Origin of the sequence: Micromonospora sp. URMC 106 (assembly GCF_051386395.1) — a bacterium.
Classification (GTDB): Bacteria; Actinomycetota; Actinomycetes; order Mycobacteriales; family Micromonosporaceae; genus Micromonospora.
In genome coordinates, this window is record NZ_JBPQTP010000044.1 from 1 (window position 1) to 48,859 (window position 48,859).

Below are 48,859 nucleotides of genomic sequence, written 5' to 3' on the forward strand. Positions count from 1 at the left end.
CCCCCCCCCCCCCCCCCCCCCCCCCCCCCCCCCCCCCCCCCCCCCCCCCCCCCCCGGCGCGCTGGTGCCCTTTCCCGTCAGGAGCGAACCCATGCCCATAGTCGTCGCCGTTCTCGTCGTCCTCACCACCCTCACGCTGCTGAACCTGCTACTGACCTTCGGCGTCATCCGGAAGCTGCGCGAACACACGCAGGAGCTGGCGCGGGCCCGCCCACCGGTGACCCTCTCGGTCGGCGCGCAGGTGCCGGACTTCACCGCCGCCACCGCCGGCGGGGACGTGGTCTCCATCGCCTCGCTGCGCGCGTCGGGCGGCCTGGTGGCGTTCCTCGCGCCCGACTGTTCGGGGTGCCAGGAGCAGTTGCCCTCGACGCGATCGGCGCTCGCCGAAGCGCTCGACACCCCGATGGCCGTGCTCGTCGTGATCACCCGGCTGCACCCGGCGCCGGACCGTGACGACCGCGAGCGCGCCGAACTGGTCGCCGCGTTGGGCGTGGAGGACAGCCGGGCGGTCATCGTCCACGAGCCGCTCGACGGGGCGCTCCAGTCGGCCTTCCAGGTCGCCGCGTTCCCCGCGTTCTACCTGGTCGACACCGACGGTCGGGTGGCCGCCGCCAGCAACAACGCCACCCAGCTACCCGACCTGTCCCCGGGGCGCGACGTCGTGTCCGCCGGGCGATGACCGCAGGGCGGCCCGCAGCCGTCGGACGACCACGCCCCGCACCAGCTCCGGCGGGAGCGCGCCGAACGCCCGCGAGTCGAGGCTGTGCCGCGGCGCGTCGCCGAGGACGTAGACCTGTCCTGCCGGCAGCGCCGCCACCCGCTTGACCATCAACTGGGAGGCGGCGTCGACGTCGCCCGCTCTGATCCTGACGCCGGGCGGCGGCAGGCAGACGACGACCGCACCGACGCGCAGCCGCCGCCGGAACCCCCGCCGGAGCACGAGGAGCTGGTCGCCCTCCCGGTACGTCGGGGTCATGCTGTCACCGTTGACCCCGACCACCTGGAGCAGGGCGCGGGCAACCAACACGGCGATCCCGAGCGTCACGAACGCGCCGACGGTGATCAGCAGAGCGGGTTGAGACACCGCACCACGGTAGCGGAGCGGCGGGGCAGGGGCCGGCCGGCACGGGCCGTGGGACAGACGCGCGCGCCGGCACGGCAGACGTCCCGCCGGCGAAGCGCGAAACGTCGAACCACGCTCACCTCGCGCGGGGGTGAGCAGCAACCAGAGGCGGGAGAGCATGTCGTACGTGTTGGCGTTCAGCCGATGCCTGCTCGCGCTGGTCTTCCTGGCGTCGGCCGCCAGCAAGCTGCGCGGGCGGCCCGCGTTCCGGGCGTTCGCCGACTCGCTGCGGGCCATGAACCTGCTGCCGGCGCGGGTGGTCGTCCCGGTGGCGGGCGCGGTGGTGGTGGCCGAGGCGGCGGTGCCCGTGCTGCTGCTGGCGCCGCTGCCCGGCGCCGCGGTGACCACGGTCGGGTTCGCGCTGACGACGGCCCTGTTGGCCGCGTTCACGGTGGCGATCGTGGCGGTCCTCCGCCGTGGTACGCCGGTGTCCTGCCGGTGCTTCGGCGAAGCCGCGGCGGCCCCGTTCGGCCGGCACCATCTCGCGCGCAACGTCGCGCTGCTCGTGGTCGCCGGGACCGGCGCGTACGCCTCGCTCGGGGATGCCGGGCTGACGGTCGCGGCCGCGGTGCTGTCCGTGCCGTTGGCCGTGGTGGGCGCGCTCGTCGTCGTCCGCCTCGACGACGTCGTCGCCCTGTTCTCGCCCGGCACCCCGCCCGGAGCCGCTGCCGGCCGGGGTGCCGCCCCGCGGGGCGGCCGGCCGGGCGCCTGACCACACCGACGCGATGACGGACACCGACCCGGGCGTCCGTTCGAACGGGTCACCGGGCCGGTCGAACCGCCGCGGCCCGTGGCGAGCGACCTTCCCGGCTCCGGCCAGCCGGCGGAGGCGGTGACAGCGGTCGTTCCCGCTGGCGGCGGGGCGGCGGCCCTCAGTGGATGCCCGCCACCAGTGCGCGCAGCGCGGCCAACGACTGCCCGATGTCGACCCGGTCGGGCGCCACCAGCCACTGCAGGTGGATGCCGATCCCCGCCCCGACGATCGCGACCGCCAGCGCCTCGGTGGACGGGCCGGCGGACGGCGCGAACCGATCCAGCCAGCGCTTGCAGTGGCCGCGCAGGGTGTCGTGGATCGCGACGTAGCGGTCGTGGATGGGTGAGTCCGGCTCCAGCGCCTCCACCAGCAGCGTGACGAACAGTTTCGTGGTGGGCTGCGCGAACAGCGCCTCGAGCCCTTTCGTCACGCGATCCAGCCCCAGGTCGGCGCCCTGCTCGGGCGGGTCGTCGAGGCTCGCGTTGAGCAGGTCCACCGACCGTTCGAGCACCGCCAGCAGTAGACCCTCCTTGCTGCCGAAGTGCCACGGAATGGATCCCCGGCTGATCCCGGATCGCTCGGCCACGTCGGCGAACGTCGTCTGCCGGTAGCCCTTGGCCGCGAACAGCTCCGCCGCCGCGGTGAGGATCAGCTCGCGGCTCTCTGCGCTGGTCTGCCCCCGTCGTGTTGTCACGCCACCCCCTTCTATGCTGGCCATAATAATCTATGCTGGCCAACACAGCAGATCAACTTGCGGAGACGGCACCGCAAGGAGAGCCCGGGGAGGGCACACCTGTGAGACTTCCGACCACCGCGCACACCAGTCTTCCGTGGCGCATTCACGAACTCAGCTCCGACTTCAGGGTCGAGGACGTGTGGGCGTTCCGTACCCCCGGTGCCGGGCCCGACGACTTTCCGGCGATGCTGGCGGCGATGCGCACGGCCGGCGGGCTCACGAGGCAGCCCCTGCCGGTGCGGTTCCTGTTCGCCGTTCGGTGGAAGCTCGGCGCGTTGCTCGGCTGGGACGATCCGGAGGCGGGCGTCGACGCGCGGGTCGCCTCGCTCCGCAGCCGCCTGCCCCTCGACCTCCGCGAGGCGCGGGGTGAGGACGACGACGACATGCCCCTGAAGGCGATCTACGAACTCGGCACGGAGTCCGCTCGCGAGCTGGTGAACAAGACCGTGCACACCGTGATGCACCTGGGCTGGGTGCGGGGATCCAACGGTGACCACGAGCTGCGGATGGCCGTCCTCGTCAAGCCCAACGGATGGTTCGGGCGGCTCTACATGGCCGCCATCGCGCCCTTCCGATACGTCATCGTCTATCCGGCCCTGACCCGGCAGTGGGAGCGAGCCTGGCGCGACCGCGACGAACTCGCGGCGCAGCACGGTGGACGGGGCCGCCGATGAACGCCGGTAGGCGACTGCTGCGCTGGGCGAGCGGCATCATGCTCGTGCTGGGGACAGGTCACCTGTTGTTGTCGACCGCCTTCGCCCGGGAGGACATCGCCGGCTGGGTGGACCGGGGGGTGTGGGCAGCCGTCCCGCTCGCGCTGACGGACGGGGGCGCCGATCAGACGGTGGAGTCCGTCCGGAACGGGGCCACCTTCTGGGCCGGTCCGGGAAGCTTCGCCGTACCGCTGATTCTCCTGGGCTGCCTGACATGGCACCTCGCCGGGCGCGGGGTGGCCGTCCCCGCCGGGATCGGCTGGGGCCTCGCGGCCTGGTGTCTCGTCGGCGGCGTCCTGCTCGTGCCGTCCCCGTACTTCGCGGGCGTCGCCGCCGGCGCGCTCATCGTCCTGGCGACGCGGAAGGAAGAGCGGTCGCGGGCAGGCCGCGACCGGGAGAACAGCCCGGCGTGATCCGCGCCCGGGCGGCGGAGGGAGGGCCCGGAGTGGGTCACCCGACAGGAACGGCGGGCGGTACGCGCCGCACCGGCGGCAAGCGCCATGATGAGTCTGTGAAGATCCTGTCCATCCAGTCCTCGGTCGCCTACGGCTACGTCGGCAACTCGGCGGCGGCATTCCCTCTCCAGCGGCTCGGGCACGAGGTCTGGCCGGTCGTGACGGTCCACTTCTCCAACCACACGGGGTACGGCGCGTGGCGCGGGCCGCTGCTGGCGCCGGCCGACGTGGCCGAGGTCATCGCGGGCATCGCGGACCGTGGGGTCCTCGGCAGCGCGGACGCGGTGTTGTCGGGCTACCAGGGTGACCCGGCGATGGGCGCGGTCATCCTCGACGCGGTGGACAGGGTCAAGGCGGCCAACCCGAACGCGGTGTACTGCTGCGACCCGGTGATGGGCGACGCCGGCCGCGGGATGTTCGTCCGGCCGGGCATCCCCGAGTACATGCGGGACGTCGTCGTCCCACGCGCGGACATCATCACCCCGAACCACTTCGAGCTGGACTTCCTCGCGGGCCGCCCGACGAACTCGCTGACGGAGGTGCTGGAGGCGGTCGACGTGGTGCGCGAGACCGGGCCGCGGCACGTCCTGGTCACCAGCGTGCTCCACGGCGAGGTGCCGACGGGGTCGCTGGAGGTGGTGGCCGTCTCGGACGAGGGCGCCTGGGCGGTGACCACGCCGCTGCTGCCGATCAACCCGAACGGCGGCGGCGACATCACCGCGGCGCTGTACCTCGCGCATCTGTGGACGACGGGCTCGCCCGCGACGGCACTGGAACGCACCATCGCGTCCGTCTTCGCCGTGCTCGAGGCGACCCTCGCGGCGGGCACCCGGGAGATCCAGCTGATCGCGGCCCAGGACGCGATCGCCGAGCCGCCGGCCAGGTTCGCCGCCCGGCGGCTGCGCTGACGCGACCTCCTCCGGCGTAGCCCTCTCGCCGGTCGCCGCGTCCGGGTGGTCGCGCAGCGGGCCGACCGGCCGCCGCCGCCGGCAGCGCCCACGACGGTCGTGCCGATTTTCCACCGTTTTCGGGACGACGGCGGGTGGTCGGCCTCGGTCAGGTCGTGCTGGACGACCACCGCCGGAGTCCCGTCGGAACCGGCGCCGAGGACCGACGCGGGTGCGCCCACCGAGCGGTCGGGAGGTAGCGGGGGAGCGGGTCGCCACCGTAGGTTATGGGACCCGGACAGTGGGGGTGTGGATGCGGACCATCGACTGGCGCGACGGTCGGATCGTCGCGATCGACCAGACTCGCCTGCCGCACGAGGTCGAGTTCCTCGAGATCGGGACCGTGGAGGAGTTGATCGCGGCGATCCGGTCGCTGGCGATCCGGGGCGCGCCCGCGATCGGCGTCGCCGGGGCGCTCGGGGTGGCCCTCGCCGCCCGGCTGCATCCGGACGACCCGGCGGAGCTGCGCCGGGCCGTCGACGCGATCCGGGCCGCCCGTCCCACCGCCGTGAACCTCGCCTGGGGCGTCGACCGGGTACGCGCACGGCTCGACGCCGAGGGCGCGGAGGCGGCCCTAGCCGAGGCGCTGGCGGTGCTGGCGGAGGACGTCCGCTGCTGCCGTGCGCTCAGCGAGCGGGGCGCGCGCTGGCTGGTCGAGACGGTGGGGCCGCGGGTGGCGGTGCAGACCCACTGCAACGCCGGGGCCCTGGCCACCGTCGAGTGGGGCACGGCGCTGGGCGTGGTCCGTTCCCTGCAGGAGCAGGGGGCGCTGACCCACGTGTACGCCTCCGAGACCCGCCCACTGCTGCAGGGCGCGCGGCTGACCGCGTGGGAGCTGGGCCAGATCGGCGCGCCGCACACCCTCGTGGTCGACTCGGCCGCCGCGTCGGTGTTGGCGCAGGGCCTGGTCGACGCGGTCGTGGTCGGCGCGGACCGGATCACCGCCAACGGTGACGTGATCAACAAGGTGGGCACCTACCCGCTGGCCCTGGCGGCGGCCCGCGCCGGGGTGCCGATGGTGGTCGCCGCCCCGGAGTCGACCGTCGACCTGGCCACCCCGACCGGCCGGGACGTCCACATCGAGGTACGCGCCCCCGAGGAGATCACCCGCCTCGGTGCGGCAACCGTGGCCCCGACGGGCACCGGGACGCTGAACTACGCCTTCGACGTGACCCCGGCGGATCTGGTCACCGCCATCGTCACCGAGCGTCGGGTTATCCTGCCGGCCGCGGGCGGCCGCCCCGACGACCCCACCGGCCGGGCCTGACCACCCGACCCTCCCGCAAGGAGCCACCCCCGATGCTCAACCGCTGGTCCGCCGCCGACGCCCCGGACCGCTCCGACCCGATCGCGCGACTCGTGTACGCGTCCCGGCTGCTCGGCGCCGACACCGGCCTGGTGCTGCACGGCGGAGGGAACACCTCGGTCAAGACGACCGCCACCGACCTCACCGGGGAGCCGGTGGCGGTGCTCCACGTCAAGGGCAGCGGCTCCGACCTGGCGACCATGGACGCGTCCGGCTTCACCGCGTTGCGGCTGGACCGGCTGCGCACGCTGCTGCGGCTGGAGCGGCTCGGCGACAGCGACATGATGAACGAGCTGCGGTGCGCCCGCCTCGACGCGACCGCCCCGGACCCGAGCGTCGAGACCCTGCTGCACGCGTTGCTGCCGTACCCGGCCGTGCTGCACAGCCACGCCGACGCGCTGCTCGCCCTGACCAACCAGCCGGAGGGCGCCCGGTTGGTCGAGGAGGTCTACGGCGACAGCGTCGTCGTGGTCCCGTACGTCATGCCCGGTTTCGACCTGGCCCGGCTCTGCGCGGAGCTGTATCCGGCGCGCGCCCACGCCGGGACGGTCGGCATGGTCCTGCTCAACCACGGACTGTTCACCTTCGGCGCGGACGCCGAGGAGGCGTACCGGCGGCACATCGAGCTCGTCACCCGGGCGGAGGACCGGATGGCCCTGCCCCTGCCCCGGCCCCGGGTCGCGCCCACCGCACCCCGGCCGGTGGACCGGCTGCGGCTGGCCGGGCTGCGCCGCGAGGTCTCCACCGCGGCGGGCGCCCCGATGCTGCTCAGCCGGTACGAGGATCCGGCCGTGCGGGCGTTCCTCGACCGGCCCGACCTGGCGGCGGTCGCCACCCGTGGCCCGGTCACCCCGGACCACGTGCTGCGCACCAAGCGGATCCCGCTGGTCGGCACCGACGTGGCCGGCTACGCCGACGCCTACCGCCGGTACGTCGACCACAACCGCTCCCGGGCCCGGAGCGCGACGCTGACCGTGCTCGACCCCGCGCCCCGGGTGATCCTCGATCCGGAGCTGGGCATGCTCACCGCCGGGCGCTCGGCGGCCGAGGCCACGATGGCCCGGGACATCTACCGGCACACCGTCGACGTGATCGAGGCGGCCGAGGCGGTCGGCGGCTACCGGGCGCTGTCGGAGCAGGAGATCTTCGACCTCGAATACTGGGAGCTGGAGCAGGCGAAGCTGCGGCGGGGCGGCCCGGCGCCGGAGTTCGCCGGCGAGGTGGCGGTGGTGACCGGGGCGGCCTCGGGCATCGGCCGGGCCTGCGCCGAGGCGCTCCTGGCGCGGGGGGCCTGCGTGGTGGCCCTGGACCGGGACCCGGCGGTCGCCGGGTCGGACGGGCCGGCCCGGCTCGGGCTGACCGTGGACGTCACCGACTCCGCGGCCGTCGACGCCGCCCTGGACGCGGCGGTGGACCGGTTCGGCGGGGTGGACATCGTCGTCGCGGCCGCCGGGATCTTCCCGGCGAGCCGGGAGATCGCCGGGCTGGATGAGGCCGACTGGCGGCGCACGATGGCGGTGAACGCGGAGTCGGTGGCGTACCTGTTCTCCCGGACCCACCCGCTGCTGGCGCTCGCGCCCCGGGGCGGCCGGGTGGTCGTGGTCGCCTCGCGCAACGCCCTGGCCCCCGGGCCCGGTGCGGTCGCCTACTCGGCGTCGAAGGCGGCGGTGACCCAGGTGGCCCGGGTGGCGGCGCTGGAGTGGGCGGCCGACGGCATCCGGGTGAACGTGCTGCATCCCGACGCGGTCTTCGACACCGGGCTGTGGAGCGCGGAGCTGCTGGCGGCCCGGGCCCGGCGCTACGGGCTGACCGTGGCGGAGTACAAGCGGCGGAACCTGCTCCGGACGGAGATCACCAGCGCCCGGGTCGGCGACCTGGCCGCCACGCTCTGCGGGGAGACCTTCGCGGCCACCACGGGCGCGCAGATCACCGTGGACGGGGGGAACGAGCGGGTGATCTGAGCGCCCCGGTCCGGCTCGGCGTGTTCCCGCCCGGGCCGGACCGCTATGCTGCCCCCATGACCAGCGCGACCGCTCAGTGCACCGGAACGTCGTACGACGTCCAGGTCGGTGCGGAGCGACGCCGGCGATCCGTCGCCCGCCCGCGCTGACCTCTTCCCTGCGACCGGCGGATCGAGCCGCCGGTCGATGACGGTCGCCCTCGATCCGCCCGCATCTCCCTTTCCAGCGGCCCGCGCGACGACGCGGGTCCGAGCGAGATCGGCGTACCCATGGATCTTGAAAAGCTGCTCTGCGACCGGCTGGCGCCGGCGTTCGCGACCGTGGCCGGCGGCCCGGTCGACCCGGTGGTGCGGCGTTCGCCGCGCGCGGACTTCCAGTCCGACGCGGCGCTGGCGCTCGCCCGGCGGCTCGGTCGCCCGCCGCGCGACATCGCCGCCGAGGTGCTGGAGCGCGCGGCGCTGGACGACGTCTGCGCGTCGGCGGAGGTCTCCGGGCCCGGCTTCCTCAACCTGGTCGTGGCCGACCGGGCGTTGGCCGCGCTGGTCTCCGAGCTGGCCGGCGACGACCGGCTCGGCGTGCCGCTGACGGCGGCGCCGCAGACCGTGGTGGTCGACTACTCGGCGCCGAACGTGGCCAAGGAGATGCACGTCGGGCACCTGCGCTCCACCGTCATCGGCGACGCCGCGGTACGGCTGCTCGACTGGCTCGGGCACCGGGTGGTTCGGGCCAACCACCTGGGCGACTGGGGCACCCCGTTCGGGATGCTGATCGAGCACCTGGCCGACCTCGGCGAGGCGGAGGCGGCGCACGAGCTGTCGATGGGCGACCTGGACGCCTTCTACAAGGCGGCCCGGGCGAAGTTCGACGCCGACGAGGCGTTCCGGGAGCGGTCGCGGCTGCGGGTGGTCGCGTTGCAGGGCGGCGACGAGCGGACGCGGCGGTTGTGGCGGCTGCTGGTGGAGCAGTCCGAGCGGCACTTCCTGACCGCGTACGACCTGCTCGACGTGACGCTGACCGAGGACGACTTCCGGGGCGAGAGCGCGTACAACGACCTGCTCGGCGGCGTCGTCGAGGACCTGGACCGGCTCGGGCTGCTGGTGCGCAGCGGCGGAGCCGACTGCGTGTTCCCGCCCGGTTTCACCGGCCGGGACGGCGAGCCGCTGCCGCTGATCGTGCGCAAGAGCGACGGTGGCTACGGCTACCCCGCCACCGACCTGGCCGCGCTGCGGCAGCGCACCGGCGAGCTGGGCGCGACCCGGCTGCTGTACGTCGTCGGGCAGCCGCAGCGGCAGCACTTCGCGATGGTCTTCGCCGTCGCCGGGGCGGCCGGTTGGCTGCGCCCGCCGGCCCGGGCCGAACATCTCGGCTTCGGCTCCATCCTCGGCGCCGACGGGCGGATGCTGCGCAGCCGGACCGGCGAGTCGGTGAAGCTGGTCGGACTGCTCGAGGAGGCGGTCAGCCGCGCCACCGACCTGGCCCGGACCAAGAACCCCGCACTGGACGACGAGGCGACCGCCGAGATCGGCCGGGCCGTCGGCATCGGCGCGATCAAGTACGCCGACCTGTCCACCGACCGGACGAAGGACTACGTCCTCGACTGGGAGCGGATGCTGTCCCTGGACGGCGACACCGCCCCCTACCTCCAGTACGCGTACTCGCGCATCCGGTCGGTGTTCCGGCGGGCCGGGACGGACGCGCGGCCGGATGCGCCGGTCGTGCTCGCCGAGCGCGCGGAGCGGGTGCTGGCGATGGAGTTGCTCGGCTTCGCCGGGGTGGTGGGCAGGGTGGAGCGGAGCCTGGAGTTCCACCACCTCGCCGGCCACCTGCACCGGCTCGCGACCGCGTTCAGCGCGTTCTACGAACGCTGTCCCGTGCTGCGCGCCCCCGACGAGCTGCGGGAGAGCCGGCTGCTGCTGGCCGACCTGACCGCCCGGACCCTGCGGCAGGGGCTGCACCTGCTCGGCATCCGGACCGTGGAGCGGATGTGACGCGCCAGCTGTTGACGCGATAGCTGCGGAGATTGGCCCGTTCACGGCGGCCATGAGCGGCGATCGATGCGCACACTTCAGGTCGCAGGTGATGGACGGCTCGGCGACGCCCGTCGGTCGACCGTCGCACTGCTGTCCTACGTCTCCGGGGGGATCGATGCGCCGACGAAGCTTGCTCGCGGCTGCCTGCGCGGCGGTGGCGGTGCTCGCGTCGCTGACGGCACCGTTCGGACGGTCCGCGGCCACCGCCGCGGGATCGGGCTGCGTGGCGGAGGTGCCACAGGCGGCGGCCGCCGCGAGCATGGCCGCCGAGTGCGAGCGCCGCGTCGAGGTGACGTCCCGGCGGACCGAGACCACCCAGGTGTACGTCAACCCGGACGGGACGGCCACCGTCGAGCAGTACGCCTTCCCCCAGCGCGCCCGGCGGGCGGGTGGTGGCTGGACGGCGTTGGACGCGACGCTGTCGGTCGCCGCCGACGGCACCGTCCGGCCGGCGGCGTCCGCCGTCGACGTGACGTTCTCCGGCGGTGGCTCGACGGAGTTCGTCCGGGTCCGCCGCGACGGCGGCGAGGTGGCGCTGTCCTGGCCGGGCTCGCTGCCGAAGCCGCGGCTGGACGGCGCCCGGGCCACGTACGCCGAGGCGTTGCCCGGGGTGGACCTGGTGGCCACCGCGCGCGGCACCGGTTTCTCGTTCGTGCTGGTGGTGAAGGACCGGGCGGCGGCGGCGAACCCGGCGCTCCGCCGCCTCGCGCTGGGCAGCAGGCTCACCGGGCTGCGGTGGCAGGGCACCCGGGTCGTGGACGCGGCCGGCCGGGCGGTGTTGACCGCGACCGCGCCCCGGATGTGGGACGCGGGCGGCGCCGCCGTAGGGGCGAGCGCCGGCGACCCGGCCGCGGGTGGCGCACCGGCCGGGGCGAGCGCCGCTGACCGGGCCGCGTCCGGCGCGGCCGTCGACGGGCCGCGGGAGGGCGCGCGCGACGCCGCGGTGGGGCTGACCGTGTCGTCCGCCGGCAAGGTCGTGCTCGCTCCGGACGCCGGCCTGCTGCGCGATCCCGAGGCGACCTTCCCGCTGGTCGTGGACCCCACCATCGGCTACGCCGCGTGGACGATGATCAACCTGAACTCGCCGGACCAGTCGTACTGGAGCTACGACAAGTGGAACTGCAGCGGCCCGTACAGCACCGAGTGCGCGAAGGTCGGCTACTACAACCCGGTCACCTACCGGTCGATGTTCCAGTTCCCCACCGCGGCCTGGCAGGGCAAGCAGATCCTGGAGGGTGACCTCGCTCCCGACTTCACGATCGACCTGCTGCACTCGGCGAGCTGCACCGACAGCTGGACGGAGCTGCGGGTCGTGCGGGCCACGCTGAACGCGGACACCGACTGGTACAACACCGCCGGGGCGTTCGAGGGTCACAACGGCGCGGCGGCGAGGAACAGCTCCTGCGGCTCGGTGCGCAAGGGCAGCGAGTTCCCGCTCACCGCGGCCACCCTGCGGCACGCCGAGCACCACGGCTGGGTGACGTTCGGGCTGATCGCGGCGGACGAGGGGTCCAGCGCCGGGTGGAAGAAGTTCGACGCCACCACGGCCAGGCTGATCGTGAACCTCAACTCGTACCCGGACACGCCGGCCAACCTGACCGTCGACGGTCGCCCCTGCGCCACCGGTCCCGCCCGTCCGTACGTGCCGACGGCGAGCCCGACGGTGCGGGCGTACGTCTCGGACGCGGACGGCAACACGCTGCGGACCGTCGTCAAGCGCAAGCGCATCCGGCCCGACGCGTCGCAGGGGCCGGAGTCGGAGACCGCCCAGGACGGCGTGCCGTCCGGGACGACCGCGCAGGTGACCCTGCCGGCCGGGGTGCTCGACCAGGGCGACGAGTTCGTGGCCACGGCGGACTGGACCCGCGACGGCGTGCCGGACGTGCTGGGCCGCGACGGCGACGGCTACCTGTACGTCTGGCCCGGCCTCTCCGGCGGCACCGGATTGCAGTCACGCCGGCAGATCGGCTCCGGCTGGCACGGGTGGGCCTGGCAGATCGCCGGGGTCGCCGACTGGGACGGGGACGGGTTCCTCGACGTGGTCGTCCGGTACAACCCCAGCGGCGAACTGTTCATGTACGCCGGGGCGGACACCGCCAGCGGCTTCTCCGACGCCCGGTTCCCGCTCGGCGGCGGATGGCAGGACTTCACCTACGCCGGGCTCGCCGACTGGGACCGGGACGGGCACCTGGACGTGATCGCCAGCGACAGCGGCGGCGTGATGTGGGTGTACCCGGGAGAGAGCAGGCGGGGACAGGCCACGCAGGAACGTGCCTCGATCGGCACGGGCTGGTTCGGCTACACCTACTTCGGCACGCCGGACTGGGACCGGGACGGCAGGTCCGACGTCGTGGCCCGCGACCCGTCGTCGGGGCAGCTGTGGCTGTACCCGGGCAGCGGCGGCCGGTCGCACTCGGACGCGGGCCGCGCGCAGATCGGCAGCGGCTGGTGGAACTACCGGGCGTTGACCACCCCGGACGTCGACGGCAACGGCACCACCGACATCGTCGCCGCCCCGCCGGACACCACGACCTGGACGATGTACCCGGGCCTCGGGCAACGCGGCGGTGAGGGCGGTGCGCGCTGGACGGTCGCGGCGCGCGGCCTCTCCCACGGCGGGACCTACCTCTACCGGGCGTACGCCTCCGACGGCCGGGTCAGCGGCGCCGACTCCGGCGTGTGCGAGTTCACCGTGGACACGGTCAAGCCGGCCCCCGCGACGGTGACGGCCGACGTGTACAAGCCCGGCGCCGGCGCCTGCGACGGCGGGCCGTGCGGCTCGGTCGGGCAGACCGGCCGGTTCACCTTCGCCAGCTCGCCCGACGTGACCTCGTACCGCTGGGGCTTCAACGACTCACCGACCACCGTGGCCACCCCGGCTGCCCTGGGCGGTCCGGTGACGGTGCACTGGACGCCGACCTGGGGCGGCGCGCGGACGCTGTACGTCGACGCGGTCGACCGGGCCGGCAACGAGTCCCGGCGGACCTACCAGTTCGTGGTCGCCGCGCCCGCGGGCCCCGTGGCGGCCTGGAAGCTCGCCGACGACGCCGGCGCCACGGTGCTGGCCGACGGCACCGGCAACGGGCGCGGCCTGACCGTGGCCGGCGGCGCCGTCCTCGGCGCACCCGGCCGGCTGGCGCCCGGCAACGACGGGGCGTCGCGGTCGGCGTTGCTGCTCGACGGCGTCGACGACCACGCCGCCCGAGCCGACTTCCTCGACACCAGCCGCAGTTTCTCGGTGTCGGCGTGGGTCAAGCTCGGCGCGAAGGGCACCGGCGACCAGACGGTGGTGGCCCAGGCCGGCGGGGCCGGGCAGTACTCCGCGTTCCACCTGCGCTACCTCGCGACCGAGGACCGGTGGGCCTTCCTGACGCCGTCGGGCCCGGCCGACCCGGCCGCCTGGTGGAGCGTCAGGTCCACGTCGGCGCCGCGGGTCGGCGTCTGGACCCATCTCACCGGCACCTACCTCGCCGACGCCAAGGAGCTGCGCCTCTACGTCGACGGGGTGGAGGAGGGCCTGACCACCGGCGCGACGACCTGGGACGGCAACGGGCAGTTCCTCGTCGGCCGGTCCGGCACCGGCGCGCCGTACCACGGTGCGGTCGCCGACGTGCGGGTGTGGAACCGGCTCATCACCACCTCCGAGGTGGTCGAACTCGTCGATCCCCTGACCACCGGCCGGGTCGGCGAGTGGCACTTCGAGCAGGTCGGGGAGGGCCCGGCGTACGACTCGTCGGAGTTCGCGCACGACCTGAACTTCCACGGGGGAATGCAGATCCCGGCGAGCGGGGCCGGGCACACCGGCACCGGCCTGCGGCTCGACGGGATCGACGACCACGCCACGACCGACCGGCAGGTGCTGCGCACCGACCAGTCGTTCACCGTGTCGGCGTGGGTCCGACCGTCGGACAGCGCCGTCTCGCAGACCTTCGTCTCGCAACGCAGCGCCGGTGCGTACCCCGGCTTCTACCTGCACTACGGGGCGGCGAACGGCGGCGAGTGGCTGTTCGCGATGCAGGCCTCCGCCACCGACGCGGCCCACGGCACGTACGCGACCACCCCGGCGACCAACCCGACCGGCTGGCACCACCTGGTCGGCGTGTTCGACGCCCAGCGGCGGCAACTGCGGCTGTACGTGGACGGCGCGGCGCGGGCGACCGCGGCGATGAACCCGGCGTGGCAGCCGTGGGACGCCACCGGCCCGCTGGTGATCGGCACCTCGGGGTCGGGGACCTTCGTCCGCGGCGACGTCGACGAGGTGCGGGCGTTCCAGGGCGCGGTCCCGGATCCCACCCGGTTGTTCCACGGCACCGACACGCTGACGACCGGTCAGCGGCTGACCGCCGGCCAGTACCTCTGGTCCCGGCTGGACAACCACCGACTGATCATGCAGGGCGACGGCAACCTGGTGCAGTACGACAAGGGCGTCGCCGTCTGGGCGTCGAACACACAGGGCAACCCCGGCGCCTTCGTGCAGATGCAGACCGACGGCAACCTGGTGATCTACCGCGCCGACGGAGCCGCGCTCTGGTCGACGCGGACGCACGGGACCGACGCCCGCCTGCTCGCCGTGCAGAACGACGGCAACCTCGTCCTCTACGCCCTCGACGGCCGGGTCATCTGGGCCAAGTGACGGCTCGCACACGACGAAGGGGAGTCCATTGACTGGCAGCACGCGCTGGCGAGCGGGGTCGGCGTACTTGCTGATCATGGCGCTGGCCACGACGGTACTGACCGGCGCGCCCGGCACGGCCGCGGCGGCCGAACGCCCGGGCGGCGCCCAGGCGCGCGGGTCGGCGCAGCGGGAACCCACGGTCGCCGGCCGGCGGGCCGTCCCCACGCCGGTCGCGCCGCTGACCACCGCCACCGACTGGCGGGCGACCGCGCCGGTCTGGCCGGCGCGGGCCACGGCGGAGGTGGCGGTGCCCGCGGCCCGGTCGGCGGGCACGGCGGCGTCCGGCCCGGCCGCGCCGGTGCGGGCCGGTGACCTGCCCGTGTGGATCGAGGGCAGGCCCGACGGGAGCGAGTCGCTGCGCCGGGTACGGGTCCGCCAGGTGGGCCGCGACCGGGTCGTGCTGCGGGTGGACCGGACCGACGGGATGCCGGCCGGGGCGCCGGCCCGGGTGACGGTCGACGCCGGCCGGTTCCGGACGGCCTACGGCGGGGACTGGGCGAGCCGCCTGCGGCTGTGGTCGCTCACCGAGGGCTGTCTGACCGGGCGGCCCGCCGGCTGCCGGGCCACGCCACTGCCGTCGCGGGTCGACGCCGCGAAGGCCACGGTGAGCGCGACGGTGGAGGTGCCCGGCGCCGCGACCGGGACGGCCCCGGGCGGCGCGCTGGTCGCGCTGGCGGCGGACGCCTCGGGCGCGGCCGGGGACTTCGCGGCCACGTCGCTGTCCCCGTCGGCCACCTGGAACGCGGGCGGCAACTCCGGCGGCTTCTCGTGGAGCTATCCCCTGCGGACGCCACCGGCGCTGAACGGGCCGGCACCGGAGATCACGCTGAACTACTCCTCGGCCAGCGTGGACGGCAGGATGGCCGCCGGCAACAACCAGCCGTCCTGGTTGGGCGAGGGATTCGACTGGCACCCCGGCTTCGTCGAGCGGCGATACGTGCCGTGCGCCGACGACACGGCAGGCGGTGCCACCAACACCGCCCGGACGGGCGACCTGTGCTGGCGGACCGACAACGCGGTGCTCACCATGCCGGGCCACGCCGGCGAGCTGATCCGGGACGGGTCGGGCACCGACCGGTGGCGGCTGCGGGTCGACGACGGCACCCGGATCGAGCGCAGGACCGGCGCGGCGAACGGCGACGACAACGGGGAGTGGTGGCTGGTCACCACCACCGACGGCACCACCTACTGGTACGGGGGACGGGCCGGCTCCCAGGCGACGCTGACCGTGCCGGTGTTCGGCAACCACTCCGGTGAGCCGTGCGCGCAGGGGGCGTTCGCCGCGTCGAGCTGCCAGCAGGGCTACCGCTGGCAGCTCGACCACGTCGTGGACCGGCACGGCAACACCATGCGGATCGGGTACGCCAAGGAGACCAACCGGTACGCCCGCAACGCCGTGCTGACCGACGCGGTGCCGTACGACCGCGCCGGACATCCCGAGGTCATCGAGTACGGCACCCGCACCGACTCGGCCGACCCGGCGCCGATGAGGGTGACCTTCACGACGGCGGACCGGTGCCTCGCCGACTGCGGCAACCCGGCGAACTGGCCGGACCTGCCCAAGGACCGGGAGTGCGCGGCGAGCCCGTGCGGTTTCGCCCAGGTGACGCCCACCTTCTGGACCAAGAAGCGGCTCAGCGCGGTGACCACCTGGATCCGCGACGGCGCCGGCTACGACGAGGTCGAGTCGTGGACGTTCACGCACGCGTTCCCGGACCCCACCGACAGCGTGGGCCCGGTGTTGTGGCTGGCGAGGATCTCGCACACCGGCAAGGCGGGGGACGGCACGGTCACCCTGCCCGACGTGGAGTTCGCCGGTACGGCGCTGGCGAACCGGGTGGACACCAACAACGACCAGTACCCGGCGATGCGCCGGTTCCGGATCAAGACCGTGCGGTCGGAGACCGGCGGGGTCACCGACGTCACGTACTCCGGCGCGGACTGCGTCGCCGGCACCCGCGTGCCGGACCGGAACAACCTGCACCTCAACGCGTTGCGCTGCTACCCGGTGAAGTGGCGGCCGGAGGGGCACAGCGCGCCGATCGACGACTTCTTCCACAAGTACGTGGTGACCGAGGTGAGTCAGGCGGAGCTGACCGGCGGTTCACCCCGGACCCGCGTCCGGTACACCTACCAGGACGCCCCGGCCTGGCATTACACCGACGAGGACGGCCTGGTCAAGGCGGAGTACAAGACCTGGTCGGTGTGGCGCGGCTACGGGGAGGTGGTCACCACCACCGGTGACCCGGGGGAGCAGACCGTCACCCGGACCCGGTTCTTCCGGGGCATGCACGGGGACAAGCTGCCGACCGGCACGCGCCAGGTGATCCTGCCGGCCGTCGGCGTCGGCGACGTCCCGGCGGTGGCCGACGAGGACGAGTTCGCCGGGATGGCCCGGGAAACCGTCACGTACGACGGGGACGCGGAGGTGTCGGCCAGCGTCACCGTGCCGTGGCGGTCGGCGCCGACGGCCTCGCGCACCCTGGACGGGGTGACCGTGCACGCCCGGATGGTGGGTCCCGGTGCCGAGCACACCCGCACCACCCTGGACGGCGGTCGCGGCTACCGGACCACCAGGGCCACCACCAGCTACGACGAGTACGGCATGCCGGAGCGGGTCGACGACCAGGGCGACGAGGGCCGCGACGACGACCAACGGTGCGTGCTCACCACGTACCGCCGCAACACCGAGGCGTGGATCGTCGACCGGGTGGCCCGGCAGCGCACCTTCGCCGTGGACTGCGCCGGCCAGCAGGCCGGTGGGCTGACCGACGCCCAGGTGGTCGGCGACGTCCGCACCTCGTACGACGGGTCGGCCTGGGACGCCGTCCCCACCCGGGGTCTCGTGTCCAGGGTGGAGACGCTGAAGACGTACCACGACGACGACAGCCGGAAGGCGTACGTCACCGAGCAGCAGTTCACGCACGACGCGTACGGCCGGGTGACGGCCAGCACCGACGTGCGGGGGGCGACCACGACCACGACGTACATCCCGACCAGTGGGGGACCGGTGACGGGTGTGGCGGCGACCAACGCCCTCGGGTGGACCACCGCCACCACCCTGGCCCCCGCCTGGGGCCAGCCGGTGCGCCTGGTGGACGCCAACGACCGGGTGACCGAGTTGGCGTACGACCCGCTGGGCCGGCTGACGTCGGTGTGGCTGCCCGGCCGGGACCGGGCGGGCTGGCCTCGGGACGCCAGCATCGAGTACGACTACCAGGTCCGCAACGACAACCTGGGCAGCACGGTGACGACCCGCCGGCTCAAGCCCGGCGGTGGCTACCTGACCAGCCACACCATCCACGACAACCTGTCCCGGGTACGCCAGACACAGGCGCCCGACGGCGCCGGCGGCACCGGCGCGGTCGTCACCGACACGTTCTACGACACGGCCGGCCGGGTCGCCCGGGTCCTCGACCCGTACGTGCCCGCCGACCGGACGCTCAGCGGCGTGCTGTTCACCGCGCCGGGGGTGGTGCCGTCGGCCCGCACGACCCGGTACGACGGCGCCGGCCGCACGGCGGTCGAGACGCACCTGCGCGACGTGCCGGCGCAGAGCCCCGGCGGTACGGTCGTCGCGCAGACCCGGTACGGCTACGGCGGTGACCGCGTCGACACCACACCGCCGGCGGGTGGCGTGGTCACCTCGACCGTGCGCGACGCCGCCGGACGGGTGGTCGAGCTGCGCCAGTACCGGGCGGGGCAGCCGGCCGGCGGGGGCACCGGCTTCGACCGGACGACCTACCACCACGACGCCAAGGGGCAACTCGCCCGGGTCACCGACGCGGTCGGGGCGACCTGGTCCTACGAGTACGACCTGCGCGGCCGGACGGTGAAGGCCGTCGACCCCGACCTCGGCACGGTGACGAGCAGCCATGCCGACTCCGGTGACCTGGTCACGCAGACCGACGCCGAGGGGCAGACCATCGCCCACACGTACGACCTGCTGGGCCGCCGGACGTCGACGCGGGACGACTCGGTGACCGGCCCGAAGCGGGCGGAGTGGGTCTGGGACGAGGTGGCCGGCACCACGGTGCGGGGCCAGCTCGGTCGCAGCACCCGGTACGTGGGTACCGAGGCGTACACCCGCGAGATCCGCGGCTACACCGTCGGCTACCAGCCGACCGCCGTGCGGTACACGATCCCCGCCGGGGTGACCGGCCAGACCAGCTACGACTACGTCCACGGCTACCACCCGGAGGACGGGTCGCCGAGGACGGTCCGCCTCCCGGCGGCGGGCGGACTGCTGATGGAGACGCTCACCCACGAGTACGACGCCCTCGGGCGGCCGTCGGCGCTGAAGACGTCGTTGGGCGGCACCTACGTCACCGGCACCGACTACACCAGCTTCTCGGAACTCGGCGCGCTGCACCTGCGGCACAACGAGGGTGACCTGGTGGACATCACCCGCACCTACGCCACCGACACCCGGCGGCTGGCGCAGATCTGGACCACCCGGCAGCGGCCGACGGCCGGCGTCGCCACCGACGTGTCCGACCTGCGGTACGGCTACGACCCGGCGGGCAACGTCGCCTCGATCACGGACGACACCAGCGACGACCGGCAGTGCTTCGCGGTCGACCACGCCCAGCGGCTGACCGACGCGTGGACGCCGGCCGACGGCAACTGCGCCGCCGGGCCCACCTCGGCGGCACTGGGCGGGCCGGCCGCGTACCGGCACTCCTACGGCTACGACCCGGCCGGCAGCCGGACCACGATGACCGCGTACGGCACCCCGGCCGGGGACCGGACCACCACGTACACGATCGCGCCCGGCGGCCACCGGGTCACCGGGACCAGCACGGCGGACTCGGCCGGCACCCGGACCGCGGCCTTCGGGTACGACGGCTCCGGCAACGTCAACACCCGCCCGGCGCCGGCCGGCGGCGACCAGAGCCTCGACTGGGACCGGGAGCGCCGGCTGGCCAGCACCGACGACGCGGCGGGCGCCACGTCGTACGTCTACGACGCCGACGGCAACCGGCTGATCCGGCGTGACCCGGCGGGCCGGACGCTGTACCTGCCCGGCCAGGAGATCCGGGTCACCGCGGGCGGCACGACGGCGACCCGGTACTACACGCACGCGGGGCTGCCGGTGGCCACGCGCACCCCGAACGGGGTGACCTGGCTCGCCGGTGACCACCACGGCACCAGCCAGGCCGCCATCACCGCGGTCGGGCAGACCGTGGCGATCCGCCGTCAGACACCCTTCGGCGAGCAGCGGGGCGGCACCGGCGCCTGGCCGGCGAGCCTGGACAAGGGCTTCGTGGGGGGCACCAAGGACCCCACCGGCCTGACCCACCTCGGCGCCCGCGAGTACGACCCGGCGCTGGGCCGCTTCCTCTCCGTCGACCCGATCATCAACATCACCGATCCGCAGCAGATCAACGGATACAACTACGGCAACAACAACCCGGTGACGTTGAGCGATCCGGACGGGCTGATCCCCCGTTCCTGCCCGGACGGCGAATGCCGCAGCGGCATGGGGGCGCCGAAGCGGGCCAACAACCCGGCCACCTCCTACAACCCTCCGGTCCGCAAGGGCACCAGCAGCCGCGGCTACCAGACGGTGAACCGCAACCGGGCCAACTGTCCGGACGGTGTGAGCAGTTGCGCCGCCGCCCGCGGCTCGACCAGCCGGGCCACCAACCTGTGCCAGGTGACGGACTGCGCCGACCGGCGGAGCGGTCAGAAGATCGTCTACAACTGGCTCGGCGACAACGCCACCCCGGAGTTCCTCGACCACGTGAGGCGGTCCGCCGCCGAGGCCGGCATCGATCCCCAGCTGCTGCTCGCGGTCCTGATCGCCGAGAGCGGGGACTGCCACTGCGCGGAGAAGGACGACGACAGCATCCGGGTGGCCAGCGTGGGCCTGGGGAACCTCCAGATGGACGCGTTCGTGCGAGCGGTGGCCCATTCCGGCGGGGCGATCGACTTCGGGCTGCGGGACACCCACAACCTGAAGGACCCGGGCAACATCCAGCGATCGGTCAAGGCCGCCGCCTACTACCTGAAGTTCCTCGGCGACCGGGTGGACAACACCCGCCCGGCGCCGGCGAACCCGACGATCTCCCGGAACGAGATCATCCGGATCGGCTACAACATGGGCATCGGCAGCCAGACGGGGGCGGGCGCCGGCGAGCGGGACTGGATGACGGCCGTCGCCGGGCTCGACCGGTTCCCCGCCGGTGATCCCGGCCGGATCATCCTGGACTTCCGGGAACGGTGGTACGTCGCCGGCAACCTGCTCAGCGCCAGCGGTTGACGGCTGTCGTCGCGCGCCGGCCGCCACAGCCCCGACGGGTCGGCGGCCGGCGTCGCATTGACGACACCCGGAGCCCGCCTCCGGTACTTGTTCGGCCCGCGCAGGCCCTGGATCATGAACCGTATCGATTCCTGCCGCGCGGAGCGGGCGCAGGAGACAGCGATGCCCGTCGCTGGCGCAACGCAAGGGAACGGTTTCATGAGTGGATTCCTTTCGGTGACCGCCTACGTCCCCGATCGGGTCAGCACACTCGCCGTGGGGCTGGCAGGGGAGTTCTTCGGCGCTCCCTGCGGCCCCCGCACCCCCGGCTTCGACCTGGCATTCTGCGCGGACCGGCCCGGCGCGGTGCGGACCGATCTCGGGCTGTCCTTTCCCGTCGCGCACGACCTCGACCGCCTCGTCAAGGGCGAACTGATCCTGATCCTGCCCGGGGACCGCTTCCGGGACGAGCCCTCGCCGGAGGTCCTCGGCGCGATCCAGGACGCCCACGCCCGGGGCGCGATCATCGCCAGCAGCTGCGTCGGCTCCTTCCTCCTGGCGGCGACCGGCCTGCTGGACGGGTTGCGCGCCACCACGCACTGGCAGCACGCCGAGGAACTCGCCGCCCGGCATCCCGCCGTGACCGTGCTCCCCGACCCTCTCTTCGTCGACGAGGGCCAGCTCGTCACGGGCGCGGGCTCGGGCGCCACCCCGGACATGTACCTGCACCTGCTGCGGCGGGAGCACGGAATCTCCGTCGCCAACGCCTTCGGCCGCGAGATCGTCATGCCGCCGCCGCGCACCGGCGGCCAGGCGCAGTACACGGAGGCGCCGTTGCCGGTCAGCCGGGACGACGAGCGCCTGGCCGAGGTGCTCGCCTGGGCGGCGGAGAACCTGCACCGGCTCGTCCCGGTCGAGGAACTCGCCGCCCGCGCGGTCATGAGCCGGCGCACCTTCCTGCGCCGGGTCAAGGCGGCGACCGGGACGACACCGCACGCCTGGCTGCTTCAGCAGCGCCTTGCCCGGGCCGAGGAACTCCTCGAAGGGACCGCCCTGCCGTTGGACGAGATCGCGCGCCGCGTCGGTTACGCCAACTCCGCCGTGCTGCGCGGGCAGTTCGTGAAGCGGCGCGGCATCCCGCCCCGCGCCTACCGGCGGGCCTTCGGCGCCCGTGGCGCGGCGGCGCGGACGTCCACGACCTGTGCGGCGGGACGCTGCGACAGCACGACGACGGGTGCCGCCGCGCGTGGCGTCGGCGGGTCGTCGCGCCGTGCCCGCTGAGTCGGCCGGTGCACCGACCGGACGGCCGTCATCGATAGGATCTGCTTCCGGTGCTGTCCATCGGGGGTGAGGGCATGGGTGACCGGGCCACCGACGGCTTCCCGTCCGGGGCGCTTCCGGGCGGCCCCGGCCCGCTCAGGCCGCCCACGGCGGGCGGCTTCGACGCCCTCTGGGTCGGCGGGCTGGTCCTCGCGGCCACGGGTGGTGCACTCGCGCTGGCCGGCCTCACGCTGCCGTGGGCAACCGTCACGCCGGCTTCGAGGGGCGGCTCCGGACACGTCGCCCAGCTCTCCGACCTCCATCCCTTCGCGGCGCCGATGGCGGCTCTCGTGCTGATCGTCGTCGGAGTCGGCGTCGCGCTCAGTTTCGGGTCGGTCGGCCGGCTGTCGTCGTACCTCTGGTTTCCCTACTCGACGGTCGCGGCCGCCGGGGCGGTGGCCGCTCTCCTCCTGACCGTCCACCTCGTCGAGGGAACGACCCTCCTCGTGCGGGAGCCGGTCACCCACCTGCCGGAGCGAGTGACCGTGGGCGGCGTGTTCCCGTCGACGGGCTGCCTGCTCTACGTGGTGGGCCTGAGCCTGGTGGCGGGCGGGCTGGGCGGTTCCAGCCGGTCGCGACAGGACCTCGAGCTTCTCGACATTCCCGCCGGCGTCGGCCGGATGCTCCGGCGGGCGCGCGGAGTCGCCTTCCCGGCCAGCGTCGTGCTCGCTGTCGTCGGAGCGGTCGCCGCCGCGGTGACGCCCTGGTACCGGTTCGTGCCGGCGCTCGACGGCTCGACCGACCTCGACCCGCTCGGCCCCGATCGCGGCGACGTCCAGCTGTGGATCGCCGCCTACCGCGCCGGTCTGGTCGCCTGCCTGGTGTTCACCGTGCTCGCGCTGCTCGCGCCCGCCGCGGCACGATGGCTGCGGCGTACCGGGTTGACCGTGGCGGCCGCGGTCACCGTGGGCCTGATGTTGGGCTACCTGTTGCTGTGGCGACCGCTGCACCTGACGCCTTTCCAGGCCGGCCACGGCCACGCCGCCCTTGCGCCGGGGGTCGGTCACGGGCTCGGCATCCTGACGATGGTCGCCGTCGCGCTCAGCCTCGCCCTCATGCCCATCCGCCCGTCCCGAGCCGACCAGCCGGTCGCGGCTCAGCCCGCGCCCACCGGGAACGCGGCGCCCGGAGCCGGCATACCGAACGACGTCCTCGTGGCCGCCCTGCTGGCGGCGGCCGCGGCCCTCTCCGCCACCTCGGACCCGCCGACCGACGCGGACCTGCCGGCGGCGGAGCCGCCCACCCCCGAACGGGGGCCGCGATGAGCAGATCGCGATCCGGTACCCGCCGCAACCGGCGCCCGGGCCGGGCAGCCGCAGCCCCGGAACCGACGACGCAACCGACGGGCGAGGACGAGAAGGCAACGGGCTGGGCGCAGTTGTCCCGGGGCACCAAGGCCCTGGCCGCGCTGGTGGCGACGACCGCCATCGCCACCGTCGTCCCCGGTGTGATCCCGTACGTCTCCGATCGCGTGCTGGACGTGTTCGGCGCGCCGCTGGTCCAGGTCGACACCGAGATCCTGCCCTCGGGAAGCGGTGTCTACCTGGCTGCCGCCGAGGCGGTCGCCGCGGAGCCGCCGGAACCGCTGCGGGACCCCCGGTTCGTGCCGGCCGGGCACTCCCGGACGAAGCTCACCCTGGAGGGCCGGCGCAGCGCCGGCATCGCGGTCGTCGACATGACGGTGGAGGTCGTGGCACGCGATCCGGTGCGGACCGGCACCCTGTTCGCCATACCGCCGCAGGGGGAGGCGGAGAACGGCGCGATGGAGGTGAACCTCGACGCGGCGATCCCGGTGGCGACGGCGGCCGGGAGCGGCACGCCCTACTTCGCCGCCAAGCGCGTCACGCTGGCCCGGGGCGAGGTCTGGGTGGGCGCCGTGCTGTCGCGGGCCACCCGCTGCGAGTGCGCCTGGCGCCTGCGCCTGAAGCTGCGGTACCGGGGGAACCAGCACGAGGTGGTCGTCCCGCCGGCCGGCCGCGCGCCGTTCCGGATGACCGGGTTCGCCGGCGAGCCCGGCGACTACGCGGTGCAGTACGTCTGGAACCCTGACGGCATCGCCCGCCTCGACTGTGCCGTCGACCGGAAGGCCTGTGCCGCCACGGACCTTCCCCCCGCCGGGCGGCGATAGGGCCGGATCACTCCTGTCGCCCCGGCCCGGCGCGGACGGCGCTTCCGGCCGGACGATCAGGTGCGCCGCGTACCGGCGGACGACCCGACGTGAGGCGCGGTGTCCTCGGCGTGGCTCGGCGCCCGCAACGGGCATCCCGTGTCGACGCGGGCAGCGAGTTCGGCCCGCAGGGCGGCGAGTTCGGCCATCCGGGCGTCGATGACACTGATCTTCTCCCGGAAGAGCGCCGACAGGGCCGCCGCCTCGTCGGGCGCGTCGCGCAGTTGCTCGCGGTTCCGCGATATCTCCGCCAGTGAGAAGCCGAGCGCCTGCGCGGTGCGGACGTAGTGCAGCCACGCCACCGTCTCGGGTGGGAAGTCGCGGTACCCGTTGGGCAGCCGGCGACCCGCGACGAGGCCGACCTTCTCGTAGAACCGGATGGTGTCCGTGCTCGTACCCGCTTGCGCGGCCAGTTCCCCGATACGCATGACGCTCCGCCGGCTCGTGGACTTGACCTTGGAGCGTACTCCAAGGTTTACCGTCGGGCGTCCCGCAGCCAGACCAACAGGAGCCTCGCCGTGACCGGTAAATTCGCCCCCTCCCGCCCCGCCTACCTTCGCCTCGTTCGCGCGAGCGCCTGGTACGACCTCGTGGTGACGGCGGGCTTCGCGACGCCGTGGACGTACGCGCTGCTGCACGGCGCGCTGTCGCGGCTGGGCAGCGCGCTCGGGCTGGGCGTCCTGCCCGCCCTCGATCCGATCCAGACCCTGTACGCGAACCTGATGGGGTCGGTCGTCGTCGTATGGGCCGTCCTGCGCGTCGTTCGGGTGCAGCCTTCGTACGGGCTGTTCGACGGCGTCGCCCGCACCCTGTTCGCGGCGTGGCAGGCGTACGCGCTGGCCCACGGTGCCTTCCGGCTGCTGTGGCTGTTCCTCGCCGTCGAGGTGACGTTCGGCCTCGTCCAGCTCCTGCCGTGGTGGGGGAGTTGGCGCACCGCCGCGTCCGGTCAGCTCAGCAGCCCCGCCGCTCGCCGCTGACCGGAGGGGACGATGAGCGAAGCTCGATCCAGTACCGCCGTACGGCGCCGAGTTCGGTGTCCCGGACGTCCTCGAGGACACCGCCGTGGTGCTCGATCGTTCTCGCCGAGGCGACGTTGTCCACCTCGCAGGTGACCAGCACCCGGGCCAGGCCGAGCGCCCGTGCCTCGCCGAGCATCCGGCCCAGCGCCCAGGTGGCCAGGCCCCGCCGGCGTGCGGACGGCCGGACGCCGTAGCCGATGTGGCCGCCGATCCGCAGCAGGAAGTCGTTGAGCCCGTGTCGCAGCGCGATCCCGCCGAGCACCCGGTCGCCGTCGACGATCCATCGGTAGGTGCAGTGCACCCGGTCGCCGCCCAGCGGCCTGGCCGGGTCCGACTCGCCCGCCAACCGGTCCACCCAGGCCGCGAACCCGGCGGGCGTGTCGACCTCGTCGGAGGGCAGCAGCCCGAAGCCGTCCTCGTGGACGCCGGGGCCCCAGTCGTCACGCGCTTCGCGCCAGGCGGCGTGTAGCCGGACGGTGGGCGCGACCAGTTCGGGCATGCGGTGACGATAGCGCTCCACGCGCGTCGGGCCGCCCACCGCCCGAACCGCTGCCCGGGCGGTGGGCGGCCGGCGGGCGCCGGACGACCCACCGCTCGGCAGGACCGGGTACTGCCCGTCGCGGGGGCTCAGGCGACCAGGCGCTGCTCGGCCAGTTCGGTGAGCGTGACGGTGCACAGGCCGCCGCGTTCGGCCTTCACGCCGGTCACCCTGAGTTGTGTGCCGGGGGCAAGGATGAACTCCTCCTCGCCGGTGAACGCGGAGAACCCGCGGATGCCCACGGCCCGCGCGGGTAGCACCTCGAAGAGGGTCCGCTTGCCGCGGCGGCCGAGGAACGCCTGGGCGACGCTGAGTTTCGACGTGCACGAGGAGACGCCCCACCACGTCACGGTCCGGCCCAGCGGGTACTGCGCCCGAAGGTCCAGCGACACCCCGCGCCACAGCGGCTCGGTGCGGGACGGGAGCCGCGACACCGCGGCGAACAGCAGTCGCAGGTACGGCAGGTACGGGACGATCCGGCTGCGGTCCGGGTCGCGCAGGGTGGCGTTGATCTGCCGGTAGAACGCCGACTCGCAGGTGTACAGGTAGAGGGCCGCGGCCTCGTCGGCGGGGAGGCTGTCGGCCGCGCCGTCCGCCTGCTTCTCGCCGAACCGGTGCGACTGCTCCACGTGCCAGTCGAGGCCCGACAGCAGCCCGGCCACCGGGGCGACGGCCGTACGGAAGTCCATGAGCGGGGTGTCGAACACGCCCGTGATCGCGGGCAGGACGAGCCCCTCGTCCTTGACGCTGGCGAGCCGTTCCAGATAGAGCTTGTGCAGTTCCATCGTGGAGGCGATGAACTCTCCCATGCGGTCGGCCGTCCCCGCGTCCGTGCCGGCGGCGTGCGCCGTCGACCTGCTCCACCCCTTGCTGGGCAGCCAGTCGATCTCGTCGGCGCCCAGCGTCCTCAGGGCCGCGTTCACGTCGGCGAAGTGGTTCCCGTCGCAGAAGATGTCGCCCTGGGCGGCGGGGTTCGGATGGTCGATGTGGCGGACCTCTACGCCGGGGTACTTCTTCTCGAGCCGTTGCACGACCTGCTTGAGGCTGCGGGCGTGCGCTCCCCACCACGCGAACACCACGCCCCGGTCCTCCTCGTCGGCGTGCTGCTTGGCCTTCAGGATCTCCTCGACCAGCGTCTCGACGACCGGTCGCCAGAACGCGGTGTGCCGGTCGGTGGCCATCGCCCCGTCACTGCTGGCGGTCAGCGCCGCGTTCAGGAGCAGCACGCCCTGGGTGAGCATCGCCTGGAACCACTCCGGCGGCTGTACCGTGTCGTGCTCCCGCAGCAGGGCACGGATGTCGGCGATCGGGGTCTTCTTGGGGATGCCGTACTTCCACATCGCCGCCGCCTTGATGATGCAGCGGATGCTCACCACCCGGCCGAACTGGCTGTCCTTCCAGTCGTGGAAGGTGTTGTCGAACATGGCGATGCCGGTGGCGCTCTCGGGCCGTGGGTACGGGTTCTGGCCGAAGACGACGACCTTCCACTTGTGCGGGGGGTTGGGCTTGAGCGCCTGGAAGGTCAGTTCCCGGACGGGTACGACCTGCGCGCTGCGGCCGGGGCCGATGAACGTGGCCGCGTCGGGTTGCGCCTCGATGGCCGGCTTCAACAGCGGCAGCCACGGCGCGCCGCCGCCGGTGAAGAGGTCGGCGAGGGCGAGCGGGTCGCTCGGGTCGGGCGGAGTGGGGGCGGTGGTGTCGCTCATCGCGGGCTCCCGGAGTGGCGGACCGTGCCGGTCCGACGGCACGGGTGATCAAGGTGGGGGCATTGTGCCGCCGAGGGGTGACAGGCACGACACCGATGTCGGTGGGTGGCGATAGCTTGATCCACGTCGGAGAGACCCATCCCCATCCGGAGTGAGCCATGACCGTCGACCGCGAGAAGCCGCTGCTCAAGGTAGTGCTGACAGACGTCAACGCGAAGGTGGTGCAGGCGTGGCGGGCGGCCTTCGCCGACACCCCCGAGGTCGAGATCCACAAGGGCTCGATCCTGACCCGCGAGGTCGACGCCTGGGTCAGCCCGACCAACTCCCGGGGCCGGATGGACGGCGGTGTCGACGCGGCCATCAAGCGGCACCTCGGAGCGGGGATCCAGCTGCGCGTCCAGCGGGCGATCCGCGACCAGTTCGGGGGGACACTGCCGGTGGGCAGCGCGGTCTGCGTGCCGTCCGGCGCGACCAATCCGAAGTCCCTGATCTCGACGCCGACGATGGAGCACTCGGTGCAGAACGTGAGCGAGACGCTGAACGTGGCGCTGGCGTGCGCCGCCGCGTTCCAGGCCATCCACGTGCAGAACGAGAGGGCGCCGGGCAGCATCACGTCGGTGGCGCTGGTCGGCATGGGCGCGGCGACGGGCCGGGTGCCGGCTCGGGTCTGCGCCAACCTGATGTGGACCGGCTACACGCTCTTCAACGACTACTACTTCCGCGACTACGACGACCTGCGGAAGACCGTCTGCGAGCAGCTCGACGACATCGACAGCCGCCCCGAGGAGGAGCGGGTGCGGGTGACGGCCCCCACGCGGCCGGGCTCCCGCCGCTGATCGGCGCTCGACCGCCGGCCAGCCCGAGGCGGTGGCCGGGGACGGGTCGTCGGCACCGGTGGGACGCGCCGGCCGGAAAGCGGTGGCTTCCGTGTCGGGAGACGGCCACCGTCCTCGGGCCGGCGCGCGGCCGCCGTCAGAGCCGGGTCATGGTCGAGGGATAACCGCCCCCGCCGGGGTAGACCCACTCGCCGGTGACCGTGGTGCCGTCGGCGCTGAACGTGCCCCGGTAGTAGGCCGGGCTGCCCTTCGCGCCGCCCCAGATCGTCAACGTGTCGCCGACCAGTTCGTAGACGTAGTCGAGGGTGTTGCCGGTCGAGTCGTAGAACCGCGACACCACGTCCGCGCCGACCGGTTCGCCGAACGGGCGCAGGTTCCCGATCACCTCCAGGCCGGTGACGGGCTGGCCGAACTGGGTGAGCGCGACCCGCTGGAGCAGGAAGAACCCGCCTTCCATCCACTCGTACGTCACGGTTCCCTCGGCGCCGCCGGTGACCGCCCAGGTGCCGACCAGGCGGTCCAGGGCCTTGAGCTCGGCGCTCGGCTGCTGAGTCTCGGACATCGCTTCCTCCTTGGTGGGTGCTTGCCGCTACCTCGGAGCCGACCCCCGGTTCTCGACAACCGCCATCTGTGACGGCGGTCACTGCCGAGCGGTGTCGAAGCCTGCGCACCGGCTCCGAGGTAGCGGCGGTAACCCGCTCAGAGGAGGAAGTCATGGCCACCCCCGCCGTCCCCGCCGTCCGCCCCCCGGTCGACCGCCTGCTCCTCGCCGGGGCCCTCGCCGGCCCGGTCTTCGTCACCTCGGCCGTCGCCCAGATGCTCACCCGGGAGGGCTTCGACATCACCAGGCACCCGATCAGCCAGCTCGCCACCGGCCACCTCGGCTGGATCCAGATCGCGACGTTCGTACTCGCCGGACTCGGCGCCACGGCGCTGGCCGCCGGCATCCGGCGAACGCTGACCGTCGGCGTCGGTCGGCGGGCACTGCCGATCCTCGTCGGGACCTTCGGTGTCGGGTTGGTCGCCGCCGGGACGTTCCCGATGGATCCCGAGCACGGCTTCCCGGCCGGCACCCCCGACGCGCCGGTCACTCAGATGTCCTGGCACAGCGTCGCGCACTCGACCGCCGCAGCCGTCGCCTTCACGGCGCTGGCCGTCGCCGCCGTCGTGCTGGCCGTCCGGTGCGTCCGCCACCGCAGCGTGCTGCCGGCAGTGGCGCACGGCGCCGTGGCGCTCGTCCTCCTCACGCCCGTGTCGCCGGATCACACGAGCATCCAGATCGCCGTGAACGGCCTGGTCGCGTTCTCCTGGACGACCGTTCTCGCGCTGTCGCTGCGCCGCTTCGCCTGACCCTGGCTACCGTCACCGGAGACGACCACGAAGAGGATGACCATGAAGTATCTGCTCCTCGGCTACACGCCGACCGCCGCGTGGGACGCCGCCGACACCCCGTCCGAGGAGGCGATGGCCGCCTTCGCCGCGTACCAGGAGTTCGAGCGGGAACTCGTCGGGACCGGAGAGTTCGTCAGCAGCGAGGGCCTCGGCCACCCGGCGGTCAGCACCACCGTCCGGCGTACCGGCGACGGCGTGGTCGCGACCGACGGACCGTTCGCCGAGCTCAAGGAGGTCCTGGCCAGCTTCGCCGTGATCGACGTGGCCAGCCACGAGCGGGCTGTCGAGATCGCCGCGCGCATCGTCGAGGTGCTGGGCGAGCCGATCGAGATCCGGCCGATCATGGGCGCGGACTTCACGGCATGACGCGGCGCGCCCACCGGCGTCCCGCACGGTCGGCGGGCCGCGCCGGCGCGGGAGAGGCGGGTCCGGCGTGACCGCGTACGTCGAGCACCTGCTGCGCACGGAGGCGCCACAGGTGCTCGGCGCGCTGGTGCGCCGGTTCGGTCGCTTCGACATCGCCGAGGACGCGGTGCAGGAGGCCCTGCTCACCGCGAGTCGGACGTGGCCGGTCGACGGCGTGCCGGAGGATCCGCGCGGCTGGCTGATCCGCGTCGGCTACCGCCGGATGGTCGACATGCTCCGCTCCGACCAGGCCCGCCGCCGCCGCGAGCAGGAAGCCGGAATGGCCGAGCTGGCCATGCGGGAACCGGCCCGCCGGCCGTCCGCCCCGCAGGAGGCCGACGACAGCCTGACCCTGCTGCTGCTCTGCTGCCACCCCGCGCTGAGCGCCACCTCCCAGGTGGCGCTGACGCTGCGCGCCGTGGGCGGCCTGACGACCGCCGAGATCGCGCACGCATACGGCGTGGCCGAAGCCACCATGGGTACCCGGATCAGTCGCGCCAAGCAGCAACTGGCCCGCGCCGGCGCCCGCTTCACCCCACCGACCGACGCCGACCGGGACAGTCGGATGACCGCCGTGACGCGCGTGCTGTACCTGATCTTCAACGAGGGTTACACGGCGTCGGCCGGCGACGAACTCGCCCGCCTCGACCTGACCCGTGAGGCGATCCGGCTGACGCGGATGCTCCACGACCGCGTGCCCGACGACGCCGAGGTGACCGGCCTGCTCGCGCTGATGCTGCTCACCGAGTCGCGGCGGACCGCCCGCACCGGCGGCGACGACGAGTTGGTGCCGTTGGACGAGCAGGACCGGTCTCGCTGGGATGCCGCCCTGATCCGCGAGGGCACCGAGCTGATCGACGGCGTCTGGAGCCGGCGGGAGGTGGGCCCGTACCAGTTGCAGGCGGCGATCGCGGCCGTGCACGCCGCGGCAGCGTCGCCGGAGCGGACGGACTGGCCGCAGATCGCGGCGCTGTACCTGTGGCTGGAACGGCTCGCCCCCTCCGCGCCGGTGCGGCTGAGCCGGGTGGTGGCGGTGGCCCGGGCGTACGGGCCGACCCGAGGGCTGGCGCTGCTCGACGACCTGAACCGGCGCTTCCTGCTCGACCGGGAGCCACTGACCCGGCAACGGGAACGCGCGGTGCGCGCCCACCTGCTCCAGGAGACCGGCGACGCGGCCGGTGCGGCGACGCTCTACCGTCAGGCGGCGGCCCTGACGGAGAACCAGGTCGAGCGGCGGTACCTGCTGGGGCGGGCCGACCGCCTCGGCTGACGACACCAGCCACCGGGCGGTGGCCCCGCTCAAGCCGCCCGGCAGCCGAGACGCGGGCCGCCACCCCGGCCGAAACGCGGGCCGCCATCCGGGTGGGACGCGGGCCGCCATCCCGGGTCGTCCGCCAGCGGACGCCTTGCGGGAATCTGCCATGCTCTGGACGGTGACGACCGGCCAGCCGACCACCCCCCGCAGCCACCGCCGCGCCCCCCGCCGCATTCGAAGGGCCGTCCTGATCGGCGTGGTCGCGGCCGTGCTCGCCGCCGTCGTCTACGTCGCCGCCGTGGTCGTCGTGCCGCTGCTGCGCCCGGCGGGCCCGCGCCCGCTCTTCCAGCTTCCCGTCGCCTGCGGCGAGACCTGGCAGCTCGGCACCTATCCCGGCCACGACGACTACGACGTCGACCTCTTCCCCACCGAGGGCGAGGCGTGGGGGCGGCCGGTGCTCGCGTCCTACGCCGGCACCGTCACGGTGGCGGGGATCAACGGGTCGCTGGGCGGCCGCACACCGGAGAACCCCAACGGCCCGCGCGGTCGCGGCGGCGGCTACTGGGTGAAGATCGACCACGGCGGCAAGTGGGAGACGCAGTACCTCCACCTGCTCGAACCGCCGCTGGTCCGGGTCGGTCAACGGGTCGCCCAGGGCGAGCAGATCGGGCGGCTCGGCAGCACCGGCAACTCCGGCGCGCCGCACCTGCACTACGAGCAGCGCCGGGGTTGGGAGAAGGTCGAGAGCTACTTCGACGGCGTCCCGTCGGGCATCACCCACGACGACACCGAATACACGGTCAGGCGTACGAGCAACAACTGCGCGAGCGGGCAACGGTAGCTGTCGGGGCGACGCCGGGTCGGGTGTGCTCGCGCGACCACGTCCACAGCGCGTCGAGCCGGCCGTGGGCCGGCGGCGGGGGCAGGGCGCGCAGCAGTTCCGCGTCGGTGGCGGGTCGGGCGGCCAGCGCGACCCGCCGCAGCAGCTAGCGGCTCACCGAGAGGCCACCGGTGGCGCGGTGCTGAGCGACCCGACCCAACCGGCCGTGGCCGCTTCGTAGACTCGGGGTCATGCCGCGGATCGTCCAGTTGCTGGCCTCGCCGGTGCATCGCTACGTCGGCCGGCCCGCGGACGGCCCGGCGCCGGCGCCGCCCGGCGAACTGGTCGAGGAGGTCCGGGTCCGGGCGGGCCTGGGCATCGTCGGCGACCGGTACTTCGGGAAGCCGGCGCACCGGGAGGCGAGCGTCACCGTGATCGCGCGGGAGTCGTTGCCGCCCGGCGTCGACCTGGCGCAGGTCAGGCGGAACGTCCTCACCGCCGGCATCGCCGTCGACGAACTGGTCGGGACGGTGCTGACCCTGGACTCGGGGGAGGGCCCGGTCAGCCTGCGGGTCAACCGCCCGGCGCATCCCTGCGCCTGGATGGACGTCACCGTCGGCCCCGGCGCGTGGAAGGCGCTGCGCGGCAGGGGCGGCGTCCGCTGCACGCCGCTGAACGACGGCATCCTGCGCGTCGGCCCGGTCGACGTCGCGGTCGGGCGGTAGCCGGGCCGCCCTCCGTCCCTCGACCGACCGCTCGCGGGCTGCCGCACCAGCGTCCCGGCGGCGGTGCGCGTGGGTGCGAGGCTGCCTCTACGATTCGCCGTATGGCTTTGCTGCACCGGGCGGAACTGCACCCGACCAAACTCGACCTCCTGGCGGCGTGGCTGCCCGGCCGCCCATGGTTCCGGGGGACGCCCGGCGCGGACGTCGTCCGCGTGGCGGCCTACCGGTTCGACGACCCGGCCGGCGAGGTCGGCATCGAGACGATGCTCGTCACGGTCGGCGACGGGCCGGTCCACCAGGTTCCGCTGACGTACCGGGGCGCGCCCCTCGACGGCGGCGACGAGTGGCTGGTCGGCACTGCCGAGCACTCGGTGCTCGGCCGGCGCTGGGTGTATGACGCGTGCGGCGACCCCGTCTACGCCGCGGCGCTGGCGAGCGCCGTGCTCGCCGGCACCGGCCAGGCGGAGGAGTTCATCGAGATCGACGGCCGGCTGGAACGCCGCGAGCCGAGCATGACCGTCACCACCAGCGGCCCCGCCCAGTCCGAGCCCCCCGCCGTGGGCGCGGTGCGTCAGGTGGTGCAGGACGACCCGACGCTCATCGTCACGGACGCCGCCGAACTGGTCGTCGTCCGTCGCCTCGACGGCGGGAGCCGGCCGGCAGGCGCCACGCTGACCGGCGCCTGGGACGGTCAGCCGACTCCGCTGCCGCTGGCGTACGCCCGGCCGGTCTGAGACCGCGCCCAGCCCGCGCCGCCGGTCGTCCGGTCGCGGAACGCGTCGGGCGCCGCCGTCACCGAGACCGCGGCGCACCTGGAGCTGCTGGCCGGGCGGGGGCACCTGGCCCGGGCCGACATCGACGGGTTGCGCTGCTACGCGTACGCCTGAAGTCGGCGGGCTGCGCATCGACCGCGAGGACGGGCACGGCCCGCCGTGCCACCACCACGGCGAGCGCACGGGCGGCCGTTAGGGCGCGACGCCGCGGCTGGCCCCGGAGCGCGGGGGCCGGCCGCGGCGTCGGTGCGGGCGGGTCAGCCCCAGATGGCCGTCGCCCACTCCGGGTGGTCGACGAACGGATTGCGGTTGCCCTGCCAGCGCTCGTAGATCCGCTGGTTGCGGCGCTTCTCGAAGGCGTCCGGCGGGTCGAGCTGATTCCACTGCAGCAGCACCGACATCCGGCCGTGGTACGGGGCGGTGCCGTTGTTGACCAACTGGTTCATCTCCAGGTCGGGCCAGCCGTCGGCGCCCTCGTACCGGATCGCCATGTACATGATCATGCGGGCCACGTCGCCCTTGACCGCGTTGCGCGGCTCCCACGAGTCGGCGTCGGTGTAGCAGCCCGGCGCCTCCCCGACGGGGCTGCCGCCGTTGTCGAAGTCCTTGTTGCCGCGCGTCGCGTTCACCGACACGTCGGTCGGCCGCAGGTGGTGGACGTCGGTCCCGGGGCCGGTGGCGGTGCCGAAGTCGCCGTGCGACTTGGCCCAGACGTGCTCGCGGTTCCAGTCGTCGACGCCGCTGCCGTTGCTGGTCTTGCTCTGCGACCGGCCGGTGTAGAGCAGGATGACGTTGTTGGCGTTCGCCGGGTCCTGGTCGGTGTCCCGCAGCGCCTCCCACGCCTGGTCGTAGGAGAGCCTGGTGTGCACCTTGATGATCGAGTGCAGCGAACTGCGCAGCGCCGGGCCGGTCTTGCCGATCGCGCTGGCGTAGTAGGTGGCGTCGTACCCGCCGCCGGGCGCGGTGCCGGTCGGGCCCGGCGTCGGCGACTGGCTCGGCGACGGCGCGCTGCCGCCGAGGCTCATCGCCGTCGGGTTCTTCAGGCCGCCGTGGCTGAAGTAGGCGGTCAGGGTGCCGGTGGCGGTGATCCGCTGCCCGCGCAGACCCGGGTTGGTGAGCAGCCCGAAGGTGCTCCGGTACGCGGCGGTGACCTGGACGTAGAGCATCCTGCCCGTGCTGGTCTCGGCCGCCGCGTCGGCGATCGCGATCGCGGTGTCCGACGTGAAGCCCGACCTGAGCACCGTCGTGCTGCTGGTCGGTTGGCCGATCACGTAGCCGGTCACGGTCGCCGTCCGGCCGTCCTGCGCGGCGAGCGCCTGGGCCACGGTCAGCGTGGTGGCGGCCGACGCCACCGCCGTCGTCACCAGCACGGGTGCCACCAGCGCGACGGCCAGCGCGAACGCCAGCGCGAGCCTGCTGGGCCCCGAGCGGGTACTGCTCATCGTATTCATGGACAGCGATGCTAATGGGGTGCGGGTGAACGCCGGGACAGCGGGAGCGCAACATTTCGGTGCGCCCCCGCCGCGCCCGCCGTGCCGGTCAGTGCCGCGCCGGGCCGGCGCGCAGGTAGGTGAGGGCCGCCAGCACCCGGCGGTTGGTGTCGTCGCTGGGCAGCAGGCCGAGCTTGGTCAGGATGTTGCCGACGTGCTTGCCGATCGCCGCCTCGGTGACGTGCAGCTTCGCGGCGATCGACGCGTTGGAGCGGCCCTCGGCGAGCAGCATCAGGACCTCCCGCTCGCGGGCGGAGAGGGCCGCGAGCGGGTCGCGCGGGCGGTGCAGCAGCCGTCGTACGACGTCGGGGTCCACGACCGTGCCGCCGGCGGCGACGGTGCGCAGGTGCTCCACGAACTCGGCGACCTCGGCGACGCGGTCCTTGAGCAGGTAGCCGACGCCCCGGCCGTCGCCGCTGTCGAGGAGCGCGGAGGCGTACTCGGCCTGCACGTGCTGGCTCAGCACCATGACCGCGAGCCGGGGGCGTTCGGCGCGCAGGGCGACGGCCGCGCGGAGACCGTCGTCGCGCAGGCCCGGCGGCATCCGGATGTCGGTCACCACCAGATCCGGCTCGTGCGCCCGGACCGCGTCCCGCAGCGCCGGCGCCGAGCCGACGGTGGCGACCACCTCGAAGCCGAACCGGGTCAGCAGGGCGACCAGGCCCTCGCGCAGGAGGACCTCGTCTTCGGCGAGCACGACCCGCGTCACGGGCGGCACGGCAGCTCCACGCGTACGAGGGTAGGGCCGCCGGGCGGACTGGCGAGCAGCAGCCGCCCGTCGGCCGCGGCGACCCGGTCGGCGAGGCCGGTCAGGCCGGTGCCGCACGCCGGGTCGGCGCCGCCGTGCCCGTCGTCGGAGACCTCCACCACGAGATCATCGTCGGCCCGGGTGAGCCGGACCTCGGCCCGGCTCGCGCCGGCGTGCCGGAGGACGTTGTTCAGCGACTCGGACACCACGTAGTAGGCGGTGCTCTCGGTGAGTTCGGGCAGCGGCTGCCCGATCTCCGCGTGGACCGTCACCGGGATGGTGGCCTCGTCGGCCAGCTCCCGGACCGCGCCGGCCAGGCCGAGGTCGGTGAGGCTCTGCGGGCGGATGCCGTGCACGATCTGCCGGAGCACACCCATCAGGCCCTTGGCCTGGTCGTGCGCCACGGCGAGCGGCCGGGCGGCGGGGGAGTCCTCCGGCACGTCCAGCCGGGCCAGGCCCAACTGGAGGGTGAGGCTGGTCAGCCGGGGCTGCGCGCCGTCGTGCATGTCCCGCTCGATGCGGCGGCGTTCGGCCTCGTACGCGTCGACCAGCCGGGCCCGCGAGCGGGTGACCTCCCGCAGCGCCGCGCCCTCGGCCGGCCCACCGAGCAGCCAGCGGGCGACCGCCGCCTGGACCGCCGCGAGGGCCCCCAACGCGTACCAGAGCACGGGGACGAGCAGGACCCCGACGACCGCGTACGGTGCGGCCTCGCCGGGCGTGTCGACGGTGGTCCAGACCACGATGACCTCGTCGGCGTCGCCGGCCAGCCAGGGGCTGGCCACCAGCGTGAGGTCGAGCAGCGCGAGCAGCGCGAACACCCAGTACAGCAGCGGCACCAGGCTGCCCAGCCAGAACGCGTGGGCGACCTCCCGCCACGCGGCGGCGGTGGTGTAGCGCGCGGCCAGCCCCCGCCAGCGGTGCGCGGGCAGCGGGCGCGGGTCCACGATGCCGAGGCGCTGCCGCTCGACCGCGGTCACCGCGATGCTCACGACCGGGGCGGCCGCCAGCATCATCAGCGCGCCGACGGTCAGGAACAGCACGAGGGGAAGCTCGACCTGGCGGCCCTGCCGCACGGCGTTGACGGCCGCCAACAGGGGTGCCCCGACGACGAGCAACCCGACGGAGAGCACGCCGGCGACCGGCACGGTGGTGACCACGTACGCGAGCGCGCGCCACGACCACGGGGAGAGCAGGTAGCCGGGCCGGCGCAGGGCCTCCGCCAGGTGCGGAGGGGAGGCTGTCGTCATGCCGCAGACGCTAATCGGGGCGCGGTGGCCGACCCAGCCGTCTGGGCGTAGTCCCCGGGTATGCCCAGCACTACCGGCGGCGCCGCGCACGGGCCGTCCGCCCCGGCAAAATCACCGCGCATGCCCGCCGGTCGCCCGGTGCCGGCGCGGTGTCCGGCGTAGGGTGGCGTGCGTGGATCAAGAGGACCGAATCGCCCTGTTCCTCGACTACGAGAACCTCGCGCTGGGGGCGCGCGACCACCTCGGCGGCGCGGCCTTCGACCTCCGCCCCATCGCCGACGCCCTCGCCGAGCGCGGCCGGGTGGTGGTGCGCCGGGCGTACGCCGACTGGTCGTACTTCGACGAGGACCGCCGGATGCTCACCCGGTCCCACGTCGAACTCATCGAGATACCCCAGCGCATGGGCGCCTCGCGCAAGAACGCCGCCGACATCAAGATGGCCGTGGACGCGGTGGAGCTGGCGTTCGAGCGCGGGTACATCTCCACCTTCGTGATCTGCACGGGAGACAGCGACTTCACGCCGCTGGTGCACAAGCTCCGCGAGCTGAACAAGCGCGTCATCGGCGTCGGGGTGGAGAAGTCGACCTCGGCGCTGCTGCCGCCCGCGTGCGACGAGTTCCTCTACTACGACCGCCTGGAGGGCGTCGACGTCGCCCCGCCGCGGGCCCGCCGCGGTCGCCCGGCACGGCCGTCCGGTCCGGAGTTGCCGCCGGCGGAACCGGAGCAGGAGCCGGAGGCGCAGCCGGCGGTCGAGGAGGCCGCCCGCGACGTGGACACGCTCGCGGTGCTGGTGGCGCAGACCGTCGCCGGCCTCCAGGGCAGCTCCAGCGGCGAGGTGACCGCCTCGACGCTGAAGCGGACCCTGCTCAGGAAGGACCCGACGTTCAGCGAGTCCGACTACGGCTTCCGCACCTTCGGCGAACTCCTGCGGCACCTCGCCCAGCACAACGTCGTCGAGCTGGGGGAGGGCCCCGCCAAGGGCGACCCCGAGGTCGGCCTGCCCGAGCACGGCGACCGGGAGGTGGCGTTCGGGCTGCTCGGTTCGGTGGTGTCGGACCTGGCCGGCGACGAGGGGGCGGTGGCGCTGTCCGGTCTCAAGAACCAGCTGCGCCGGGCGCGCCCCGACTTCAGCGAGAAGAAGCTCGGCTACCGCAGCTTCCTCCAGTTCTGCAAGGCGGCCGCCACCAGCGGCGTCGTCGACCTGCGGTGGAGCCCGGAGGCCGACGACTACCTGCTCACCCCCCACGCCGCCTGACCACCCGGGGGCCGCCGGGGCCGCCCCGCCGAGCGCCGCCGGGCGTGCACGGACGCGAACTCCTCCGTGGACGTTTGAAGATCGCGCGAAGCGGAGAAGGTGCGCTCGCGCGGGCAGAGCCGCCCGCCGGCTCTCGGGAGGAAGCTCATGACACGGATGGTGCGCGCGGCTGCGCTCGTCGGGGTGGTCGCCCTGGCGGTCAGCGGTTGCGGAGGCGTCGGTGGTGGCGACGAAGGCGGCGGTACGGCCACCAGGGGCACCCTGAGCACGATGGGCTTCGGCCTGTCCGACGAGATCGCCACCACGCGCGTCGACGCGTTCAAGCGCGATCACCCGGACGTCGACCTGAAGATCGTCGAGGGGGCCTTCGACGAGCAGCAGTTCCTCTCCGCGGTGGCCTCGGGCAACCCGCCGGACCTGGTCTACATGGACCGCAAGCTGATCGGCACGTACGCCAAGCGTGGCTCCATCCAGCCGCTGACGGACTGCGTCGAGAAGCAGGGCATCGACATGGGGCAGTACCGGCCCGCCGCCCGGGAGCAGGTCACCCTCGACGGCACCGTCTACGGCATCCCCGAGTTCTCCAGCGTCCGGGTGGTCTACCTCAACGAGGCGCTGCTCCGGCAGGCCGGCCTGACCGCCGACGACGTCAACCTCGGGGACTGGGCGGCGCTGCCCGCGCTGAACGCCAAGCTCGCCACCGTCTCCGGCGGCCGGCTGTCCCGCATCGGCATCGACCCGAAGATCCCCGAGTTCCTGCCGATGTGGGCCAAGGCCAACGGCGTCGACATGATCTCCGCCGACGGGACGAAGGCGAACCTCGACGACCCGAAGGTCGTGGAGGCGCTCACCACCGGCCTCAAGCTGATCCAGGACCAGGGCGGTTGGGGCAAGTTCAAGTCCTTCCGGGACACCTTCGACTTCTTCGGCGCGCAGAACCCCCTCGCCAGGAACCAGATCGTCGCCTGGCCGATGGAGGAGTGGTTCCTCAACCAGGCCGCCAAGAACACCCCGAAGGCCGAGCTGGTGGTCAAGCCGTTCGTCGACCGGCAGGGCAAGCCGGTCACGCTCTCCTCGGGGCAGTCCTGGGTGGTCCCCAAGGGCGCCAAGAACCCGGACGCGGCCTGCGCCTTCGTCAAGAAGGTGACCGCCACCGACACCTGGGTCGCCGCGGCCAAGGCCCGCGCCGACGCGCGCAAGGCCGCCGGCCAGCCGTTCACCGGCGTCTACACGGGCAACGTGGCCGCCGACAAGCGGATCTTCGACGAGCTGTACCAGCCCACCGGCAACAAGCGTTTCGACGACGCGGTGGCCACCATCCGCTCCGTGCAGGACGCCGCGTTCGCCATGCCCGCCTCGCCCGCCGGCGCCGAGTTCGACAAGGCCTGGACGGACGCCGTCAACCGGGTGCTCTCCGGCCAGGCGCAGCCGGCGCAGGCGCTGGCCCGTGCCCAGCAGGAGGCGACCGCCGCGCTGGACAAGGCGTCGAAGTAGGCCCGGGGATGGCCACCGCGACCGTCCCCGCCCCCGCCGGCCGGCGGCGTCGTACGCCGCTGGCCCGGCGGGAGGCGCGCTGGGCGTACGTCTTCCTGGCGCCGTGGATCGTCGGGTTCCTGGTGTTCAACGCCGGGCCGATGATCGCCAGCGCCTGGCTCAGCCTCACCGAGTACGACGTGATCAACGCGCCCCGGTACACCGGCCTGGACAACTACCGGGAGTTGATGGCCGACCCGATGGTGGCCCGCAGCCTGGGCAACACCGTCTACTACACCGTCCTGCACGTGCCGCTGGTGATGGCCATCTCGCTGGGGCTGGCCCTGCTGCTCAAGCGGGTGGGGCGCTTGCAGGGCTTCTTCCGCACCGTCTTCTACCTGCCGGTGATGACCCCGGCGGTGGCGGTCGGCATCCTGTTCCTGCTCCTGCTCAACACCCAGGACGGTGTGATCAACCGGGGCCTCGCCCTGGTCGGGGTCGAGGGCCCGAGCTGGACCACCGACCCGGACTGGGTGATGCCCGGAATCGTCCTGATGAGCCTGTGGAGCCTCGGCTCCACCGTGATCATCTACCTGGCCGCGCTGCAGAACGTGCCGCGTGACCTGTACGAGGCGGCGAGCATCGACGGCGCCGGCGGCTGGGCCCGGTTCCGGCACGTGACGCTGCCGATGATCTCCGGCGCGCTGTTCTTCACCCTGATCGTCAACACCATCGCGTCCCTGCAGATGTTCACCGAGGTCTACACCATGTACTTCGGCAACCGGCAGACGCAGGGCTCGTTCAACAGCGACGCCGCCTCGTTCTACGTCATCCACCTGTTCCAGGAGGCGTTCCAGTTCCTGCACATGGGCTTCGCCTCCGCGATGGCCTGGCTGCTCTTCCTGATCATCCTGGTCATCACGCTCGTGCAGGTGAAGCTCAGCAACCGGTTCGTGTACTACGAGGGAGACCGACCGTGACGGGGGACAGGGGGCGGCGCGGCGTGGGCCGCGCGGGCCGGGCCGAGGAAGGCCGGTCGTGACGGCCGCGGTCGAGCGGACGGTCGCCGCACCCGTACCCGCCGCCGCGCCGGAGGACGTCGAGCGCCGGCCCGCGGCCGGGGAGGCCCGGCGGCCGGTCTGGCAGCGGGTGCTGTTCGTGCTCGCGCTCGTCGGCGCGGCCGTGGTGTTCACGCTGCCGTTCGTCTGGCTGATCAGTGCCTCGCTGCGCCCCCGCGAGTACGTCTTCTCCACCGGGTTCCTGCCCACCCCGTTCGCGCCCGACAACTACGCCGAGGCGTGGCAGGCCGTGCCGATGGTCACCTGGCTGTTCAACAGCCTGGTGGTCGGCGTCGCGGCGGCGGTCGCGGTGACGCTGTCCAGCGCGTGGGTGGCGTTCGGGTTCGCGTACTTCCGGTTCCCCGGGCGGGACCTCCTGTTCGGGCTGGTGCTGGCGACGATGATGCTGCCGTTCGCGGTCACCATGATCCCGACGTACCTGATCTGGTCGGAGCTGCGGCTGACCGACACCCAGGTGCCGCTGTGGGCGGGCAACCTGTTCGGTTCGGCGTTCTACATCTTCCTGCTGCGACAGTTCCTGCTCTCGCTGCCCCGCGAGTATTTCGAGGCGGCCCGGGTCGACGGGGCGAGCTATCCGCAACTGTTCTGGAAGTTGGCCTTCCCGTTGATCCGCCCCGCACTGCTGGTGGCGTTCGTCTTCGAGTTCAAGGCGAGCTGGACGGATCTGATGAAGCCGCTGATCTACCTGCGCAACGAGGAGCTGTACACCCTGCCGCGCGGGCTGAAGGTGGTGCTGGACCGCTTCGGCTACGGCGGCGAGCAGCAGTGGGAGATCGTGCTCGCGGGCAGCGTCATCGCGACCGTGCCGATGCTGGTGCTGTTCTTCCTCGCCCAGCGCCACTTCGTGGAGGGCATTGCCACCACCGGCCGCAAGGGCTGATCCCGTCGGGCCCGGCCCGTCGAGCGGGTCGGGCCGGCCCGACGGGTGGCCGGTCAGGGGATCGTCAGGCCGTACGCGGCGAGGATCTCGGTGATCGGCTGGTAGTAGGTGGTGCCGCCGGTGGTGCAGTTGCCGCTGCCTCCGGAGAGGATGCCGAGGATGGTGCCGGTGGCCGCGACGTAGAGCGGCCCGCCGCTGTCGCCGGGCTCGGCGCAGATGTTGGTCCGGATCAGGCCGGACACGGTGCCCTGGGCGTAGTTGACGGTCGCGTTGAGTCCGGTGACCGAGCCGCAGCGCACGCCCGTCGTGGCGCCGCTGCGGCAGACGGCCTGGCCGACGTACGCGTTGCCGGCGCCGTAGACGGTGAGCAGCCCGGGGTGGGTGTAGACGGCGCTGGGGTGGGCGATCCGGCTGGTGTAGCGGACCAGCCCGTAGTCGTTGCCGGGGAAGCTGGTGGCGGTCCGGGCGCCGAGGACGGTGGTCTGCGCGCCGTCGGCGTACCAGGTCGAGGCGGCGACGGTGCAGTGGCCGGCGGTGACGAAGTAGGCGGTGGTGCCGCTGCGGACGTTGGCGCCGAGCGAGCAGCGTCCGCCGCCGCCGTAGACGGCCTCGCCGCCGGCGATGAGGATGCGCAGCCGGCCCGGCTCCCGGCGCAGCAGCGCCCCGGCGCGCGCGGCGGTCGCCCGCAGCGCCGCCACGTCCCGGGCGGAGACGGTGTCGTCGACGGTCAGGGTCATCCGTCCGGTGGCGGGGTCGAGCCCCCAGGCGGTGCCAGCGGTGCGTACCGCCGCGAGCGTGGCCGCGGCGCGGCCGGGGTCGGCGCGGCCGGGGTCGGCGTGGGCGGGCGCCGGCAGGCCGAGCAGCAGCGCGGCGAGCAGGAGCAGGGCGAGCGGGAGACGACGCATCCGAACCTCCGATAGATTCGCCTCTGTCGATTCCCTAAAGGATCCACCCGCCGCCGGGACCACGCCGCGGTCAGGCGCCGCGCACCCAGTCCACGGTGAACCGGGCGAAGACGATCTGACCCGCGCCGATCTCGTAGAGGTTGCCGACCTCGCCGTTGGCGAGCACCGCCATCGTCGAGTAGCCGGCCGCCCCGGGGCGGACCAGCGCACGGGCCGGCCAACTCGCCCCGTCGTCGGTGGACAGCCGCACCGTCAGGTTCTCCCGCGCCGTCGGGTGCGCGTTGTTGCTGAACAGCGCCGTGCGGGTGCGCACCGGCGCCCCGTTCGCGCCGACCTGCGCCGGGGTCAGGTACGACAGTTCGTCGGCGTTGCACAGCGGGTCGGTCAGCTCGGCGCTGGCCGTCGCGGCCCCGAAGGTGGCGCCGCCGTCGGCGGAGGTCGAGTAGTAGCGGTTCCGGGTGCTGTTGTGCCGCATGTTCTGCACGACCGCGCCGGTGCCGCGTTCGACCGCCTTGCTCTCGTTGATGTTCGCCCCGGCGGAGCCGCCGCGCCGCCAGGTGCGGCCGTGGTCGTCGCTGTAGACGTTGGCGGCGTGGCTGGTGCCGGCCGCGTCCCGGTAGGCGATCGGCTGCACCAGCCGGCCGCTGCTGGTCTGGATCCCGTGCCCCGAGGAGAAGAACACCTGCCGCCAGGTCGGGTCCTTGACCGCCGGGTTCAGCTCCACCGGCGCGCTCCAGGTCGCCCCGTGGTCGGTGCTGGTGACGTACCGCAGGTGCAGGCTGTTCGGGTCGTCGGCCGCGTTGCTGCCCGACGCGCCGGACCAGAAGCTGATGCCCGGGCGGGGCGAGTAGGTGTAGAAGCAGTAGACGGTCCCGGTCACCCGGTCGACGAGCAGGCTCGGGTCGCCGACGCCCTCGCTGGTGGTCGGCGGGGCCAGGATGACGCGGGGCTGCTCGAAGGTGCGGCCGCCGTCGGTGCTGCGGGTCATGGCGAGCTGGATGTTGTTGGTGCCGCCGCCGAGGTCGTACGAGCCGTCGACCCGGGCGTCGGCGACGGCGATGACCGTGCCGTTGCCGGTGACCGCCAGGCCCGGGATGCGGACGGAGGCGGCGGTGCCGTCGTACCGGCCGTTCGGGCCGTTCAGGCCGCGGATGACGGTGCCGCTGCTCATCAGCGTGGTGTGGTTGAGCCGCGGGGTGCCGGGGGCGAGGCCGCAGGTGGCGGTGCCCCGGTGGGTGGTGTCGAAGCCGGTCGCGGTGGTGCGCAGCTCGTACGCGGTGCCCGGCGGGACCGTCCAGAAGTGGACGGTGTTGCCGCCGGCGGGGACGGTGCGGGTCCACGGCGACCCGGACCGGCCGGGCCAGGTCACGGTGAACGTCCGGCTGGTGGCGGTGCGGTTCTCCAGGGCCAGTTGGAGGCGGCCGGTGGTGCAGTCGACGCTCACCAGCGCGGACATGCCGGTGCCGCAGTGGAAGATGCCGTCGACCTGCTCGTCGAGGCCGGTCGGGGTGGTGGTCCGCAGCGTGTACGGGGTGCCCGCCGCCAGGGTCCAGTAGAGCTCGCTGGTGGCGCCGGGGGCCACGGTGCGGGTCCACGGTGAACCGGAGCGGTTCGGCCAGGTGACCGTGAAGGTCTGCGACGCGGTGCTGCGGTTGTCGAGCAGCAGCGTCAACCGGTTGGTGGCGCAGTCGGCGCCGACGGTGGCGGTCACGCCGGCGGGCGCCGCGGACGCGACCCCCGGGGTGGCGAGCGCGCCGGCGACGGCGGCGAGCACCGTGGCGAGGGCGAGGGGTACGGCTCGGGGCAGGGGCACGGGCACCTCCAGGCGTAAGTCATAAGACGTAAGACGTCTGATGAACGTAAGTGCCGTGCCGCTCCGGGTCAAGACATCGACGGAGAGTGGTATGGAACGGGTCCCGGCGGCAGCCGCCAGCGCCCCGGGGCGTCAGTGGCGCGCGGCGGCGGCGTGCCGGAGCGCGTCGAGCAGGCCGCGCAGGGCGGGCTGGTCCAGCGCGGTCTCCCGGACCGCCGCGTGGATCGCCCGGACCGGTCGCGGGTTGCGCAGCGGGCGTACGACCACGTCGGGGTGCGGGCTGTCCAACGCGGTGCGCGGGACCACCCCGACCCCGAGGCCGGCGGCGACGAACGCCTGCGTCGTCGGGTAGTCCTCGCTCTCCACCGCGACGTCGGGGCTGAAGCCCGCGGCGCCGCACGCGTCCAGCACGGCCTCCCGGCACGGGCCGGTGGGCTCGCTGCCGACCCAGGGCTCGTCGGCGAGGTCGGCCAGGTCGAGCGCCGGCCGGGTGGCGAGCCGGTGCCCCGGCGGCAGCACGGCCAGGTAGGGGTCGTCGAGCAGGTGGACGAGTCGCACGCCGTCGCGGGCCTGCCCCCGGCGGTGGACGACGATGGCCAGGTCGGCCTCGCCCCGCTGCACCTGCGGCAGCGGATCGTCGGGGTCGACCAGCCGCAGGTCGACGCGGACGTCCGGGTGGTCGCGGCGGAAGCGGGCCAGCGCCGGCGGCACCAGGGCGGCGCCCGCGGTGGCGAAGTAACGGACGGCCAGCCGCCCGGTGCGCCCGGCCCGCAGCTCGGCGAGGGCGGTCTCCGCCTCCGCGAGGTGCCGGCCGATGACGGCCGCGTGCTCGGTCAGCAGCAGCCCGGCCGCTGTGGGGCGCACCCCCCGGCCGGACCGCTCCAGCAGCGCGGCGCCGGCCTGCTTCTCCAGCGCGGCGATCTGCTGGCTGACCGCGGACGGGGTGTAGCCCAGGTGGGCCGCCGCCGCCGTCACCGACCCGCTGGTCACCACCGCGCGCAGGACCTGCATCCGCCGTACGTCGAGCATGTAGCACACCTTAACAGTGCGACAAAAGCATTCACTTTTCCTATCGGGTTGACCGGGCACGGTGGAGCGCACTCGGCGCCGCCGCGCTGGTGGCCGCGTGCCACTGGGCGGGGCACCGCCTGCCCGCGACCGGGCGACCTGGTGCCGCCTCGTCGTGGCGGCCTTCTTCTGCAACGCCCTGCCGTTCGCGCTGTTCAGACTCGGGCAGACGCTCCGCCCGCCGGGAAACCGCCGCACCCGGTCGCCGCGCCCGGCGCCGCCCGGCCGTAGAAAGGGGCCGACGGCGCCTCGAACGGCGGCGGGGATCCGCGACGATGCGGCGTGCGGTCGGAACCCTGGTGCGGCGTGCGCGCCGGATGTTCGACGTGCCGCCGGCTCCGGCGGCCGGGCCCCTAGGGCAGCGGGACGGAGATGCCCCGGGCGTGGTCGGTGAGGGCCGCGCCGACCACGGTCGCCTCCAGCGGCAGCACCTCCAGGCAGCGCCGCACGGCCGCGGCCATCAGCGCGTTCGGCACCCGCATCGACAGCGTGCAGTGCGGCACCCAGCGCCCCGGCTGATAGTGCTCGACCAGCCCGATCCCGGCCTCGGCCAGCCGGCCGTGCACCTGCGCGTGGTGTGCGAGCAACTCGGCGGTGGGGGTCGGGCCCAGCCAGAGCACGCGGCCGACGAACTGCCCGGCGTGCTGGAAGCTCAGCCGCAGCGGCGCGGCCACCACGGTGTCACGCAGCGCCGCCGCCACCCGCTCCGGATCGAAGCGGGGCGCGACGGCGAGCGACACGTGCGGCCGGTGGCGCTGCTCCAGCAGCGAGCGCATGCTCTGCACGCCCTCGGACTCCAGCGCGTCCCAGAGCACCCGGATCCGTCGGGTGGCGTCGGTGTCCAGGTAGAGCTCCAGCGCCGCGACCACATGATCACTGTAGGGGGCGGTGGTCAGGGCACGACGACGGCCCGGCCCTCCAGCGTGCCGTCGCGCATCTTCCGGTACGCGACGACCGCCTCGTCGAGCCGGAACGTGTTCGACTTCGGCCGCACCAGGCCCCGGGCGCCCAGGTCGAGCACCTCGACGAGTTCCGGCCGGCTGCCCCAGTAGGTGGTCTGGATGCTCACCTCGTACGGCACGCCGAAGTAGCTCACCGGCAGCGTGCCGCCGCCGATGCCGACGATGGTCAGGTCGCCGACGGTGCGGGCGGCGGCGGCGCCGAGCGCGAGGGTGGCGTCGACGCCGACGAAGTCCAGCACCACGTCGGCGCCCCGGCCGCCGGTGGCCCGGCGGATCTCCTGGGCGGTGTCCTCGCCGGAGAGCATGCTCAGGTCCGCGCCGAACTCCTCGCCGAGCTTCAGCGCTTCCTCGCGCGTGTCCACCGCGATCACCCGCGTCGCGGTGGTGGCCTTGAGGATCTGCACGCCCACGTGGCCCAGCCCGCCGACGCCGATCACCACGGCGGTGCTGGTCGGCCCGAGCTTCTCCCAGGAGCGGCGGATCGCGTGGTACGGGGTGAGGCCCGCGTCGGTCAGCGGCGCCGCCGCCACCGGGTCGAGCCCCTCCGGCAGCGGCACCACGTGCCGGGCGTGCGGCACCAGCATGAACTCGGCCATGCCGCCGTCCAGGCCGAGGCCGCCGCCCCCGCCGGGCACCGGCGCCTCGGCGATGTTCTCGCAGTACGGGTCGACGCCCACCCGGCAGCGGGCACAGGTGCCGCAGCCCCACGGGCCGTACACGGCAACGGGCTGGCCCACCGTCAGCCCGGTCACCCCGTCACCGAGGGCGTGCACCCAACCCGCGTTCTCGTGCCCGAGCGTGAACGGCGGATTCCACGGCACCGCGCCCGCCTCGAAGTCGTGCATGAGGTGCAGGTCGGAGTGGCAGGCACCCGCGCCGCCGATCCTCACCACCACCTGCCCGGGACCGGGGGTCGGCTCGTCGACCTCGACCAGCTCGGGTTCCGACTTCCAGTTCGGCAACCGCAGCGCGCGCATGGGATGTCTCCTGTCCTCCGGTCTTCGGCTCCGCCCGCCTGCCCGCTCAGCAACCGGCCAAACGACCCGCCGGATCCCACCCCTTCCGGGTGAGTCGGGCTCACCCCCGCCGGCGCCAGCCTGGCAGGGTTGCGACGGGGGACGATGACGACGTCGGCGACGGAACACCTGCGCGGGCTGGGCTCCGGTCGCCACCCCGACCTGCCGGAGACGGTCGACGGCACCCTCCGGCTCGACCTGCGCGAGAACGGCAGCACGGAGCACTGGGTATCTCACCGTCGCGGACCAGCACGTCGCCGTGACCCGGCGCTGCCACCGGGGTTCGGGCGCATCGAGCTGCTGGACGTCCCGGGGCGCTGGGGCCGCTCCGACGCGTGCGGCCGGGACGGGCCGCCGGGACCCGGGCCCACCGCCCCCGGCTGCGCTGACGGGCGTGGGCCCGGTGTGCGCCAGGCGGGGCGGAGCCAGCCGGAGCGTGCCGTCGCCGGGAGGCGGGACGGTCAGCGCACGGTGGCGGCGTCGGGCCGGCCGTGCGGGGCCGGGCCACTACCAGCCGTGGCGGCCGGGGTCACCGGCCGTACGGGCGGCATGGGTCAGCGCCCGTCGCCGCTGCTCGCGGTGCGGCGACCCGGCTCGGGCGACACCTGGACGGTGCCGGGCGACACCTGCACGGTGCCGGGCGTGACCTGGACGGCGCCCGGCGCCGAGGGCCGCCCGGCCGGAGCCGACGGCGATGCCGGGAGCCGTCCGGACGGCCGGACGGTCGGGTCGGCCTCGGGCCGGTCCGTCGGCGTGGCAGCCGGCGCCCCGGAACGCCCCGGGTCGTCGCGCAGCAGGCGGTCGCAGTAGCCGGCCACCTTGCCGCGCCCGCCGGCCGCGCGGACGAGGTCGCCGAAGACCGGCTTGTCCAGGACGCGGCCCGGATCCTCCCCGCCAGCCCGGTACGCCCGGCACAGCGCCGCCACCGACGCGCTCGGCTCGGGCCGACCGTCCACCGTGGTGGCCGACGCGGACGGCCGACCGGGAGTCGCCGTGGGGGAGGTGGCCGGGGCGGGCGCGGCA

The 48,859-nt window shown here is 73.9% G+C and carries 39 protein-coding genes and 1 pseudogene; 25 read left to right on the forward strand and 15 right to left on the reverse strand.

Annotated elements, in window-relative coordinates; genetic code table 11:
* The first annotated feature begins 91 nt into the window (after positions 1-91).
* Positions 92-679: a peroxiredoxin family protein gene (locus ACSNOB_RS15840; RefSeq protein ID WP_436687324.1), complete on the forward strand. Its 588-nt coding sequence runs from the start codon at positions 92-94 to the stop codon at positions 677-679.
* On the opposite strand, the gene ACSNOB_RS15845 is transcribed toward ACSNOB_RS15840, so the two are convergent.
* A complete protein-coding gene (locus tag ACSNOB_RS15845; RefSeq protein WP_436687325.1) occupies positions 632-1,084 on the reverse strand; it encodes a S26 family signal peptidase in 453 nt (150 codons plus the stop codon). The genes ACSNOB_RS15840 and ACSNOB_RS15845 overlap by 48 nt on opposite strands.
* 157 nt (positions 1,085-1,241) lie before the next feature.
* On the opposite strand from ACSNOB_RS15845, the gene ACSNOB_RS15850 reads away from it, so the two are divergent.
* A complete protein-coding gene (locus ACSNOB_RS15850; RefSeq protein ID WP_436687326.1) occupies positions 1,242-1,835 on the forward strand; it encodes a MauE/DoxX family redox-associated membrane protein in 594 nt (197 codons plus the stop codon).
* Positions 1,836-1,995: 160 nt separating this feature from the next.
* On the opposite strand, the gene ACSNOB_RS15855 is transcribed toward ACSNOB_RS15850, so the two are convergent.
* Positions 1,996-2,571, reverse strand: coding sequence for a TetR/AcrR family transcriptional regulator (locus ACSNOB_RS15855; RefSeq protein ID WP_436687327.1), 576 nt, complete (start codon positions 2,569-2,571; stop codon positions 1,996-1,998).
* A gap of 101 nt (positions 2,572-2,672) precedes the next feature.
* Between ACSNOB_RS15855 and ACSNOB_RS15860 the strand changes: the two genes are divergently transcribed.
* The 11 genes from ACSNOB_RS15860 to ACSNOB_RS15910 all read left to right on the forward strand — a co-directional run bounded on the left by ACSNOB_RS15860 (position 2,673) and on the right by ACSNOB_RS15910 (position 24,392).
* The gene (locus ACSNOB_RS15860; RefSeq protein WP_436687328.1) at positions 2,673-3,287 is read left to right on the forward strand and encodes a DUF2867 domain-containing protein; all 615 of its coding nucleotides are present in this window, start codon (positions 2,673-2,675) and stop codon (positions 3,285-3,287) included.
* A complete protein-coding gene (locus tag ACSNOB_RS15865) occupies positions 3,284-3,739 on the forward strand; it encodes a DUF6463 family protein (protein WP_436687329.1) in 456 nt (151 codons plus the stop codon). Before ACSNOB_RS15860 ends, ACSNOB_RS15865 begins: the two co-directional genes overlap by 4 nt.
* Positions 3,740-3,837: 98 nt before the next feature.
* Positions 3,838-4,689 (forward strand): pyridoxal kinase PdxY, encoded by an 852-nt coding sequence (pdxY, locus tag ACSNOB_RS15870; RefSeq protein WP_436687330.1) that lies wholly within the window; start codon positions 3,838-3,840, stop codon positions 4,687-4,689.
* 292 nt (positions 4,690-4,981) lie between these two features.
* On the forward strand, positions 4,982-5,995 hold the full coding sequence (gene mtnA, locus ACSNOB_RS15875; RefSeq protein WP_436687331.1) for an S-methyl-5-thioribose-1-phosphate isomerase: 1,014 nt from the start codon (positions 4,982-4,984) through the stop codon (positions 5,993-5,995).
* A gap of 32 nt (positions 5,996-6,027) precedes the next feature.
* On the forward strand, positions 6,028-7,995 hold the full coding sequence (locus ACSNOB_RS15880) for a bifunctional aldolase/short-chain dehydrogenase (RefSeq protein ID WP_436687332.1): 1,968 nt from the start codon (positions 6,028-6,030) through the stop codon (positions 7,993-7,995).
* A 269-nt stretch (positions 7,996-8,264) separates the two neighbouring features.
* Positions 8,265-9,983, forward strand: a complete 1,719-nt coding sequence (gene argS, locus ACSNOB_RS15885; RefSeq protein ID WP_436687333.1) for an arginine--tRNA ligase — start codon at positions 8,265-8,267, stop codon at positions 9,981-9,983.
* 265 nt (positions 9,984-10,248) lie between these two features.
* Complete coding sequence (locus ACSNOB_RS15890) at positions 10,249-14,658, forward strand: LamG-like jellyroll fold domain-containing protein (RefSeq protein WP_436687334.1); 4,410 nt, start codon at positions 10,249-10,251, stop codon at positions 14,656-14,658.
* Positions 14,659-14,686: 28 nt separating this feature from the next.
* Positions 14,687-20,965, forward strand: a complete 6,279-nt coding sequence (locus tag ACSNOB_RS15895) for an RHS repeat-associated core domain-containing protein (RefSeq protein WP_436687335.1) — start codon at positions 14,687-14,689, stop codon at positions 20,963-20,965.
* A gap of 198 nt (positions 20,966-21,163) precedes the next feature.
* The gene (locus ACSNOB_RS15900) at positions 21,164-22,225 is read left to right on the forward strand and encodes a GlxA family transcriptional regulator (protein ID WP_436687336.1); all 1,062 of its coding nucleotides are present in this window, start codon (positions 21,164-21,166) and stop codon (positions 22,223-22,225) included.
* A 50-nt stretch (positions 22,226-22,275) separates the two neighbouring features.
* Positions 22,276-23,529, forward strand: coding sequence for a hypothetical protein (locus ACSNOB_RS15905; protein ID WP_436687337.1), 1,254 nt, complete (start codon positions 22,276-22,278; stop codon positions 23,527-23,529).
* A complete protein-coding gene (locus tag ACSNOB_RS15910; RefSeq protein WP_436687338.1) occupies positions 23,526-24,392 on the forward strand; it encodes a hypothetical protein in 867 nt (288 codons plus the stop codon). The genes ACSNOB_RS15905 and ACSNOB_RS15910 overlap by 4 nt, the downstream gene beginning before the upstream one ends.
* A 56-nt stretch (positions 24,393-24,448) precedes the next feature.
* Here the strand turns inward: ACSNOB_RS15910 and ACSNOB_RS15915 are convergent, their stop codons facing one another.
* On the reverse strand, positions 24,449-24,859 hold the full coding sequence (locus tag ACSNOB_RS15915) for a MerR family transcriptional regulator (RefSeq protein WP_436687339.1): 411 nt from the start codon (positions 24,857-24,859) through the stop codon (positions 24,449-24,451).
* Positions 24,860-24,949: 90 nt separating this feature from the next.
* On the opposite strand from ACSNOB_RS15915, the gene ACSNOB_RS15920 reads away from it, so the two are divergent.
* Positions 24,950-25,408, forward strand: a complete 459-nt coding sequence (locus tag ACSNOB_RS15920) for a hypothetical protein (RefSeq protein ID WP_436687340.1) — start codon at positions 24,950-24,952, stop codon at positions 25,406-25,408.
* On the opposite strand, the gene ACSNOB_RS15925 is transcribed toward ACSNOB_RS15920, so the two are convergent.
* Both ACSNOB_RS15925 and ACSNOB_RS15930 read right to left on the reverse strand, forming a co-directional pair.
* Positions 25,383-25,949: a GNAT family N-acetyltransferase gene (locus ACSNOB_RS15925; RefSeq protein ID WP_436687341.1), complete on the reverse strand. Its 567-nt coding sequence runs from the start codon at positions 25,947-25,949 to the stop codon at positions 25,383-25,385. The two genes, ACSNOB_RS15920 and ACSNOB_RS15925, sit on opposite strands and share 26 nt — an antisense overlap.
* A gap of 128 nt (positions 25,950-26,077) precedes the next feature.
* The gene (locus tag ACSNOB_RS15930) at positions 26,078-27,694 is read right to left on the reverse strand and encodes an ADP-ribosyltransferase domain-containing protein (RefSeq protein ID WP_436687342.1); all 1,617 of its coding nucleotides are present in this window, start codon (positions 27,692-27,694) and stop codon (positions 26,078-26,080) included.
* Between the two features lie 158 nt (positions 27,695-27,852).
* Between ACSNOB_RS15930 and ACSNOB_RS15935 the strand changes: the two genes are divergently transcribed.
* Positions 27,853-28,530 carry a macro domain-containing protein gene (locus tag ACSNOB_RS15935; protein ID WP_436687343.1) on the forward strand — a complete coding sequence of 226 codons (678 nt, stop codon included), beginning with the start codon at positions 27,853-27,855 and terminating at the stop codon, positions 28,528-28,530.
* Positions 28,531-28,666: 136 nt separating this feature from the next.
* On the opposite strand, the gene ACSNOB_RS15940 is transcribed toward ACSNOB_RS15935, so the two are convergent.
* On the reverse strand, positions 28,667-29,092 hold the full coding sequence (locus ACSNOB_RS15940; RefSeq protein ID WP_436687344.1) for a hypothetical protein: 426 nt from the start codon (positions 29,090-29,092) through the stop codon (positions 28,667-28,669).
* A gap of 152 nt (positions 29,093-29,244) precedes the next feature.
* Here ACSNOB_RS15940 and ACSNOB_RS15945 point away from each other — a divergent pair, with 152 nt between their 5' ends.
* The 6 genes from ACSNOB_RS15945 to ACSNOB_RS15970 all read left to right on the forward strand — a co-directional run bounded on the left by ACSNOB_RS15945 (position 29,245) and on the right by ACSNOB_RS15970 (position 33,861).
* Positions 29,245-29,880, forward strand: coding sequence for a DUF998 domain-containing protein (locus ACSNOB_RS15945; protein WP_436687345.1), 636 nt, complete (start codon positions 29,245-29,247; stop codon positions 29,878-29,880).
* Between the two features lie 42 nt (positions 29,881-29,922).
* Positions 29,923-30,288 carry a YciI family protein gene (locus tag ACSNOB_RS15950; RefSeq protein ID WP_436687346.1) on the forward strand — a complete coding sequence of 122 codons (366 nt, stop codon included), beginning with the start codon at positions 29,923-29,925 and terminating at the stop codon, positions 30,286-30,288.
* Between the two features lie 67 nt (positions 30,289-30,355).
* Positions 30,356-31,597, forward strand: a complete 1,242-nt coding sequence (locus tag ACSNOB_RS15955) for an RNA polymerase sigma factor (protein ID WP_436687347.1) — start codon at positions 30,356-30,358, stop codon at positions 31,595-31,597.
* A 151-nt stretch (positions 31,598-31,748) separates the two neighbouring features.
* Entirely contained in the window at positions 31,749-32,423 is a 675-nt protein-coding gene (locus tag ACSNOB_RS15960; RefSeq protein WP_436687348.1) for a M23 family metallopeptidase, read from the forward strand.
* A gap of 230 nt (positions 32,424-32,653) precedes the next feature.
* A complete protein-coding gene (locus ACSNOB_RS15965) occupies positions 32,654-33,127 on the forward strand; it encodes a molybdenum cofactor biosysynthesis protein (RefSeq protein ID WP_436687349.1) in 474 nt (157 codons plus the stop codon).
* A 101-nt stretch (positions 33,128-33,228) separates the two neighbouring features.
* On the forward strand, positions 33,229-33,861 hold the full coding sequence (locus tag ACSNOB_RS15970) for a CG0192-related protein (protein ID WP_436687350.1): 633 nt from the start codon (positions 33,229-33,231) through the stop codon (positions 33,859-33,861).
* 296 nt (positions 33,862-34,157) lie between these two features.
* On the opposite strand, the gene ACSNOB_RS15975 is transcribed toward ACSNOB_RS15970, so the two are convergent.
* The 3 genes from ACSNOB_RS15975 to ACSNOB_RS15985 all read right to left on the reverse strand — a co-directional run bounded on the left by ACSNOB_RS15975 (position 34,158) and on the right by ACSNOB_RS15985 (position 37,385).
* Positions 34,158-35,342 (reverse strand): endonuclease, encoded by a 1,185-nt coding sequence (locus ACSNOB_RS15975; RefSeq protein WP_436687351.1) that lies wholly within the window; start codon positions 35,340-35,342, stop codon positions 34,158-34,160.
* Positions 35,343-35,439: 97 nt separating this feature from the next.
* Positions 35,440-36,108: a response regulator transcription factor gene (locus ACSNOB_RS15980; protein ID WP_436687352.1), complete on the reverse strand. Its 669-nt coding sequence runs from the start codon at positions 36,106-36,108 to the stop codon at positions 35,440-35,442.
* Complete coding sequence (locus ACSNOB_RS15985; protein WP_436687353.1) at positions 36,096-37,385, reverse strand: sensor histidine kinase; 1,290 nt, start codon at positions 37,383-37,385, stop codon at positions 36,096-36,098. The genes ACSNOB_RS15980 and ACSNOB_RS15985 overlap by 13 nt, the downstream gene beginning before the upstream one ends.
* Positions 37,386-37,557: 172 nt before the next feature.
* Between ACSNOB_RS15985 and ACSNOB_RS15990 the strand changes: the two genes are divergently transcribed.
* From ACSNOB_RS15990 to ACSNOB_RS16005, 4 genes are all read left to right on the forward strand, one after another.
* Positions 37,558-38,640, forward strand: coding sequence for an NYN domain-containing protein (locus ACSNOB_RS15990; protein ID WP_393104227.1), 1,083 nt, complete (start codon positions 37,558-37,560; stop codon positions 38,638-38,640).
* A 147-nt stretch (positions 38,641-38,787) separates the two neighbouring features.
* Positions 38,788-40,134: an extracellular solute-binding protein gene (locus ACSNOB_RS15995; protein ID WP_436687354.1), complete on the forward strand. Its 1,347-nt coding sequence runs from the start codon at positions 38,788-38,790 to the stop codon at positions 40,132-40,134.
* A gap of 8 nt (positions 40,135-40,142) precedes the next feature.
* Positions 40,143-41,093, forward strand: coding sequence for a carbohydrate ABC transporter permease (locus tag ACSNOB_RS16000; RefSeq protein ID WP_436687355.1), 951 nt, complete (start codon positions 40,143-40,145; stop codon positions 41,091-41,093).
* Positions 41,094-41,151: 58 nt separating this feature from the next.
* Entirely contained in the window at positions 41,152-42,072 is a 921-nt protein-coding gene (locus tag ACSNOB_RS16005; RefSeq protein ID WP_436687356.1) for a carbohydrate ABC transporter permease, read from the forward strand.
* A 53-nt stretch (positions 42,073-42,125) separates the two neighbouring features.
* Here the strand turns inward: ACSNOB_RS16005 and ACSNOB_RS16010 are convergent, their stop codons facing one another.
* The 6 genes and pseudogenes from ACSNOB_RS16010 to ACSNOB_RS16035 form a co-directional block, all read right to left on the reverse strand.
* On the reverse strand, positions 42,126-42,977 hold the full coding sequence (locus tag ACSNOB_RS16010; protein ID WP_436687357.1) for a S1 family peptidase: 852 nt from the start codon (positions 42,975-42,977) through the stop codon (positions 42,126-42,128).
* A gap of 70 nt (positions 42,978-43,047) precedes the next feature.
* On the reverse strand, positions 43,048-44,790 hold the full coding sequence (locus tag ACSNOB_RS16015; protein WP_436687358.1) for an exo-alpha-sialidase: 1,743 nt from the start codon (positions 44,788-44,790) through the stop codon (positions 43,048-43,050).
* A 132-nt stretch (positions 44,791-44,922) separates the two neighbouring features.
* The gene (locus ACSNOB_RS16020; RefSeq protein ID WP_436687359.1) at positions 44,923-45,819 is read right to left on the reverse strand and encodes a LysR substrate-binding domain-containing protein; all 897 of its coding nucleotides are present in this window, start codon (positions 45,817-45,819) and stop codon (positions 44,923-44,925) included.
* 392 nt (positions 45,820-46,211) lie between these two features.
* The gene (locus ACSNOB_RS16025; protein WP_436687360.1) at positions 46,212-46,727 is read right to left on the reverse strand and encodes a 2'-5' RNA ligase family protein; all 516 of its coding nucleotides are present in this window, start codon (positions 46,725-46,727) and stop codon (positions 46,212-46,214) included.
* Between the two features lie 23 nt (positions 46,728-46,750).
* Entirely contained in the window at positions 46,751-47,797 is a 1,047-nt protein-coding gene (locus tag ACSNOB_RS16030; RefSeq protein WP_436687361.1) for an NAD(P)-dependent alcohol dehydrogenase, read from the reverse strand.
* Positions 47,798-48,390: 593 nt separating this feature from the next.
* A pseudogene (locus ACSNOB_RS16035) lies at positions 48,391-48,859 on the reverse strand (hypothetical protein); the annotation flags it as partial.

Coding starts and splice junctions, on each gene's coding strand:
- ACSNOB_RS15965 (WP_436687349.1), top strand. CDS start 32,654: ATGCCGCGGATCGTCCAGTTGCTGGCCTCGCCGGTGCATCGCTACGTC.
- ACSNOB_RS15935 (WP_436687343.1), top strand. CDS start 27,853: ATGACCGTCGACCGCGAGAAGCCGCTGCTCAAGGTAGTGCTGACAGAC.
- ACSNOB_RS15910 (WP_436687338.1), top strand. CDS start 23,526: ATGAGCAGATCGCGATCCGGTACCCGCCGCAACCGGCGCCCGGGCCGG.
- ACSNOB_RS15925 (WP_436687341.1), bottom strand. CDS start 25,949: ATGCCCGAACTGGTCGCGCCCACCGTCCGGCTACACGCCGCCTGGCGC.
- argS (WP_436687333.1), top strand. CDS start 8,265: ATGGATCTTGAAAAGCTGCTCTGCGACCGGCTGGCGCCGGCGTTCGCG.
- ACSNOB_RS15880 (WP_436687332.1), top strand. CDS start 6,028: ATGCTCAACCGCTGGTCCGCCGCCGACGCCCCGGACCGCTCCGACCCG.
- ACSNOB_RS15940 (WP_436687344.1), bottom strand. CDS start 29,092: ATGTCCGAGACTCAGCAGCCGAGCGCCGAGCTCAAGGCCCTGGACCGC.
- ACSNOB_RS16010 (WP_436687357.1), bottom strand. CDS start 42,977: ATGCGTCGTCTCCCGCTCGCCCTGCTCCTGCTCGCCGCGCTGCTGCTC.
- ACSNOB_RS15900 (WP_436687336.1), top strand. CDS start 21,164: ATGAGTGGATTCCTTTCGGTGACCGCCTACGTCCCCGATCGGGTCAGC.
- ACSNOB_RS15950 (WP_436687346.1), top strand. CDS start 29,923: ATGAAGTATCTGCTCCTCGGCTACACGCCGACCGCCGCGTGGGACGCC.
- ACSNOB_RS15840 (WP_436687324.1), top strand. CDS start 92: ATGCCCATAGTCGTCGCCGTTCTCGTCGTCCTCACCACCCTCACGCTG.
- ACSNOB_RS16020 (WP_436687359.1), bottom strand. CDS start 45,819: ATGCTCGACGTACGGCGGATGCAGGTCCTGCGCGCGGTGGTGACCAGC.
- ACSNOB_RS15995 (WP_436687354.1), top strand. CDS start 38,788: ATGACACGGATGGTGCGCGCGGCTGCGCTCGTCGGGGTGGTCGCCCTG.
- ACSNOB_RS15985 (WP_436687353.1), bottom strand. CDS start 37,385: ATGACGACAGCCTCCCCTCCGCACCTGGCGGAGGCCCTGCGCCGGCCC.
- ACSNOB_RS15850 (WP_436687326.1), top strand. CDS start 1,242: ATGTCGTACGTGTTGGCGTTCAGCCGATGCCTGCTCGCGCTGGTCTTC.
- mtnA (WP_436687331.1), top strand. CDS start 4,982: ATGCGGACCATCGACTGGCGCGACGGTCGGATCGTCGCGATCGACCAG.
- ACSNOB_RS15975 (WP_436687351.1), bottom strand. CDS start 35,342: ATGAGCAGTACCCGCTCGGGGCCCAGCAGGCTCGCGCTGGCGTTCGCG.
- ACSNOB_RS16030 (WP_436687361.1), bottom strand. CDS start 47,797: ATGCGCGCGCTGCGGTTGCCGAACTGGAAGTCGGAACCCGAGCTGGTC.
- ACSNOB_RS16000 (WP_436687355.1), top strand. CDS start 40,143: ATGGCCACCGCGACCGTCCCCGCCCCCGCCGGCCGGCGGCGTCGTACG.
- ACSNOB_RS15865 (WP_436687329.1), top strand. CDS start 3,284: ATGAACGCCGGTAGGCGACTGCTGCGCTGGGCGAGCGGCATCATGCTC.
- ACSNOB_RS15915 (WP_436687339.1), bottom strand. CDS start 24,859: ATGCGTATCGGGGAACTGGCCGCGCAAGCGGGTACGAGCACGGACACC.
- ACSNOB_RS15930 (WP_436687342.1), bottom strand. CDS start 27,694: ATGAGCGACACCACCGCCCCCACTCCGCCCGACCCGAGCGACCCGCTC.
- ACSNOB_RS15970 (WP_436687350.1), top strand. CDS start 33,229: ATGGCTTTGCTGCACCGGGCGGAACTGCACCCGACCAAACTCGACCTC.
- ACSNOB_RS15945 (WP_436687345.1), top strand. CDS start 29,245: ATGGCCACCCCCGCCGTCCCCGCCGTCCGCCCCCCGGTCGACCGCCTG.
- ACSNOB_RS15960 (WP_436687348.1), top strand. CDS start 31,749: ATGCTCTGGACGGTGACGACCGGCCAGCCGACCACCCCCCGCAGCCAC.